Origin of the sequence: Brevibacillus sp. NRRL NRS-603, assembly GCF_003013445.1 — a bacterium.
GTDB classification, from domain to species: domain Bacteria; phylum Bacillota; class Bacilli; order Brevibacillales; family Brevibacillaceae; genus Brevibacillus; species Brevibacillus formosus.
This window is the reverse complement of sequence record NZ_PXZN01000009.1, coordinates 115,343-161,149: the sequence shown is the minus strand read 5'-3', so window position 1 is coordinate 161,149 and position 45,807 is coordinate 115,343. Positions and strand designations below refer to the sequence as shown.

The window sequence follows — 45,807 nt, the reverse complement described above, 5'->3', positions numbered from 1 at the left end:
CACTTTTGCGTTTCCCCGCGAATTCCTTCGGAGCGGGCAGCCTTAACCCCCAGCAGGACGGAGCCTGGAGCCTAGACTGGAAATATTCTTCGCTCCACCACAGCCACATAATAAAAAAAACCACCACTCCCTATCAAACCAGGAAATGGTGGTTGGTTCATTATCTAATCATGTTAAGACGCTTCCGAAACAGTTACATTTGCCGGAGCAGTCTGAGATGCTTTTTTATTCGTGTGAACAAGCACGATATTCAAGATGACTGCCGTCAAAGAACCTGTCACAATGCCATTTTGCAGCATCATTTTTGCCAACGTAGGCAGTTGATCAAACATCGCAGGAACCGCAGCAGAGCCTAGTCCAACAGCGATACTGCATGCAGCGATCAGCAGATTTTCGTTTTTGTTCAGGTCAACCTGCGAGAGAATATTGATACCAGATGCAACAACCATCCCGAACATGGCGATCATTGCTCCACCCAATACTGCATTAGGAATAACCGTTGTCAGCGCAGCCAGCTTCGGCAGTAATCCGAGAACGACCAGAATTCCACCTGCACCAATCATTACGTCACGCGATTTAATGCCAGTCAAGGAAACCAGACCGACGTTTTGCGAAAAAGCCGTGTAAGGGAATGCGTTGAAAATGCCACCCAGTACAATGGCGACCCCTTCCCCGCGCAATCCTTTGACTACATCTTGATCCGTTACTTTTGTATCAGTCACTTTACCAAGTGCAAAGTAAACACCTGTGGACTCAGCCATGCTGATGATGTTGACGAGAATCATGGTAACAATAGCCACAATACTGAACTGTGGGGTACCGAAGTAAAACGGTTCAACCACGCTAAACCAAGAGGCTTCCGCAACACTCGCGAAGCTGACCATACCCATCATGTAAGCGACAGCCGTACCGACAATCAATCCGAGCAATACAGAAATCGCACGAATAAATCCGGTAAAGAAACGATTAATAAGCAAAATGATCACCAACGTTCCTAAAGCCAAAAGCAAATTGTGCGGTTGTCCAAAGTCCGGCATGCCTTGCCCGCCAGCCGCGTTGTTCATTGCAACGGGAATGAGCGACAGTCCAATGATCGTAACGACTGAACCTTGTACCACGGTTGGGAAAAAGCGCAGCAGCTTGCCAAACAGTGGAGCGGCCAAAACAACAAATATACCCGATATGATGATGGCACCGTAAGCGGTCGCTAGGTTACTCGTAGAAGCAATGGCGATAATCGGTCCTACTGCTGTAAACGTACAGCCAAGCACAACGGGAAGGCGAATCCCTGTATAACGCGTGCCAAGGACCTGCAAGAGCGTAGCGATTCCGCAAGTAAAAAGGTCGGCAGCAATCAAATAAGCGATTTGCGTAGGAGTCAGATTCAAAGCACCACCGATAATCAACGGTACGACGACGGCTCCTGCATACATGGCAAGAATGTGCTGTAAGCCCAAAGTAACAATCTTATGTTTGGCTAGCATGAGTGAACCCTTACCTCCTATTATTTTTTTATACGCGTGCAGGCTCTTCTTCAATAAAGTGAATGCCTTCTGGTGACATCGATTCAATACGTGCCAATGATTCAATTCGTACGCCAGCTTGCTCCAAGAGACCTCGGCCTTCCTGGAAGCTTTTTTCAATAACAGCGCCAACCCCTACGAGATGAGCACCGGCATCTTTGACAATATTCGTAAGACCCACCAGAGCAGCTCCCGTAGCCAAGAAGTCATCGACAATCAATACGCGGTCTTCTTTGGACAAATACTGACGGGAAACACTGATTTGATACGTTTCCTGACGGGTAAAGGAATGAACAGGAGCAGAGTATACTTCCTCTGTCAACGTGACAGCTTTTTTCTTTTTCGCATAAATAAAGGGAACACCTAAAGCAAAGGAAGTCGCCATAGCAAAATGAATTCCACTTGCCTCAATTGTCACGACTTTTGTAATGTTTTCACCAGCGAACAGCTCGGCAAAGCGCTGTCCGATCTTCATTGTCAATTGTGGATCTACCTGGTGGTTCAAAAACGCATCCACCTTCAAAACGGATGCCGACAGTACCTTGCCGTCCTGTACGATGCGCTCTTGTAATTCTTTCATCAGTTCTTCCTCCTCGGATATGGTTCCGGCCACTTTTGCTTGCGGCCTGCTGAAATATAAAAAGCCCAGAGCGGACAGTGTCACAAGCGGGCTACGTAACAGACCAACGCCAAGTGAAACTGTCCCTCTGGGCTTTTTTCCCTTAGGTGTGACACATCATTCGTGCCTGCGTCGCTCGGACCAGCTTTCTTTCAACCCTATGATTGGAATAGGAAAGAAAGAGACGGAACCCTAGACGCACTTTCACTCGTAGTCAGGTGATTTACGGTCACCTGGTAGAAACGGTTGGGCCTTATTCCCAAAATTATACGAGCTACCTATCTATTTATTTATTTCGAAGTGTAATAACGAGTATTGACCAAATCTATCATAAGTCCCGCGTTGTGAGCAAGCGTTAATTTTTGAAAACAAAAGGAAGCGCTTACTTGTCCGAATAAAAGAAAGAGCCCTGATTTCTCAAGGGCTCTACTACTTATCTCTTCGGTTTTTTCTGCCGCATTTGAACGTTGATCTTCTTCCATTTATCCCTTTCAGCAGCAGCAAGCCTTGCGTCTTCTTTGCGTGCCAGATGTGCCAATTCGCGTTGGAGCTTCAGGTAACTGTCAAAGCGTGCCTTTTCCAATGATCCAGCTTGGATGGCAGCTTGAACAGCACAGCCAGGCTCGCGCATATGCTTACAATCATTGAAGCGGCATGTTTCCGCAATGGACTCGATATCGTCAAAGGCACCGCGGAAGCCCTCATCTGCCTCCCAGAGCTGGAGTTCCCTCATGCCTGGCGTATCGATCATCAGAGCACCACTCGGCAATCGGAACAATTCACGATGTGTCGTCGTATGGCGGCCACGGTCATCACCTTCACGCACGCCACTGACTTTTTGCATCTCCGCTCCGCTCAATTTATTGATCAAAGTGGATTTGCCAACACCAGAGGAACCCATCAAAGCAATCGTCTGGCCCTCGCCCAGATACGGTGCGAGCTGATCCAGTCCTTCTCCCTGCTCGGCACTGACTACGTGAACAGGTACTCCGATCGCAACTGATTCTACCTCTGCCATGCATGCATCCAGATCGTCACACAAATCTGCTTTGGAAAGCACAATTACCGGATTGGCTCCACTTTCCCACGCAAGAATAAGATAACGTTCCATCCTGCGAAGATTTAAATCATTATTTAAGGAATTCACGAGGAAAACCGTATCGACGTTCGCAGCCACAATCTGCTCTTCCACTGTATCCCCAGCTACTTTGCGGGAGAACTTGCTCTTTCGTGGAAGAAGTCCGTGGATCGAGGCTTTCTTTTCCTCTGGGCGGGCACTGATCACTACCCAGTCCCCGACAGCTGGAAAATCTTCTCGTCCGATGGCTTCATAACGAAGCTTACCCGTTACTTCGCCCAAGAGTTCACCATGCTCACTCCACAGACGATAAATACGTTTATGTTCGAGTGTGATACGTCCCACACTGTAGCCTTGCTCGGCATAAGGGGCAAAATGATTAGCAAAATACTCATTCCAGCCCATAGATTGCAATACTTGTTGATTAGTTAGTTGATTCACTGCGGATTCCCCCTGCAATTGGTTAAATATATGGCTATCAGCCAGAACCAGTCACAGTCGAATCCTCATTTGGTGAACGGTATTACTGTTCGCTTGAAAGGAGGATTCCTGTGACCCCGACTACGACACTCTGAACAAATTTGATGGCTACCATAAAACATCTCTCCTTTAGCAAACCTACCATTCAGGTTTGGAATCATATTTCCCAGTTATTGTACCATAATGAAACAAAATGCAACAGCGTCAATCTCCCCCGCCGCCGCCTCCTCCGCTATCTCCGCCACCACCACTGTCTCCACCACTTCCGCTATCGTAGCCGCTGTCATAGCTATCCCAACGATCGTTTGAATCGTGATTTCGATGATGATGATTGTGAGAGCTGTCTACATAGAAGGCTCCGCCCCCGCTGTCTGAAGAGGAATAAGAGCGCCCGCTTCTACCTTTTCCAGCTTTGGACGCCAAGACAAATACTACGATCAAAAACATGATGACGATGACAATGAAGAACTCCATTGTTTGTCCCCGCCCTTCCTCTTTTTTGAAGGTTGTTAACCTATTTAGTATAACATAGTATAGCTGGAATAGGCTGGGGGCGTCGAGGATGATGCCTTTTATCCGGCAAAATGCCCTGACCCAGGTGCGATCGCCAAAATGTTTTCCAACACAAATACTCGATACGCCTTCCTCATATAACAGTATGCTTTCAAGCTCCCTTTGTTTACATCAATATGTACCACACGGATCGTACGCCTGCTAGCCTCTCCATCCTTCTTCAAATAGATGATCTCCACTGCTTGCTGCCGCACTGCATACCTTCTCAACTCCTGAATCATCAAGCTGTCACCACCACAAAATGCGTCTTCTTGCTGTTGAGATCATCATACCAAAAGAGAACGCTTGTTCGCAAGTTCTGCTTTCAAAAAGAAGAAGAGGCCCTATAAACATTTACGAGCCCCCTCCCAGAGATAGTGCGTAGTGTTGAAGAACTGACGTTCACAAACGATCAATCCAGATCTCTAAGTATCTCCTTTCACAATACCTAGAGCTAGCTCTGGAGTTGCACATAATTTGAATATTTGATCGCTTAGGTACTCTGCAGGAAGCTCTTCTAAAACTGCTCCTTGTGAGCTTGTGCCAGCAAAAACCTTAATCAATGTTAATATATCTTCCATATGATGCTCCACACCTATCTCTTTCTTTGGTTGACATGTAATGAACGAGTTACCCATCCGTCAAAAAAGGCATGCGCCCCCAAAAATGGACACATGCCTTATGCTTGTTACAACTCAGCGCCTTCTAAGCGCACGTCCAAACACAATCAGAATCGGTGCCAACAAGATGGCGGCCGCAACCAGCGAAGCGCGAATCGAAAAACGAGTCCCAATCCATCCGACAGCCGGACCACCTGCCGTTTGTCCCAAGGCATTGGACTGGCCCATCATCGACAAAACCGTCGCTCGCACACTGCTCTCAATGTTCAGATTCAGCCACGTATCATACAGCGGACTGCTTAATGACTGAATCACACCGATTAACAGCAATGCAACTAATGCCCAGCTAAAGCTCGGAGAAAAGGCGAAAGCAATCATCGCTGCAATTTTGAGTCCCGTCAATGTGAACATGCCCACAAGGACAACCCGCTCATTGTTCACATCCAGCCTTTTTTCCACAACGCCTACGACGATGAGACCAAGTAAGCTTGCGAGTGCTGCAATGATCCCGAACCACATTGGCATTGAAATAGCAGTGAGCTCTGGAAAGCCAATTTCTGCGATCAAATGCGCTTCCCATAAACGGTCATACCCTTCAGAAGCTGCACCCGTAAATAGCGTCACGAACAAGATCAGCATGAGTATCGGCTGACTGCGAATCACTTTGGCACCCGAAGTCCACGTCTGAATCATTTCCTTCACGTGGGAAGCACCTTGCTCACGCTCACGAGGAACAAAACCGGTCTCCTTCATGAACAGAATCAGAAAGACTCCAAGCCCCAGATACATGAGGCCACCTATGAGGAAAGGCAAATAGGGAGCGAGTGTTGCCAATGCCACACTAAGTGCAATCCCGAGCAGATTCCCAAACAAGGAATAGCGCTTGGCCTTCATGAAAATCGTACCGATCTTCTCTTCTCCAACCTCATCCACAATCCATGCAGTATCCGCTCCACTGATAAACGTATACCCGAGGCCACTGATGACTTGCGAAAACAGCACCAAACCGAAGACAGAAATCAACGGTACCCAAGCATCAAGCGCGGGAACGACCCCTTGCATCGCAAATCCGATTCCCAGCAAAAACATCCCGATAATGACGGAGCGACGGCGACTGTACGTATCCGCAACTACTCCTGTTATCCCTTCAAACACCAACACGGATAACTCCAATACCGTCCCGATCAGTAGCAATTCAAACGGGTTAAAACCCAGTGTCACAATATAGTAAAGTGCATAGGTCGTGAACATGGTCGTATTGGCGAGGGAAGTCAAAAAACTTTTGATCGTATATACTTTTGTCGCATTCATGAACATGGAAGCAGTATCCACCTTTTTTTAGGCAGATGACGCGTCCCGTTTTCACATACTGATCGTTACTCTACAATCCTCTACTGTGCAAAATGCGTACGCGTCATGCTGCCGTTCCTATTTTTCTTTCCTGTGTACTTGCTTGCTCTGAATAGTGTTTTTAACATGTGATATACACCTCCGAAAGTAATTACAGCTATTATAGAATGATTTTAATTGTCACACAATGGAAAAAGCCGTGCAGCATGATTGGACACACTGCACGGCTTGATTATGAAGCACTTACGCTTTTTTTCTAAACAGGCCAACGATGGAGATCAGCAACGCCAAACCAGAAAGTACCAATGGCAAGGTATTATTGCTGCCTGCACTCGCCGCTTCCCCGGCAGGAGCGGTTGCCGGCTTTTGTTCTTGTCCATGCTCATGTCCTGCTTCGCCTACACCAGCCTTAATAGTAGTGACAGACGCTGGTGTTTTGGAATCCTTGTCCCCTGTCCATTCCACAACCTCGCCATTTGCGTAGGTCTGATAAGCCTTCCAAGCCACTTGGCCCTCTTCTTTCGGGTTTGCCCCGACAAACGTGAACTCTTGGAACTCATGCGCCTTAATTCCGCCTTCTGTTGCTGTCCACACAAGCGCTGTGTTCACACCATCTTTATCTTTCTCGAACTCATAGGTCCAGCCCGGAATCGGTTGAACGGAATTTACCTTCACGCCCGCCGGGAATTCCAGCTTCACTTTTGTCGTGTTGACGTCTTTTTCTACTGGGACACGCACGGTGTATTTTTCATAGGAGCCTGTAGTAGCCTCTTTCGGATATACGTTCACATGTGCTTGTGCTGCTGTCGCCAACGTCAAAACTGCACCTGCTACCAGTACACTGCTCATCCATTTTTTCATTTTCATCCTATTAAATCCTCCCTAGTTTGGATCTGTTTGAATCACGGCTTGATTATTTGTCTTAGCAGTCGGGTAGTTGATCTGGCTCATCCAAAGTCCAGCCAGAATAGCGATAATCCCGAATACAATCTCCCAACGCAAGTAAGCGGGCTGCAAGGAATTTTTCGTCCGCCAACGTCTTGTTTGCCTAAAGGCCAGAAGAAGCATGAGGCAGACACTTGCTATTTTTCCGTATAACAGATAGCTCCATGATGTTGAACTCTGGATAATATTCATGACATCCGTCTGCACGATGAGCATGACAACACCCGTCACGACAGCAAGTACTGCCGCCACAGCAACTGTCTGCAAGAAGAACCTCTTGAACGATTCCTGTCCTCGTTCAGCCGCTTTGACTGTTAGTAGCAAGTAGACAAGTGCCCCCATCCACACGGCTACCGTCAAAACATGCAGCAGTCTCAGCAAAATGGACAGCCAGACAGGAGCAATGCCCCATGCATGACCACCAAAAGCTTGTGCGCTGATCACGAGAGCCCAGATTCCCACATACCAGCCGGACACCATATTGGGGATCGCGATCAATAACAGTAGTACAAAGGACACCAGCAGCATAATTGCAAACGGAGACTGACTAAGCAAATTCCCGTCCATCTGCCACAGTGCTTGCGTAAGGGATACCGCGGTTAACGATTCGTCATACAAGAACCACAAAAATATAAGTCCGATGATCGCCAAACTCCATCCGATTTGTCTGCCAATCCCGATGAGCTGGGCAAGCGAAGGCAAGCCATGACGCTGTGCTGCCCACGCTACCAGATACAAGCCGCCACCGACGAGAATAATTCCTTGCGCCAAATAACGGTACATGATCAAGTAGCTTGAATCGGCTTTTTGCTCATTTGGCGGAACCACGACCGCACTTTTTTGTCCGATGGAAAACGTGAGCTTCTCTGCGATCGGATGTCCGTCCTCTGAAACGACAGATACGATAACCGAATACGTCCCCTCAGCCAAATCGCCCGGCAGTTTCGCATTCAACTGCGAGGCATCACCCGGTTGCAATGTCGGCCGCTCCACTTTTATTTCCTTGCCATTCCAGTCAAATAACCGCACGTTAACAAGATCCGGCTCCAACGTTTCGGTAAACCGCGCAGATATTTGTCCTGGATCCTCCTTCAGTACCTCACCATCTTGTGGCGAGCTGCTCATCAAGCCAGCATGGGCGTAAGCAGTTGCCATACCCGTTGTCAGTACAAGTAAGAAGGCGAGCAAAAACATAACCGCATAATGTCTGATGTTGTATGTCACCCTATCACCTGCTTCCTTATTTCGACCTTAATCCTATCAAAATAGTACGAGAATCTATATGGCTCCATCGGGCTATCTGATGTGGCAAAGTGTTGAAAACAAAAAAAGGCACGATCGGTAATTCTCTCCGTTCCATGCCTTTTCAAACTGTATTAGGATGATTTTACAATGCTTTGTGCGAGAAATTCCAACACGAGTTTGTTGAACACCTCTGGTTGATCCATTGGTGGGATATGAGCTGAGTCAGGCAAGATGACTTTTTGTGCGCCTGGTATCCGCTCAGTTAACACATCGGCGATCTGTAGAAAATCAGGATAATCCCGCGCTCCTGCAATGACGAGTGTCGGGGCTTTGATTTCTTCCAAACGCTCGATTGGTGATGGGGATAAAGCTTCCAATCCGACTCCAAACTCCGGCAGCGAAAAGGCGTGGCTGTTGATTTCTTTAAAGCGGTTTCGTGCTTCGCGAGCTTGCTCATTTACCGGCTGACCAGGACCGTCAAACCACATTTGTGTCGTCATTTCCAACGCTTCCTCTGTCGTGCCACGCTGGCATACTTGATTGAATCGTTCCACATCGTGCAGTCTTTGTTCACTTCTTGGGTGACCAAACAAGCCGGATGCGACCAGAATCAAGCTGCTCACCATCTGCGGATAAGCAAGGGCGAACTCCTGCGCAACCATTCCCCCAAACGAAAGCCCAGCCACATGCGCTTTTTCAATACCAAGCCCTAGCAGTACTGCTTTCACGTCATCGTACAAGGTAAAAGGAACATTAGTCGCCAGTGTTTTACCGAACCCGCGGATATCAAAGCGAACGACCTTATACGTCTGTGCAAATGCTTGCAGCTGGGCATCCCATAGCCTTGTATCCAGATTGAAGCCGTGGATCAATAAGAGCGGTTCGCCTTCCCCTGCTACTTCATAGTAAATGCGTGCGCCATTTGCTTCGAGAAAGCCTGCTTGTACAGCTTGCCTGTTTTCCATTTTTTCTCACCTCACACCTCACTATCTCACCCCCGTTTCTTTCTTGTCCAGATATTTCTTCACAGTCATGGCCCATTTACCCAATGACGCCTGTCCGTAAAATCTTGACCTGGACATCAACATCGAATTGCGCCCTTTTCATGGCTTCACGGCATTCGTCTCTATTCAATTTCTTTTTTCCACTCTTTTGACGGGCTATGTTGTAGATTTCCCCGAATCCTACGGGATCTACCTGATGTTTTCCTAACTTTTCCAGCAAACCTTCCGTCTCTTTTTTAACTGCCAGCTGGATTGCTTTTTGTACCTTATGCAACTCCTCCGGCTTTGATAAATCTATTTGTTCAGCCATTTCCTGAATCTGTGCTGTCATTTTGACTTTCACCGAAAACTTTGGTTTATCCAAATCCAGCAGTTTGATTTGCTTTTTGCTTGAGATATGTTCAATTACAGTAAAAAAACGCTGATTATCAACAGTCAAGTTTATTTCCAATTCTCCCTTATTGTAACGCTCACGTAATATCTTAAGGAAAAAACCCTCCCTTGTGGAAATGTCCCCCACCAATCGTTCATCACGAAACAGAGCAATTTTGTCAATATGCAGTTCGTTTTTTACTCTTTCGATATAAGGCATCACGGGATCTTTCCCGACCGCATAATAATCCTTCATAAACTCATGGAGTTTAGAAGAAATCATGTTCTCACCATTGACGTTCTGCCGTATGGCTTGATAGAGGTAAATTCCGATGTTGCTCGTTTCGGGGTAGCGATGCGTCAAAATGTCAGAAGCCCTTCCTTTCGCCACGGTCAAATAGACATTACTGCCAATAGAAGCATCTCGGCTCAAGTTTTCCACAAAGGGCAATATTCCTTTGCGTGCCAGCTCATCCTGATAGACAGCGACACGTATTTGCCCCCCTACTATTTTTTTGGAAGACTCCCTGTTATGAGTAATTTTGAGTCCTTTGCTTGTATTGGCTGTTCCCGCAATCACAGTGACGAGTTGACGCGCTTCCGGATCAATTTGATAAAACACCGTGGTTCCCAACAACCTTCCGTCTCCGATTTGATCGTAACCCACGGCAACCGCTAGTCCCAATTTTTCTAGTACCTGTTCCTCCCCACAGCCATGCAGCAAAGCGGCCACTAGCAAATAATAAGCAAGCAGACGTGTCCTTTTCATGTCTGGACCGTTCCTTTCCGAAACAGCAGAATAACGATATAAAGTACCAACGGATAAACAAATATGATATAGAAGCCTACCGCTCCAAAAACATCCGTGATCCAGTTAATCGATTGGCGCGTCTCCAAAAAGTTGCTGGCGAAAAACATGACAATGACAATCCCGATAAGTGCTTTTCTTTCCTTAAATCCACCAATATGGTGTACCCCCCGCATGGCTACCCACAAGTTCAAAAGCAAATTATCCAGCATGATCAGCATCCATAATGAGATGGAAACAAACTCAAACCGCTCCAAAAACGGAAACTCTACTATTTTCATCATCATCAGAGTTGCCCAGATCAAATGCTTAAGCTGTTCCCCTTGAAAATACAGGAGTGTAACCAGCATGACGACAACATACAAAAGAGTGGTCATCAACAATCCACCATGTACATAGCGAGAGAGTAATTGCTTTTCCTTTACAAAAGGGTAGATGAACAAAATAATCTCGAATCCAATAATGCTAAAAGACATCTTCCTGGCACCGTCCAACAGCTCTACAAGGTCGTGATGAAAGACAGGCTGCAGTAAATTAAAATCGGCGTATTGCGCGGGATAAATCATCAACAAGAGCTGACAAATCGTCAGTCCAACCGAAAAAAAACTAATCCCAGCCAACACTCGAATTCCACCTGTCACTCCATAAATGGCCAGACAAAGCAAGGAAGCATTCAATAACCAGGATGGCACCTCTGGAAACATCCATGACTGAATGATCTCGATATATCCCCGCAGGATCGTTAATGCAGAACCCATGATATAGATGATAAATATCAAATTAAGCACTTTGGCTGGCCATTTTCCAAACACCATTTGGTGGATGTCATACAAATCCAAGTTTTTATATTTCCTCAAGATTTTCAGCATGACCCACGCTGCCACATGCGTCATCAAACCTGCTATTATGACCGCAATCCAAGCGTCTTGCTGCACTCGGTCATAAATAAAGCGCTGAACGCCCGCTATACCAATTCCAACCTGGTTGCCATGCACAATAAACATGGCAAGGGAGACGCTGATAAACATATGGCTGTGACGACTAATCGTTGACATTCCCATTCAACACCTAACTACTGAATTGGTCTTTTCTTCCCGGCTTCATCAGGCAAACGGGCGTTGTCAGGAGAACGCGTCAAAGCAGGACGCTTGCCGAGATTATAAAAAGGAACCCGGATTAGACTGTTTTTAAAATCCCGTAAGCGAAATGGAAAAAAGGGGAGAAAAAACGGACGTCCTAAACTGGACTGGCGTAGGATGTGAATCAATAGAAAAGATGCGCCAAGCATAATACCGAAGCCTCCCCAAATTCCAGCCAGCAAGATGATTGGAAAACGGAGGATGCGTACTGCCGTACTCATCATGTAGGAAGGAAAGGTAAACGATGCTAATGCACTTAGTGCCACAATCATGATCAGAATGTTACTGGTAAAGCCCGCTGCTACCGCGGCCTGTCCAATAACGATACCACCCACGATCCCCATCGTTTGCCCGACTTTGAAAGGCAGTCTTGCCCCAGCCTCCCGCAAGAATTCAATGATCATCTCCAGCAGCAAAGCTTCAAACAATGGCGGAAATGGCACCTTGGAGCGAGACTTTACCAACGACACGAGCAAAGCAGAGGGAATCATTTCATAGTGGAACGTCAGTGCAGCCACATAGATAGCCGTAAAAAACAAGGAGACAAAAAGAGCAAGGAACCGCAACAATCGAATAAAGGAAGCCATTTGCCAGCGAATATAGAGATCCTCATTAGACTTGAAAAAGTCAACGAAGGTACTGGGACCCATGATAGCAAAAGGGCTGCCTTCCACAAATACAATAACCTTTCCTTCCAAAAGAGCTTCACTTACATAATCAGGACGTTCTGTCATGATCAACTGCGGAAAAATAGAAAAGGTATTATCATCAATCAGTTGAACCAGTTTTCCACTGTCAATCAATCCATCTACATCGAGTTCTCTCACACGCTGAACCACGGTCTGAACATTTTCAGGATCAGCAAGCTCTTCCATGTAACATACTTCCACATTCGTCTTGCTGCGTCTCCCTATCGTAATAGAGACGTTAGAGAGCATATCCGTCGGTAGATAGCTTTGAAGGATTCCTAAGTTGGTTTCAAGTGCTTCGGTAAAAGCAACCTGGGGACCGAATATTTGTACTTCGACTTGAGCCTCTCCCAAAGAACGACTCGGTATATTTGCCACGAAAAGAAGAAGTCCGCTGTCTACTCCTTCTATTTGAAGGTAAATCCATCCCCTCACGAGAAAATCGCTGACTTGTCTGTAATCAATCGTCTTGCGAACGCGAGCAACAGGGAGGCTCCCCAAAAGAACATCGGGAGTTATCTTTTCGTCGGGCAACCTATCTAAAAAGGGAAGCAAAGCTTGCTGGAGAGTAACCATATCAATGAGATACGGGAGGTACGCTAACAACAAGCTATTGTTTCCACAGGATAGACTGCGAAACGACAATCGCGAATTTCGCATTTGTTGCCATAATATTTCTTGCGTCTCTTTAATGGAATTAGCAATCATATTGGTTGTCATTTTCTATTACCCCAATAAATGGTGTACCTTTATTATTTTCCAAATCTCTAGCTCTATTCCCCTTCCCAGCCGAAGAGTAGATTTCCATCCATATGGAGAAACAAAAAAACCGAGACGGAAATACTCCATCTCGGTTCGTTCACCACTATTTATCTGCCGCTCTTCATCTCAGTCCAGTAGCGGTCGTATTGCTGCAAGGTTTCTCCTACGTCGACCAGCCACTCCGCACGGGCAATGTCTGCTGTATCCAGGAAGACCATCTTGTTGGAACGATATTCTTCACTGTGCAGTGGGTATGCTTTTTCGTTCGGGTTGCTGTAGCCGATAGACTCGTAGTTTTTCACACTGACCTCTGGGTCCATCAGGTAGTTGATGAACTTCTCAGCCATTTCCTTGTTCTTAGCGCCTTTTGGAATTGCCATCGTGTCTGCCCAGATCGTTGCGCCTTCTTTCGGAATGACGTACTCCACATCTGGATTCTGTGCGTGAATGAAAGCAGCGTCACCGGACCATACCGTTCCGATCCATGCTTCTTCCGCAATCATCTTTTGCTTGATGTTATCTGTATCAAAAGCAACAACATTCGGCACTACCTTTTTCAAATCAGCAAAGGACTTTTCCAGTTCCTCTGTGTTCGTCGTGCTATTGGAGAAGCCGTTCTTGATCAATGCCATTCCCATAACCTCACGCGGGTCGTTCAGCATGATCACACGGCCCTTGTAAGCTTCATTCCACAGATCATTCCAGCTTGTCGGGGTTTCTTTTACATATTTCTTGTTGTAAGCGATCCCGGTAATTCCCCATGTATATACGAGTGAATACTTGTTTTCTTTGTCAAAAGGAGGTGTCTTGAACGTAGACACGATATTGCCCATGTTCGGGATGTTCGCTTTGTTCAGCTCTTCCAGGAGACCCAGCTGAATCATGGTACCTACCATATAGTCGGAAGGTTGAATCAGGTCGTAGCCGGATGCACCCGCTTGAATTTTTGCCAGCATTTCTTCGTTGCTGCCGTATACATCATAGTTAACCTTAACGTTGAATTTTTGCTCAAAATCTTTGATGACGTTTGGGTCGAAGTTGTCAGCCCAGCTATAAATATTCAATACTTGTTGCTCTTGCTCAGATGACGATGAGCAGCCTACAGCGGTCACCGCAAGTACGGCGGTCAAAGCGCCGATCATCAAGGACTTGAAACGTTTCATTTTTTCCTCTCAACCTCCAAATCAGTTATGGGATTGCCTTTATGAAAACTCCATGATGTATCTAAAAGATGGATTGATTATTTTTCGAATCTTTGCGGCGGTAAATCTCTGCCACCACAACCAACAGCACGGTGCTCACGATCAAAAGTGTCGAGAGTGCATTCACTTCTGGCGAAACGCCTCGTTTTACCAACCCGTAAATGTAGAGTGGCAATGTGGTCGAATTCGGACCAGCCACGAAGAACGAAATAATGAAATCGTCCAGCGACAGGGTAAACGCCATCAGGAAGCCAGCGATAATCCCTGGCATGATCAGAGGTAGCGTCACATAGCGCAATGTCTCCCATGGAGTTGCTCCCAAATCTTGAGACGCTTCTTCCAATTCTTTGCCCATATCAGCCAAACGTCCTGAGATAATGACCATCACATACGGCATGCTAAACGTGACATGTGCCAGAATCAGGGTCACTTTCCCCAGCTCCATCTGTACCTGGCTAAACAGCACGAGCATAGCCAACCCCATCATGATCTCCGGGATGACGATCGGCAAGTACATCAGCCCGTTGAAGATATTGCTCCAACGCAGGGAATAGTGCTTGACCGCCAGAGCGGCAGCCGTACCCAATACGGTTGCAATGACGCTGCTGATAACCCCAATCGTCAAACTGTTCATCAGCGCTTGCATGACCTGCCTGTTTTCAAACAAAGAAACGTACCACTTCCACGTAAAGCCCGTCCACGTAGCGTTGATCCGTGAATCATTGAACGAATAAAGGACAAGGATCAAGATTGGCAGATACAAAAAGACCAGCATCAGCCACGAGTATCCAGATAGTGCGTTTCGACGCAATGTTTTCATGCTGATCCCTCCTTTGTCTCGCTCGCTTTGGTAGCGCGGAAATAAAGAAGAATCAACAGCATGGACAATAGCATCAGCACGATGGACAAGGCAGAACCGAACGGCCAGTCACGCGCGGACAAAAATTGATTTTGAATGACGTTTCCGATCAAAGCCGATTTCGCTCCTCCCATAACATCCGGAACGACGAACATCCCGATGGAGGAAACAAATACGAGGATCGATCCAGTGACGACACCTGTCTTGGTCATCGGCAGAGTTACGTGCCAAAAAGCCTTCCAAGGCGTTGCACCCAGATCATACGCTGCTTCCAGCTTGCGGCGATCCATCTGCTCCAGCGACACATAAATCGGCAGTACCATGAACGGCATGAGTGTGTACACCATCCCGAGCAGGACAGAACCCGAATTGTACAAAAGCGGCAGCGGCTCCGAAATAATGCCCAGCGATTGCAGGAACGTATTGATCACGCCTTGCGAACGCAGGATGATCACCCACGCATAGGAACGGACCAAAAAGTTGATCCAAAACGGAATCATCACGAGCAAAAGCCATATTTGCTGAGTCGATTTTTCCAGCCGTGAAATGTAATACGCTAACGGATAGCCGCACAAGATCGAAAATACCGTTGTTAAAACCGCTACGACCAGCGTATCTCCAAAAATTTGGCCATACAGCGGATCGAAAATACGGATGTAATTGTTCAGCGTAAACTCATAGACAACTTGCCCGTACGTGCCTCTTTTTAGGAAAGACAGCATGGCGATCATAAGCATAGGCAGGACGAAAAGCGCACCCATCCACAAAAGGGCGGGAAGCGCGAGCAGTTTTACCGGCTTCTTGTTTAACAAGGAAGAATCACCTCGTCCGTCTGTGCCCAGCCAATGGCCACTTGATCTCCCACCTGCCAGTCCAGACCGTCACCTGCGTACTGATGTGCCATTACGGTCATATCCTGCCCCTCGAGGCGAATAAATACCTTGCGCAAATTCCCGAGGAACACCGCGTCAGCAATGGTGCCCAGCTTCTTGTGCTTGTCCTTGTCGGAGTCAACCGGGTACAACTTGATCTTTTCCGGACGTACTGCTGCATTCGTTCCGTTTTCTCGGAAAATGTTGTTTTCCCCAATAAAGGTAGCCACAAACAAGGTTTGCGGGGAGTTGTAAATCTCTGCTGGAGAAGCAATCTGTTCAATTCGTCCCTTGTTCATGACCGCGATTCGATCGGACATCGCCATCGCTTCTTCTTGGTCATGTGTGACGTAAATGAACGTGATGCCTAAGTTTTTCTGCAAGTTTTTCAATTCGAGTTGCAAGCTTTTTCGCAATTGGTAGTCCAAAGCACCCAGAGGCTCGTCCAGAAGCAGAACGCGTGGGTTGTTAATAATCGCCCGTGCGATTGCTACGCGTTGCTGTTGTCCACCAGACAGCTGCTTTGGCATGCGCTTCCGCAATTCTGTCAGTTGGACGTACTGAAGTACTTCCTCCAAACGCTTTTGTTGTTCAGCTGCGTTCACTTTTTTCATTTTCAAACCAAACAGGATGTTTTGCTCCACAGTCATGTGTGGAAACAAAGCATATTGCTGGAACACCATGTTCATATCACGCTGATACGGCGGCACAGCCTTAAGTGGCTTTTCGTCTAGGAAAATTTCCCCGGTCGTTGGCTGCTCAAAGCCAGCAATCATTCGCAGCAGTGTCGTTTTCCCACAGCCACTGGGACCGAGTAACGTCAAAAACTCCCCTTCTTCAATGGAGAGAGAAAAAGAGGGGACGACGACAGTATCTGCAAATCTCTTTTCAATCGAATCCAGATGTATAATTTTTTTCATTCCGTCATCTCACCATATGTCATTATACTCACAATCTAGGTAACTATATCGTGTATGATACGATTTGTAAACAGTTTCACGAACGATTCCTCCCACAAAAACAAACAGAGCCAATGAATAAACATTCGCTCTGTTGTGTGTCCTTATTTATTTTCTACACAGACGTGGATTTCGGTTGTGGCGTGTGATTCTGTTTTTTAAATTTTGCCCCTAGGAAATTCGTCCCAATCACCCCGATAATAATCATTACTGCGCCAATGAGATGGTAGTATGCCAGTTGCTCCTGCAAAAAGATAACGCCTGCCACGATGGTAACCAATGTAGACAAATTGTTAAAGACGCTGAGTTTGGATGCCTCCATCTTGGACAAGGCAAAGTTGGTCATAAAAGACGTCATGAGCGAGGACAGTATCCCTAAAAATACAATTGAGATGATAAAGGCCGAGCTGGCGAAAGGGGCAAAATACGTCGATAAGGTCCCCTCTGCACTATGGCGAATGACTGACCAGCCGTTAAAAAACACAAATCCGAGTAACGCCACCATATACGTCATGTCTATATAATGAAAGGACTTTGTCATTTTCCTCGCCAGAACACTGTACCCCGCCAAAGAAAAAGCGGATAACAGGATGAGAATGGTACCGATACTGCTCCCCGAGACTGCGCTTACACCCAGCCCCTTCATTGCAAAAATGTACACGACTCCTCCGACGGATAAAAGGGTGGACAGCTTTTGCAGCCACGTAGAAGACTCTCCCAAAAAGAATGCCGCCATGATCATGGTAAAAATCGGAACGGTTGCTTGAATAATCCCTGCTTCCGACGAAGTGGTATACACCAGTCCAAACGCCTGAAGGGTAAAGAACAGAATGGGGTACAGCATGGCAAGCGGTATAATCGTGAGTATCTCTTTTGGTTTGATGGACAGCTTGATCCACCCAAACACGATCGGGATGGATGCAGCGATAAAGGCCACGGTAAATCGGTGTGCCAAAGTATCAACCGGGTTGGTTACAGCGAGTGCCATTTTCAGAAACAAAAACGACAAGCCTGTAATCCCTGCATTCAGCAATGCCGCAAGAATCGCTTTTTGTTGGTCTTTCATCGTATGTATCTCTCCTACTGGGGACTTTTTACAGACGGCCGTCTTAGGTTAATAGTAATGGGGGATCAATCGTGCTACAATGCAAAAAAGGAGTAACTGTACCGATACAAATTCGGCGGTAAGGGAAGGTTTTTTGGATGCACAAATATTTGCAGCTTCAAAACGAACTCGAAACGTTGATTGAAAGCCTCTCTTATCGAGACGGAGACCGGCTTCCCTCCATTCGGGAGCTTGCCTCTCGCTACCAATGCAGCAAGAGTACCGTGATCCGCACCTTGGATGAGCTCGAAAAGCGTCACCTCATCTACTCGGTCGATCGAAGCGGCTACTACGTCGTGAAAAAGCAAAGAAAAATACAACCCGAAGATACGTCGATGATCGATTTTGCGACCTCTGCTCCCGATCCTGACCTCTTTCCTTATGTCGACTTTCAACACTGTATTAATAAAGCGATTGAAACCTATAAAAACGATCTTTTCATATATGGAACCACACAAGGCTTGCCATCGCTCATTGCCGTCGTTGCCAAGCTGCTTGGGAACCATCAGGTTTTTACAGACCCGGGCAATATTTTCATTACCTCCGGTGTCCAACAAGCTCTATCCTTGCTGTGCAGTCTTCCTTTTCCAAATGGCAAAGAAACGATTCTGATTGAGCAACCCAGCTACCACCTTTTCATTGAGAGCTTGCAAGTACGGAAGCATCCTGTCGTCGGAATCAAGCGCACCGCCCAAGGAATCGATTTAGAAGAGCTGGAGTCTGTGTTCCGAACGGGAGAAATCAAGTTTTTCTATACGATACCTCGCTATCATAGCCCGCTTGGCACATCGTACAGCCGAAAGGACAAACAGCACATTGTGGAGCTTGCCCAACAGTACGATGTCTATATCGTGGAAGACGATTACATGGCAGATCTTGAGCATGACAGCAAAGCCGATCCCCTCTTTGCCTATGACCGCTATTCTCGCACCATCTATGTAAAAAGCTATTCCAAAATTATTTTTCCCGGGCTGCGTCTGGGTGTAGCCGTTATACCTGACGAGCTAAAGGATTCCTTCAACCAGCACAAACGACTCATGGATATCGACAGCTCCATGCTTTCTCAAGCTGCATTGGAAATTTACTTAAAAAGCGGAATGTTCGAGCGTCACAAGCAAAAAATACGGAGTTCCTATCATCGGCGATCCAACCTGCTGATGGCGTCCTTGAACCATTTCGCGGCGAAGGAAGAGCATCTGTTCACCTTTTTGCCCCTTGCGTATCCGGGGATTCATACGCACATTGTTTTGAACGATTCCACCCCAGTTCCTGCTGTTATCAGCCAGCTAAAAAAACGCTCGATCCTCGTGGATTCTATTGATAAAAATTACTTGGTGGGCTTTCCGCAAGAAAATATTTTGAAGCTGAATGTGTCCTATGCCAAGGAAGCAGTGATTGAGCAAGGGATTGACGTGTTGATGGATGTGCTACGCCGCATGCACCGCTAACCTATCCGCCTTAAGTCGTAGATAAAATCCGGCAAGGGTGCGTTTTTGGACAACAACGAAATCTCGATAATGGAACTATTGAGTAACCAGAAAACGATCTACATCGTATTATCAAATACAAAGAACATGGTTTACCCGGATGATTCTCTGGTATAAATTGTTTCAAAATGCAAGAATTGTGGTATATCGTTGTATAGTAAGTGAATCCCAATTCAAAAAAATTCGTTCCATAGTCGGCCAGTTTGAAGTAGAATCGCATCTAGACACAAATAATTTACCTGGTACGATTCGTTTGAGTTGATGACTGGCAGTTAACGATAGAATGACAAAGGAGAAATAGATGTTTCAGAACATTTTAGATTTCTTAATGGAATACGGCTATTTGGGAATGTTCATCCATTCTTTTGCAGACGCAGTCATCTTTCCCGTTCCTGCCTTCTTTCTTCAAGTGCCACTCAGTCTCGTTGATCCTTCGCAGGCATTGTGGATTGCTACAGTAGGCTACATCGCTTGTCTCATAGGGACTCCCGTCGGTTATTTTATCGGTAAAGTACTAGGCAAATCCGTTCTGTACAAAATCCTCAAGAAGGAATGGATTGACTCTGCAACTGAGATGTTTCAAAAGAAGGGCGAAGTCGCGATCTTCATTGGTTCATTTACACCGATTCCGTTTAAAGTATTTACAATTATGTCGGGTTGCTTGAAATTCCCTTTGTGGAAATTGATCGGGTATGCCGCAATTGGACGGGCAGTCAAATTTTACGCAGTCGGATTCTTGTTTTATTTTTACGGTAAAATGGCGGAAAATATGGTCCATAACGTTTCTCTCTATATCTTTCTCACCGTGGTACCGCTCATCTTGATCGGATTATGGGTGAAGAAAATCGTCACCAAGCGCCGCCAGCTGAAAATGGAAAGTGCTGGCGTCAGCAATGGCATCAATGAGAAAGCCATGAATAAATAAAAAAGAACTTAAAAAGCAAAGAAACCCCAGATCGGGGTTTCTTTTTTTTACGACTGTTATCCTTTTTTCACACGAATTACATCATCCTCGACATCAATGACCATAGCTGTCACATTGTCTTCCTCCATCACCAGATCCGCAATGCCATCCTCGACGTATTGCTGAATCACGCGACGCAATGGACGTGCCCCGAAGGAAGGGTTGTAGCCCAGCTCAGCCAGCTTTTCTTTTGCAGCATCTGCCACGCTGATTTCCATTCCTTGCTCAGACAGATTGCCCATGACATCTTGCAACAGCAGATCGACGATTTTGACCAAATCGTGTTTTTCCAAATGAGCAAAGGAAATGATCGAGTCGAAGCGGTTCAGGAACTCCGGTTTGAAGTACGCTCCCAGAGAATCCAGCACAGTGGCAGGCTCGGGCGCTTGAGCTCCAAAGCCAACGGAGATTTTACGCTCGCTCACACCGGCATTGCTCGTTGCAATGATGACTGTCTCCTTAAAATTCACCGTGCGGCCCTGACTGTCTGTCAGACGACCATCCTCCAGAATTTGCAGGAACATGTGCATCACGTCCGGATGTGCTTTTTCGATCTCATCCAGCAGGATAATGCTGTACGGATTGCGGCGTACGCGCTCTGTGAGTTGACCTGCTTCTTCATGTCCGACGTAGCCTGGAGGAGAACCGATCAATTTGGATACGGAGTGCTTCTCCATGTACTCGCTCATATCGAGGCGGATCATGGAATCACGGGTACCAAACAGCTCCTCAGCCAGCACTTTGGACAGCTCTGTCTTCCCTACGCCAGTCGGTCCAACGAACAGGAAGGATGCGATCGGTCTGTTTTTCGGTTTCAGGCCTGCACGACTGCGTCGAATCGCCTTTGCTACTTGTGTGACCGCCTCAGACTGACCAATGACTTTTGCTTCTAAATGAGCTGCCAGGTTCTTCATTTTCATCTGCTCATCACTTTGCAGCTTCGTAACAGGAATCCCAGTCTTTTGCTCGATCAAGGCTTGGATGTCCGTGATGTCAACCTGGACACGTTGCTCCTTGCCCTCCATCTGATCCAGCTTCTCTAAAATAGCCGCTTCCTCGTCTCTCAGACGGGCAGCTCGTTCGTATGCCTCTTGCTCCGTCGCTTCCTTTTTCTCCTGATTGATTTGCGCCAGCCGTTCATGCAGCTCTGTCGTATCAACCGCGGAGGATCTCAGGTTCAAGCGCGAGCCCACTTCATCCATGAGATCAATCGCCTTGTCAGGCAAGAATCGATCCTGGATGTAACGATGGGAGTATTCCACGGAGGCACGGATGACATCATCCGAGTAAGCGACTTGGTGGAATGCTTCGTATTTCGGACGCAATCCTTTTAAAATCTCGATGGCTTGTTCTACGGTTGGTTCCTTGACCATGACTGGCTGCAGGCGACGCTCCAGAGCAGCGTCTTTTTCAATCACGCGATACTCTTTTAGCGTAGTTGCCCCAATCAGCTGCAACTCACCGCGAGCCAGTGCAGGCTTCAGGATGTTTCCTGCATCCATAGATCCTTCTGCAGAGCCTGCTCCCACCAAGAGATGAATCTCATCCACAAACAGGATGACGTTCTTGCGTTTTTGCAGCTCGGCAATCACTTGCTTCATTTTTTCCTCGAACTGTCCGCGAATTCCCGTCCCTGCAACCAGAGAGGCGACATCCAAAATGTACACCTGCTTGTTTTTCAGCTTAGTCGGTACTTGCCCTTCCGTAATACGCAGGGCGAGACCTTCCGCAATCGCCGTCTTCCCGACCCCTGGCTCTCCGATGAGAACTGGATTGTTCTTGTTGCGTCGGTTCAAAATCTCAATGACACGCTCAATTTCTTGTTCGCGTCCAATCACAGGATCAATCAGTCCGGCACGTGCCGAATCGTTGAGATTACGCCCCAGGTCATCGAGGATGCCTCCGCCACGCTCGGGTGCTTGTGGTCGCGGTTGACCGGAAGATTTGCCAGGATTCATAGAGCCTTGGGCAAAGCCTTGCAGGAACTCATCCAGTCCAGAGAAGGAAGAGAAAGGACTAAAGCCCATGCCCACTCCCATTTTGTTGGTCAGCTTTGTTTTGCAATCCTGGCACAGATCGTACTTTTGTTGCTGATTTTGTACACGTATATGAACAGTCACAGTTGCTTCACGTTGTTTGCAAATTTCACAATGCATATTCAATCCCCCCAAAAGCGTTGTTTTGGAATTCAGAAGATCTTTGACCTTTTCTGACCTTCGTTGACTTTATTATAGTTTGACCTTCTTTGACTTTCAAGAGGGATTGTATGGTTTTTTACACTTTGCTTCTTTGCAGGTAGGGAACGATTGAAAGTAACCCGATAACAGCTAAACAAGCACCTACCCACAATGGTGAGACAAGTCCATAGCCACTGCTGATCCCGATCCCACCCAAGGAAGAACCAATGGCAACACCCATTGTAATAAAGGAAGTATGCACCGTGTTTACCATCGTTCCACTGCCTGCTGTATTCATGACGCGTGCGATCATGGCCGGATTCATCGCTACACCCGTCAACCCAATCAGGACAATGGACAGCACAGCGATCCATTTATTTTCGGCACCTACGGCAAACAGAACTAATGCCGATAAGAGTATGCTTAATCCCGCTACAAGGATTCGCATGGGAAAACGGTCAGCAAGTCTGCCAATTACGACATTTCCGATCACGGTCGCGATGCCGTAAAGGGCAAGCAAATACGGGATACTCGCATCCGAAAATGCCGTTACACCGGTAAGAATCGGAGTAAAATAACTAAACGCTGCGAACGTACCGCCAATGATTAGCATACTCGTTGCATACGCAGCCCAAAGGTGCGGATTTTGAAAACTGGCAAGCTCATCCTTTCCATTCATCTGGTCTTTTTGTGCGGAGGAAGGGAGCAACCATTGAATCAAGACCCCTGATAATAATACGACTACCGCAACAGCCCAAAAGCTCATTCTCCAGCCGAAATATTGTGCAATCACGGTTGTCAGAGGGAGCCCGATGACAGTAGCAATCATTAAGCCTGCCAAAACAATCGAAGCGGCCTTTCCCCGTGATTGAGGGGGAACCAAGCTGGCTGAAATACTGACGGAGATGCCAAACGCTGCGGATGAAGCGATACCCGTTAGGATACGAGCAAGCATCATCGACTCGTAATTCCAAGCTATTGCCCCTAACGCTTGACCAATAAAGAAGACGGCAACCAAAGAAAGCAGCGCTTGTTTTCGGCGAATGTGCAAGAGAGTTGCTGTCAGGACGGGACCTCCTATCACCATTGCCCCCGCATACGCCGTAATAAAATATCCGATGGATGGGATCGACACGCCAAAATCATCGGCAAGCTCATTCATCATCCCAGCCACCATAAATTCAGAAGTCGTCATCGCAAAAATCGCTACCGCTAACAAATAAATCATCGACGGCATAAAGGAACACTCCTCGTCTAATTATTGTAACAATCGGTACAAAAATCACTCAAAAAAAGAGCGCATTACGCGCCAAAGATAGATTCTATAGTGCCATTCATGATTTGTTCAGCCAATGTCCGATTTTGTGTGGATGTATTCAACACACGAAAGCCGTAGTAGCTGCTTAAAAATAAGCTGGCCAAATCCACCGCGGATCGTTTTTTGGCGATTTCACCCGTTCGCAAGCCTTCCTCCATCACTTTTTCCATAGTTTGCTTGAGAAGTTCAACATGTCTCGAGACGATTTCTTCAATCTTGGGATCGTCTTTTGCCCGTTCCAATCCCGCATTGATCAGCAAACATCCCTTTGGATTCATTGATTCAAAGTCTTCCACCAATGCCCAATCTAAAAAATTTTGCAGCCGTTCTTTCACGGAACCCGGGCTTTCCAATAATGCCCGCTGTTCACGAATCCCGGTATCGTGATAGTGTTCCACCACCGCCAGATAAAGGTCCTGTTTGCTGCCAAACGTATTGTACAAGCTGCCTTTTCCTAGTCCAGTATCACTGCATAAATCATGTGTCGAACAACCATTGTAGCCTTTTGACCAAAATGTTTTCATGGCCACATCTACGATGGACGTGTAATCAAAATCACGAGGTCTGCCGCGTTTGCTCACCGGAATCCTCCTTTCGTTTCCAACTGTTATGGAAATTTTACACATTATGTACCGAACGGTCAACAAATTAAATAGAAAAAGCCCATTTTGAAAATCATCTCTCAAAATAGGCTTGATCATTGATTATATCGTCTCTAAATCTGTTACTGTTTTTTCGTTTACTTGATCTCCAGTATTCAGCGTCGTCTTTGGTTCTAGCAATAATACATGAACCTCTTCCTCTGCAACTGGCATATGCTCTACACCTTTTGGAACAATGAGAAATTCCCCTTCGTTTAACCAAACATCTTTATCGCGAAACTTAATAAGCAGCTTCCCTTTCACTACGAAAAACATCTCATCTTCATTTTCATGCTGATGCCAGACAAACTCTCCTTTAAATTTCGCCAGCTTTACATAGGAGTCATTGATTTCGCCTACAATTTTGGGACTCCAATACTCATAGAATAACGAAAACTTTTCAGCTATATTGACCTTTTCCATCATTTTTCCCCTATTAAAAAGAATATGCTTGCACTTCATCGAAAGTAGGCAGGGATGGTTGAGCTCCGTTCCTAGTAACGACAATCGCTGCTACTTTGCTTGCGAAAGCGGCCGCTTCCGTTTCTGTCATTCCTTGTGTAATCCCAACCGCAAAAGCAGCTGTAAAGGAATCGCCTGCCGCAGTTGTATCCACCGGCTCTACGCGGAAAGCCGGGATATGGGTCGCTTCATCAGCGGTTACTAAGAGAGCGCCCTTTTCTCCCAACGTCACGATGACGCGTTTTGGTCCACCAGACAAAAGCTTTTTGGCTGCGGCATGCACTTCCTCTATCGTGGATACAGGCATTCCTGTGAGAATAGAAAGCTCTGTTTCATTTGGGGTTAAGGTATGTACATGGGTTAATAGCTCACTGGATAGCTCGCGTGCAGGTGCCGGATTTAAAATGACCAGCTTGCCGAGTCGAGCCGCCTCTTTGACTGTATATTCCACGACAGGCATCGGGATTTCCAGTTGGAGCAATACGACGTCGCTGTCCTTTAAAATAGCCAGATGGTCTGCAATGTGCTCAGAGCTAACGAGCGCATTCGCACCTGGAACGAGCACGATGTTATTTTCCCCATCATCACTTACATTGATAAAAGCCATGCCTGTCGTACCCGAGCATTTGATTCCCTCTATGTGGACGTGCGCATCCGTTAGCCCCTTGAGCATAACCCGGCCGTTCTCATCTTCTCCTACCATTCCGATCATGGAGACATGCGCACCCAGGCGAGAAGCCGCTACTGCCTGATTCGCTCCCTTTCCACCCGGAATCAGCTCGAAGTGATGGCTTGTAATCGTTTCTCCTGCTTTGGGCAAATGATGTACATGGGTTACGAGATCCATATTGATGCTTCCTACTACTGCGATTTTCACGACGAGCCCTCCTAGCTAATCTCGAACATGATGATTCGGTCGGTTACAAAATAGTGCTTTTCATCCGAGAAGTCAACGTATTTTCTTTAGGATTGTTCCTATGACTTGGAGCATAGCACATCCATTAGATATAATGAACAAATCTTCTATCATCCGGAGGTAAGCAGATGGAGCCGATTATCCAACATCCTTGGAATATTGATGAGCAAGAGGCCATCAACCTGCAGCGACAGCTAGCCCTGCAAGTGAAAAAAGTAGATCAACTAACGGACGTAAGCTTCGTCGCCGGTGTAGATGTCGCCTATCATGCCGAGTCTGATTTGTTAGTCGCTGGTGTCGTGATCCTCGACGCCACTTCCTTGCAAGTCGTCGAGTCTGTCGTCATTCAAGACACCGTCGAATTCCCGTATATTCCCGGCTTGTTCTCTTTTCGAGAGCTGCCTCCACTGGTACGAGCATTCAAGGAGCTCAAAACAACACCGCAGCTCGTCGTCTGCGACGGGCAAGGAATCGCCCATCCGCGAAGATTCGGACTAGCCAGTCATTTGGGCATCTTGTTTGACATTCCTACCATTGGCTGTGGAAAAACGAGACTGCTAGGTGAATACGAAGAACCCGAACAGGAAAGAGGTGCGTATTCCCCTTTGATCGATCAGGGGGAAATCATCGGTGGAGTCTTGCGCACACAACCCAATATCAAACCGATATTCGTCTCGATTGGGCATGGAATCTCTTTGCCAACTGCATGCGCATGGATCACCAAGCTCTCCCCCAAATATCGTTTGCCCGAAACGACGCGCCAAGCAGATCAGCTCGTGAATAAAGTATCGGCAGAGTTAAATAGCAGCCGCTAATGGAGTGTTGGCCTTACCTTCTAAAAGTGCCAGGTGTAGCTTTAGCAGCAGAGTACGGCTTGGCAGGTGGGCTACAACGTTTTCTGTTGTATTTGTTCGACACAGTCTTTGATCGTATCAATGACGACTTCGGGCTCGGTAAATTGGGGAAAATGTCCACTTTTTTCAGCGAGGATATGTTTGCTGTTGCCTGATAATGAAAGCAGTTCCAACTGATGCTCGATTCGTTTTTTGCGTACTTCTTCTGGCATCATGCGATTTTCTTTTCCACCTGTAATCACATAAACAGGGATGTCGGGAAAAGAATCGATTGCATGGATTTGTTCCACTGTCTTTTTGACAAAATGAACTTCATTGAATTGTTTATGGGGAGACAACGAATCGAACATGGAGAGCATCTTGTTGATGGTTTTGACTACTTTACCTTGATATTTTTCAAGTTCGATATCTTTCGGATGGCTCGATTCTAAAAAGACGACGCCAGCTACTTCGTTGGGGTAAAGCCGGGCATATAAATTTGCATATAATCCCCCTAATGAATGTCCGACTAGCAAAAATGGGGGTTCTAATCCTACTGTCTTTAATGCCTCCCGCAACGTTTCTACAATCGTGCGTCCATCTTGAGGTTCTTGCGGCCTATCACTACCCGAGACACCAAGACGATTATAGGAAAATACAGATGAAGTCTCTGAAAGACCCGGTAGTATTTTCATCCAGCCTTCTATGGGTCCTGAACCACCGTTAATGAGGACGATATTGGGTTTGCCGTTTCCGCTCCAATGATATTGGATCTTCCCTTTTGTAGTACTTACTGTCGATATCTCAATTGCCAATGTATGACACCTCACTCTGTTAGGGCTGGACTTCCCTGTAGTAATACGTGCTGAACAAACGAGGGTTTCTATTTTGCAGGAGTGATTCTTGCGGTAAGGAAAAAGAACAGCGGCAGAAAGGACGTTATTTTGTCGTCCTTGTCTTGCCGCTGTCTTACTTTTTAGCCAAGAAATTATTTGGTGCCGAGTGGTACTGCCAACAGCTCCGCCAGCTTGACCGCATTCTCTCCTACCATGCAGCTGTAATGGTTTCCGGCGATTTCCGTCACTTCCAGTTCTCCAATGCATATATCTTGCCAAAAAGCGATGGTCTCTTCACTCGTGCTTGGCAAAAATTGAAACGGCTCGCGAGCCAGCAAGAAGCGAATGTCTCCCATATATGGCAAAGGAGTATAGCGAGCTGCTTTAAAGCTCTGCCCAAACACCTTGCACAAGCCCTCTGCCATTTCCACTGGCATCTGTTCCCCTGAGGTTTTGCCCAGCGCATGGACATAAGCAGTAAAGCGTTCTCTTCTGTCAAACGCGGATAATTTGCGGAACATCTCTCCCACCTGGTCTAGCCCTTCGTCTCCACCGATGGTGCACGCTGAGCCTTGCGGTATGCAATCTCCGTATTTTTCTACAAGCTGCAAAATCGCCCGTGCGAAATCGTGCTCATCCACTTTTCTAAAATCAGCCTGTTCCAGCGTGATGTTTAGGTTCGGAACGAAAAGTGCCTCAATCAAGAGATCGTCATTCACTTCTGTCAGAATCGGAGGAATGTCGATTAAGACCAGGTCCAGAATAGGGACGCCCTGCTCCCCGAGTCTTCTCGCCACTTCAATGGCAATCAATCCGCCCAAGGAATAGCCGATGAGCTGTACAGGTCTTTGCTCACCTTCACGCAAGATGTCGATCAAGCATTCGGTATAATCATCAGCCACGGTTTCTATCAGCTCAGACGGTTCTAGTGCGCAATAACGCTCGCTATCGTCAATGGCGATCCCGACGATGCTTCCTGTCTGCTGGGCTTTGAGCTGTTCAATCAATGGACGAAAACTGTCCATCGTCCCCAAAACGGCATGGAACACAACCCGCAGGGGCCCAGATTCATCACCGCCATATGGAATCAGCACGGCATTGCTCGACTTGTTGCGTTTTTTCGGCAACGCGGTTTCCTCACTGTGCTGCATCTCCTGATTGCGCAAATGTATGAAGCCAGCCAGTGCTTCCACGGTCGGGAAGTTGAGCATTTGTCGGAGCAAGACATCAAACGGGATGGCAGCGTGCGTCGGGTCCTCTGCCAGCTTGTCGCGCAGCTTTCCGGCTACCTGTGCCATGATGAGAGAATCTGCTCCGTACTCATAGAAGCTTTGTGTTCGGCCGATTCTCGATACCCCCAATGCTTCTGCCCAGACGTGCGCAAGCTGCGCTTCCAACGGGTCAAATTCAGCCCCATCTGTAGCGTCTATAGCAGCACTTTGTCCGAATGACGATGCAGGGCCCCATTTTGCCAGCTCGCGGCGATCTATTTTTCCATTTCCGGTTAGCGGCAGCGCATCTACGACTTGCAGGTGGGCAGGCAGCATATAGGCAGGCAGGTGTAAGGAAAGGAATTTTTCCAGCTCTGCGGCACTGACCTTCACCCTGTCCAGCTTCACTCGATGAGCGAGCAGTTGATTCTCTCCCTCCTCTTGCAGCACAAACACAAGACCGTCTTCTTCCTTCTGCCACTCACTTATCCATGACGCCTCTGTCCACTTGGCAAGAATAAGCCACCCGCCTGGGCAAGTCAGTTCTTTCAGCCTGTTCATGTCGGCGCTATCTGTCGCTCCCGCAGCGAACACCACGTCGAACGAGTTCGGTGCCAGTCCTTGCGCCCGATACTCTTCTTCTACTGTTTCTATGCTCACATACTCTGCATCATAGCCTTCCAATGCTTGCGAGACATGCTCTGTCAGCACACCGTTCCCTGCGCCTACTTGCAATACCCGTAGAGGCTTGCTCGTATGGTGTCGGGCAATCTGTTGCAAAAGCATGACGATGCGCTGATTGACCTCGATGCCCGTTTCTTCAGAGATCCCTTTTACGAGCCTCGCGAATTCTGCTCTTTCTGCTTCAAGGTCCCGATCCATCTTGCGGGCGCTTTCCACAATCCCCAGCAAAACAGGCTCGTCACTCGCTCCATCCAGCACGACACCAGCTGCGGCGACAGCAGGGTGTTTGAGCAGGGCCGATTCAATTTCACCGAGCTCAATCCGATGCCCTCTGATTTTGACCTGATTGTCTATGCGACCGATAAACTCGATTTCTCCCCCCGGTGTGTAGCGGCCCAAATCACCGGTTCGGTACAGTCTCTCTCCATCGACAGGGTGAGAGAAGAACCTTTCCTCCGTGAGCCGTTGATCTCCCACATAGCCCTCCGCCAAGCCAGCTCCGGTTATATACAGATCCCCGATCACCCACACCGGGCAATCGCGCATCTGGGAATCGAGGACGCGGAAGCCTTGATTGGCGAGGGGGCGGCCATACGGAATACTGTTCCAGTCTGCTTCCAGTCCTTTGTACAGATGGTAGTTCGACCAGATCGATGCTTCCGTGGCGCCGCCGAGACTGACGATCTGTGCAGAAGGCATATGCTTTTGCATCCGATCAGGCAGCGTCAACGGAATCCAGTCACCGGAAAGCAAGGTCAGTCGCAGGCTGTCTACCTTCACCGTTGGCGTGGAATCCAAATACGTGACCAGCATCTGCATCAGGGCCGGCACGGAATTCCACACGGTGATTTGATGCTCTGCTATCAGCTCACTCCAATGGGAAGGGTCCGTTTGACGGTCCGGATAAGGATACACGACCGCACCACCAACAGAGAGCGTGGCAAAAATATCGTAGACAGATAAATCAAAGCTCAGCTGGGCAAGGCCAAGTACACGGTCATTTTCCGTGATCGCAAAACGACGAAGCATGTCCTCGATCGTATTTGCTGCTGCACGGTGGCTGATGACGACCCCTTTGGGCTGTCCCGTGGAGCCAGACGTATAGATGATGTACGCAGGCAAATCCGGGTTTAGGTCAGGTAGTATCAATGGTTCATGCTGCGGGCTTACTTGATCCACTGCAATCGTTTGAATGGAGTTAGACCATTGCAGCTGGTTGTCAGATACCGTCAAAGCATATCGGATGTCCGCCTGTTCCATCATGGCCTGTCGGCGCATCTCGGGTTGCTTTGGATCAATGGGCACATAGACGGCCCCAGCAAACAATGTACCGAGTACGGCTGTGACTTGATGCGCGCCTTTTTCCATCACGATAGCAACACGATCTTGCTCGCGGCAGCCCAGGTCTTTCAGCTTCCCTGCTACTGCGGCAGCTCGTTTCACCAGTTTTGCATAAGAAAGCTGTCCTTCCCTGTCAATTACAGCCGGACGATCTGGCGTCGTCATTGCTTGCGTTACGATTGGCTGATACAAGGCGTATTCTGGTAAAGCTGCGGTGGTTGCATTCACCTGCCGACGCTCTTCCCGCTGCCAGTCTGGCAATGCAATATCGTCAGCTCCCTCCCACATTTGCTCGCTGTCCGCCAAAGATTGCAGTAATTTTGCAAAAGTATCAAACATGTCGTCAACGACATGCTCCGGGAATACGCCCTCTCGCACATCCCAGTTCACCTGTAAGCCTGCCGAGCTGTCCATGGCTTGGCAATCGATGAAAACCTGCGGCGTTTGACTGATTCCATGCCCAGCAATTTTGCCCTGTAGCTGACCGCCCTCCGCTGGCTCCACTAACCCAATCGCGCTCGTAAATACGATTGGCATCAGAGCGGCTTCACGCCCGCGCCTGCGCGCTAGCTCGCGCATGACCTCCACGCCGGAAAATAAACGATGATCCAAATCTTCAAACAACTGCTTTTGAATGGTTTTCGCCCGCCCCTGAAAAGAACGCTCCAATCCCCAATCAACCGCAAGCAAATTGACGGATGTGAAATCCCCTACAATCTCATGGACTCGCTCATGCAGCGGCTGTCTGTTCAATAACGTCAAATTCAGGCAAAACGCATGATTTCGACTCCAACGCTCAATCACAGCCGCAAAGGCAGTCATTACGGCAGAGGTTGGCGTTAACCCTCGCTGCTGGGCCCGCTTTTTGAAGGCCTCCCAAGAAGCGTTATGTAAGCGAATGAAGCGACGGCAAAAGCGTGCGTCTCCATTTTGGGCCTGCTGTCTCGCCAGTGGCAAATCCGGAGCCGGTGGCAGTGCATCGATCCGTTGCTGCCAGTACGCTTTGTCTCTGCCATAAGCCGTAGTCTCTCTTAGGCTGCGTTCGGCGAAGACGTAATCGCGAAACGTAATCGGCAATTCAGGCAATGTTTTTTCGGGTTCTTTGTAGAGGGCCTCAAAATCACCCAGCAAGAGCCAAATACTCGCCCAATCCGCGATGAGAAATTCCATCGATACATGGAGCACGGCCCTGTCGCTCGTTTTCGTCAAGCCGATATCAAACAGAGGCCATTTGGCTGTATCATACACACGATGTCCCATCGTTTCGCGTATGTCTTCGAGCCTTTTACCTGCCTCTTGCTCATCCATGTGACTCGTATCCGTATAGGTAATCGTCAAATGCGGAACCTTCTCCAGAATACGCTGCTCACCGTTCTGATCAATGGTTGCGCGCAGCATGTCATGTCTTGCAATGAGCAGGTTCCACGCATCCTCCGCCCGCTTCGGATCAAGCTCGGAATAGTCCAGCTCCATGTAGATATGGCACGCCACGCCACCATAGCCAAACAGCTCATACCGTCCCAGCAAATAGGCAGACTGCACATCTGTCAGGGGAAAAGGCTCAAATCGCGCTGCTGGATCGGGTACCACCGTCACCGGTTGGGATTCGGCTCGCAAAAGAGCGAGAATGTCTGCTTTCTGTTCTTTTAACGCCTGTAAATCATCGGCTGCAAGTGTTCCTCTTGGAGCTCTGTAACGAAGGCTCCCATTTTCCTCCCATAAAAAAATTCCATCTCTGCGTAGGCGCATCATGAGCTCGACGCTATTCGTCTTGAGGTTTTGGGGCATATGCACACTCTCCTATTTAAATGAGCTTGGCCATTTCGTTTTCGTTTGGGGAAAGCTGCTGACGTACGCCAGCATCGATGGTGTTCTTGATGAGGAACAGCTTTTGTCCAAGTGGTGCCAATGGATGAGACTCCTCAGGCAAGACCGCAAGCTCCTTGACGCCTGCCCGTTGAAACACATCGAGCCACTGCTGGACAGTCATGAAGGTCGATTGCGTATTCTTCCTGTCATCTACGGGGGGAGTCATCATGAAAGCTTGGGAGATGAGCATTTCTACGAATTCTCGAGTCGGCTCGGTAATAATCATCCAGCCTCCCGGAGCAAGCGTCTTCAACAGCCCCTGGATGACTTCATCCGTGTCCCGCGCGTTGTTCAACATCCCTGCGGCAATCACGATATCGAAGCTGCCTTCTGTGAGGCCTTGGGCAAACAAGTCTTTGTCGATATCAACCACCTGATATTTCATCCATGGGCAAGCTTTGTATCGTTCACGTGCAGAGGATAAGAAAAAGTGGGACACATCCGTATACACATACTCCACATGCAATCCTTTGGAAACAGCCGCCTTCAGGCGATCCACGACCACATCACTAGTCGCTCCAGTCCCGGCGCCTACCTCCAGGATACGAAGCGAGTTCGTCGTAGACGCGATCCGCGCTACTGCTTCTGCGACCGACTTGTTCAAATACCGCGCCACAAGGGTGTCCCGATAAAGCGCATTGGCAACATGCATGCGCCCCTCAGGAAATAGCAGCAAAGCAGCTTGCTGGGTATCATCCATCAGCTGTGGCAGCCGATCCGCATTGTCCTTGAGATAGTCCATGACGAGTGGTGAGCCCAGTTTGCCATTCCAAGCGTTTTTGGCTAAATCCCACCGTCGTTCTACTTCCTCTCGCGTCATCTGAATGCCGCATTGATACTCGCCAGCAACAACGTTTAGGTAGTCACGATCCGTTAAGATGTGCAGCCAGCGCTTGATGACTGGCTGATGTCGTTCTGCTACGTTTGCAGCAGTGAAAATGTCTGACGCCGTATAGGAATGTTGTCCCGCTGTCAGGCCTCCTTGAGATTGCAATGCCAGCAGCATGGAGGCCACCGCTGCTGCATCCAGGCGTTCAATGCACGTATTTACCTGCACGGCATCGATCCCTTTTAACTCGCTCTCGGCAGCCGCCGTGCATGCAAAGACATCGTTGTTTTCCGCCAAAGTCGGATCATTGGGTAATGCAGTGTTGTGGAATTCGTCATCCGGAATGCTCCAGGCTGCTTGTTCGAGAGACGCTAGCGACAACGGCTCATGGCTGCCATGCGAGCGCAGCACGGGATATCCCAATGCCTGCGTCCATTCTTGCCACTGTCGTGAGCACAATAGCTCCTGCTGCGCGCGCGTTTCTATCGCAGCCTTATCAACCTGCCCCACGATCCTATCTCGCATGATGAGTAAATCGCGTCCGATGGCTTGCGGCCACTGCTTCGTAAGAATATCCCGATAGGTCGGCGTCTCCTGCGGTCCCAGTATGTGTGTGCTGTTTTCCAGCATGTGTGCGGGTGGAGACACTGTCAGCTCCCCGTGAATGTCCGGAAGATCCGGTACGTGCAGACGTGGCTGCCACACGACGGGACCGTGCGTGTCTGTAAGCGACAAGCTCCCGCCAGCCACACCAATCGTCACGCGATGCAGCAAGTGCAGATGGTTGTCTGGATCATCCGGATCGACTTCATTGTGTGCTCGCAGCGTAATCGGAATTTTGCCCAGCTGCCCGATCAACACTTGAAACGGCCCCTCATCCTTGATGACATGACTGATTTTCCACGGACGAATAGAAGGGAGTGCTTCCTGCAAAATGTGCATGAGCGGGAAGGACACCTGTGTAGCGCAAGCAGCCTCGATGTACAGGGCAGGCTGCACAGCCAGCATCGTAAGAGCGCAAGCAATAAAGCGGCGAACAGCAGGCAAATGTACGTACAGATCGCCCGTCATAAAATGAACACCGTTCTGCTTGGCATGCTTGAGGCACAAGGCCAAATCTTTATGGTGGATCGGCTCTTCCGATATGACGTGAATGCCCTTGGCAAGCAATTGGATCGACAGCTCTGTTCCATTGCCGCCCATCACGGTGGAACGCAATACAACGCAAGCCAGATCAATATCAGCCGGTAATTGATTGACATCGGTGTACAGCGGGATGCCATTTCGCTCGGCGCATTGACGCGAGCGTTCACTTCCTTTTGCCAAGAGCCCTGCCAATTCAAACTGCTCAGGTAATGCCTTTACCGCTTCCAAATAGAACTGTCCAAAGCGGGAACCGCATACCACGGTACGCAACTTACGGTTCTTTGCCATAGTTCACCCCTCCTTCATTTCCATGATGGAATGCATGAGTTCGACCTGCTGCTCGCGAAGCGCATCAATCAAGCCTGTCGCCGATACGCCCTCCGCCACGAAAAAGCAGCCTGTTTTTCTGTTCTGATCGTCCGCGATCAAGTGGGTCACCGTGGCCGCGATGATGCCAGATATCCGATTCCAGTCGCCCGGGTACAGAAGAGTGGAGAGAACGCGCACTTTTTTGCCGTCACGGCCTCCGGTCGCATGCAGGTGGAACATCGTAAAATCTTTCATACCTGGCTTCTTCTCCTCAAACTGTTCCAGCAGCAGCTTGGCTGACGCCCTTTTTTGTTCCTCGGTCTTGTATTGCTGCAAAGCCTTGATCATCACAAATTGATTCAGGATGGCATTGCTTTGATAGCTGTTGTAAAAATAGGCGGATTCGATTTTATGCTGCTTGGTCATGAGGCCGAATTCCTTGGTCACTACCGGATACGTGTCGCGTTTGCCAGCGGGATGCGGCAGCGTGTAGTTGCGATGGAACGGCCCATCTATTTTTTTGACCTCGCCTTGCTTGAAGTAAGACATTCCCCATCCGGTATCTTCTTCAATGCTGCAGACGATGTCATAGGCTGCATTGAGTGAGAACCCGCCCTGCCCTGCAAAAAACACTTCGAGCAAATCGATTTCGTCCAAATCATTTTCAGCGACGTAAGCGGGGAAGACTTCCGACAGCCCCGGGTAAACGCCAGCAGAGATGATAAACAGCAGTCCCTTTTCCTCGATTTCCTGCTTTCGCGTGAGCAATTGTCGATACAGATGCTCATCTCCGGATACATCTACGTAATGAACCTCATGCTTGAGGCATGCGACAGCAACTTTATCAACGATTTGCTTGGATGGTCCTGCACAATTGATGACGAGATCGACTCGGCCGCAAAAGTCATGCAACTCCTCCTCGTTGCATACATCCACCTGCTGGCATTCCAGCCTGCCGTCCGTCCCAGTTAAAAGCTCACGTAGCTTCTCGGGATTTCTGCCGCCAAGCAAAATCGGATAGTTCGTCCTAGACAAAATCGTTTGAAAGGCTGCATGGCCTACAACGCCAGTCGCTCCCAAAATGCCAATCCTTTTGATACCCAATGTTCTCTCCCTCCTGGCCTGCTCCCGCATTCTTCTTCCAAGAAAAGGCGGGGCTGCGCCTGCCACTGAGTCGCAGCCCACCTACTCATCTGCGGTTTTTCTTTTTTAAATAGTCCCCTCGTCAAAATCCGCTGGATCTTCCGTTGCCTGTGTGCTCGTCTTAATCAGCTCGGCAAGGGTGCAGATCGTAGAAGCTTCAAACAAGCTTTGCAGAGACAAATCAATGTGGTATCTCTCTCTTAAAAGATTGAGGCATTGGATCGCGCGCAATGAGTCTCCACCCCGGGCAAAAAAGCTGTCGTGGATGCCGATTTCCGCTACACCAAGCACCTCTTCCCAGACCTTGGCTAGCTTGACCTCGAGCTCGTTGGAAGGCGCGACATGCGTCTTTTTCGGCATGCTTGCCTTTCTTTTGCCAAGCTTTGTGATTGCCCTCCGATCTACTTTTCCATTGGCGGATAGCGGCAGTTCATCCAGCAGCACATATTCGCTTGGCACCATGTAGTCAGGCAAGCTGTTTCGCAAGGCTTCGGACAATTTTTCCGACTGGAACAAACGAACCGTCTCCGGTGCTTGGGCCACAATCAGATGGCGCTCGAATGCCTCTGCGACCTGAGCTTTATCCGGAATGGCAAGGACGTTGGTGAAGCCTTGTTTTTCCAAGTCCGCTCGCCATTGCTCTACCGTAAGCAGAGGAAGATGATTGGCTTTGCGCTCATCCTCCAGATGTCTAAACCCATCCTCGAAGAAGCCGACAGTGGTCAGTAGCAGACGGCTGTTGCGAGTGGACTCGACCAGGAACAGAAGCCCTCCAGGTGCGAGCAGCCCTTTCAAGTACAACAGCGTTTTCCCTATATCACGAGAACGATGCAGCGTATTGTCGGCAACAATGACGTCAAAAGAATGCGGCTCATAGCCTTGCGCAAGCGGGGCAACGTTCATGTCAAGCTGACCGTACTCCAGCGGAGCCTGCTCTCCCCACTCCTTCTTTGCCCTGTCGGTAAAAAAGGAGGATTCGTCAACGTATACATAACGACTGCGTTCTACAGGCAAGGTGGACACCAGCGTTTGCGTCAAGCTTCCTGCTCTCGTGCCCAGCTCTAGCACCCGCAGGGTCTTGTCAGAAGGATGGTGGCTTACGATACTGCCGAACACCGCCCCGGCAAGACTGCTGTAAAACTCCCGCGTAAGATCAAAGCGGCTCAAGCCAGCAGGTGTTAAGAAAGCATCGTCTGCTAAAAAGAGCTCCAACGGATCGAGCTCACCCGTTAATAGACCAATAAACAACGGATAGTCGCGGCGGAAAACGGCTTCGAGCTCTCGTGCTGCTTCCGTACGAAGCGAGGAAGCTGACAGAGCAACATCAGGCACCCCTTCCCGCAAGGAACGCAAACTCACGTACGAATCCGCAGCGCGTTTTTCCAGCAAGCCCTCTTCTGCCAGCACTTCCAGCCAATGCGCAAGCAAGGTCTGATAACGGGGATGAATCTGAAAACGATGCATGAGCTCCGCAATTGAAGTGCTTTCTCCTACTTGCGAGAACATTCCCATATGCTCCAGCGTGCGGCACATGTAGGCGGTGCTTACACGATCAGCCTCCTTCAGGAATTGCGTGACGGCTTCCACATCGACACTCGCCGGAATGGTATCGGCCTGCGCGTAACCCATGCTGCTAATCGCCTGCCAACGAGCAGCACTTGCAGCGGGGTCGGCCTGCTCTGTTTCGAATAACGCGGAATCCTTTTCGCGATCGAGCACCACATACCCGACCAAGCGCTTTTCATCTGAACCGTCATCTGGCACGGCCACGACAACGTCTTTGAGTCCGTCATGGCGCTTCAATGCCGTCTCGATCTCGCCCAGCTCAATCCGATGCCCTCTGATTTTCACCTGGAAATCTTCCCGACCGAGGAACTCCAGCGTGCCATCTGGCAAGTAACGGCCCAAATCCCCCGTGCGGTACAGTCGTTCTCCTGTCCGCGGATGCGTGATGAATTTTTCACTCGTCTTGTTTTCATCTCTCCAGTAGCCTTTGGCAAGCCCAATGCCACTGATAAACAGCTGTCCTGGCACCCAAACGGGGCAATCCCCCATCGATTCGTTCAGCACATGGTAGCGCTGATTGACCATTGGACGGCCGTACGGAATGCTTTTCCAGCTAGGGTCGATCTCTTCGATTGCGAAAAGGTTTGACCAGATTGAGGCCTCTGTCGCGCCGCCCAAACCGATCACCTGAACGTGAGGGAAAAACGACTTGATCTTGTCTGGCAAATCCAGTGGAATCCAATCACCACTCAACAAGACGAGACGCAGCGACTGTGGCAAGTGAAGATTTCTCCCCACGGCGTATTCGATCAGCATCTGCATCAGCGCCGGAACGGTGTTCCACACCGTCACCTGCTCAGCTTCCAGCCACTCCAGCCAGTGTGCAGGGTCTTTGGCTTTATCAGCATCCGGCATGACGATCGTTCCACCCGCGGCAAGCATGCCGAAAATGTCATAGACCGACAAGTCGAAATTAAGATGGGACAAAGCGAGCACCCGATCTTGCGCCCCCACTGCAAATCGTTGATTGATATCTTCAATCGTGTTGACCGCGCCTCGATGGTCGATCATGACTCCTTTTGGCAGGCCCGTTGACCCGGATGTATAGATGACATAGGCCAAATCCTCCGGCTGCCCGGCAATTGGTGTCACTCTGTCCACCATGCTTGCCTCATCCCTTGCCGTCATCTGGTCCACGATCAGCCGCTCCACATCCGCTGGCCAGCCCAATCGCTCATCGAGCCAAGACTGCGTCAGCACGAACTGCACTTGTCCATCATGCAAAAGCTGAGAGCGTCGTTCCTCTGGGTGCAGCGGATCGATCGGCAAATAAGCGGCCCCGGATTTCATAATCCCGAGCGTGGCTGCGACCTGCTCCCAGCCTTTTTCCATCACGACAGCAACCAACGTATTTGGTTGGACTCCTTGTGAACGCAGCCACTTCGCAATTTGGTCAGCAGCATTGGCAAGCTCCCCATAGGTCAACGTCCGCTGGTTGGAGATCACGGCAGGGCGATCCGTTTGGCATGCAGCTTGTTTGTCAAATAGTCCGACGAGAGTTTCTGTGGATACAGGGGCAGCCGTATCGTTTGCGGCAATTCTTTCTTCCAGTCGAGGGACAGCAATTAGGCTCGGTGCTGACTCTTGCCATACCGCATCTTCTTCTGTCAGTCGATGCAGCAGCTCGCAATAGGCCGTAAACATGTCGTCAAGGAGTCCTTCTGGAAACAGTCCTTCTACGGCATCCCAGATCAACAGCAGTTCCCCGTCTTGCTCAACCACTTGATGGTCCAGCCATACCTGCGGCGTCTGCGTGATGTTGTAAACAAGCTTGCCCAGCCATTTGCCATCGGAGTCAGATCCACTCCACTGCTCTACACCCAATGCGCTCGTAAAGACAATCGGCATGGCCACACCGTTGTGCTCTCCTGTTTGCTTCGCCAATTCCCGCTGGACCTGAACCCCGCCCACATATGGATGGTCCAAATCGCGCCATAGCTGCTGCTGCAAATTCCTTCCTCGTTCCAAAATCGTCTCGCCAGCGGACAACTCGACTGCCAACAAGGTCAGCGTAGTGAAGTCCCCCACGATTTCGCCTACCTGCGCGTGCAGCGGCAGTCGATTGAATTGCGTCAGGTTGATCGTAAAACGCGAACTCTTGCTCCAGGTACCTAGGGTTTCCGCATAGGCGGTCAGCAGTATCCCGGAAGGTGTCAGACCGACCTCTGCTGTCCGCTTTTTCAGCCGCTGCCATGCTTGTCGATTAATTCTGCCTTCCAAACGATGGAAGCGCTGCTCGGTAATCGTGTCAGGATTTTTCGCCAAAGGCAGCTGTGGTGCTGGCGGCAAATCAGGCAATCGATCCATCCAATAGTCCAGATCACGTTGGTACAGCTCTGTAGATTTGAGCGCTTCTTGCGCCAGGACATAATCGCGGAAGCTTAGATCCAGTTGCGGCAAAGGCGCATCCGGCTCATGATACAGCCTCGTCCACTCGCTCAAGAGGTGAAACATGCTCCATCCGTCAAAAATCAGGTTGTCAAAGCTGATATGCAGGCGAACCCGATCATCTCCAAAACGAGAAGCGCGCACCTCAAACAACGGCCACACATCCGTAGACAATACCTGATGGGACATTTCTTCCCGAATCGCTTGTAGCTCGGACTCAGCTTCTTCAGCCGATTGGTTCCGCAAATCAGCGACCTCGATCCGGTAAGCAGGAACCTGCTCCAAAATCTGCTGACGCCAGCCATCCGGCAAAATCACGGCCCGCATCATTTCATGGTGGTCAATTAATCGTTGCCAAGCTCGATTGATCCGCTCCAAGTCCAAGTGCTGCCCTTCGATTTCGAAATAGCAATGCGTGGAGACATGACCCAAGGCGTAAACACCACTGCGCCCGACCCAGTAGGCTTGCTGGATATCCGTTAGCGGGAAAGGCTGATGCCTGTCTTGTGGAGCTGGTACAATTGCTGGCAAGTCTGACGTTGTTCCTTTTTGTTCCAGAAGCATCTGCACATGCTGGGCAAGTCCGGCAATCGTCGGCTTTTCAAAAATACGCCCTAACGACAAATCTACTTCCAGCTTGCTGCGAACCATCGCACTGAGTCTCGTCGCCAATAGCGAATCCCCGCCGAGCTCGAAGTAGTTGTCTGTGACGCCTACTCGTTCCACTTCAAATAGCTGGCACCAAATAGCCGCCAAGGCTGTTTCGATTGGTGTCGTTGGAGCTGTATATGCTTTTTCTGCTTTGGCCTTCATCAGGCTGTCAGGAGTGGGCAGGGCTTGCCGATCCACCTTGCCGTTTGCGGAAAGCGGCAGTTCGTTCAACAAAAGAAAAGCGGTCGGAACCATGTAATCAGGCAGCTTTTGACTCAGGAAGCCAGATAGCTGTGCAGCGTTAAAGCGCTTGGCTTGAAGTGGCGCCTGCGCAACCAGTACATGCTGACCAAAGTCGTTTTGTTCCGGGATAGCTGCCACTTGTGCGAAGGCTTGCTGTTGCAAGGCCCGCTGCCATGCTTCCACCGATAGCAAGGGGAGCTGTTCATTTCGCCGCTCATCTTCGAAATGCGTAAAGCCATCTTCGAGATATGCCGTGCTGATTTGCTGCAATCGGCTGTTGCGGGTCATCTCCAGTAAAATCAGCATGCCTCCCGGAGCCAAAAGGCTTTGTACATGCGAGAGAGCCATCCCGATGTTCTTCGCACGATGCAGGGAGTCTGTGGCAATAACAACATCGAACTGATGTGCTTCAAAGCCTTGAGATAGTGGACTTTGATTGATATCCAGCAGCTGATAGTGCACAAACGGGTACTCCTGGAACCTCGTTTTTGCTGCACTCGTAAAGAAAGTCGAGGTGTCTGTGCATGTAAAATGTGTCGCATCTGCCGGGAGCGCAGCCAGCAATGATTCCGTCAGTGCTAGACTCCTCGCCCCGATTTCCAGCACGCGTATCGGTTGTGTTTCAGACCTTTTTCCAAAACGATGGACCAGCCTTTCGACCAACGCCAGCGCCGCGCTGTCGCGATGCTTTGCACCGGGGAGTGTCTGCATCAGATCATTCGGAGTCAGACTTGCTTCCTCCGAGAAAAAATGGGCCAACGGGTCAAGCTCGCCACGCAAAAGCGCAACACTCTCGTCATTGACTTTTTCCAAGTAACGCAAAAGGGCTTGTGCATGCGATTCCCATGCGGATGATACCTGAGGGACCTGCCGCTTTTCCAGCCATTCAGTCAGGCTTGCCCGCGTGATGCTGTAGACATCTGATTTGTCTTTACGGACAAAACCTTCGTCCTCCAATGTTTGAAGCCACTGTCTGACCAGCCCGCGAAAACGCTCTTGAATTCCGCAGCTCTGCATCAAATCATCGAGGGAGAAGTTGGCGTGTTGCTCAAATTTCACTCCCGCCATCTCCAATGCGCGGTAAATGAATCGAACGGCAAGTTGCTCCATGTACGCCCAAAACGAGGTGAAATCTTCTGGTCCGATGCTTGCAAAATGCTCCGACAAGGTCTGCACACGACCCGTATCCATGACATCTGCCCACAGCTCTTCGCTCTTTTTTGGATCTGCCTCTATACGATCAAACAGCGCTGATTCGCTTTCTCGTTCCGGCACCACATACCCAACCAGATGTCTGTTCTCGCGCGGATCACCTACTGCTGTCACTACCGCATCACGAATCCCCGAATGCTGCTTCATGGCCGATTCGATTTCACCCAGCTCGATGCGATGCCCCCTAATTTTCACCTGGAAGTCCTTGCGTCCGAGAAATTCAATGGTCCCATCCGGCCAATAACGCCCGAGATCACCAGTCCGATACCAGCGTGAACCGTTCCAGTTGACAAAGCGCTCTGCGGTTAGAGCAGGATCACCACGATAGCCTACTGCCACACCTGCTCCACCGATCCACAATTCTCCCTCTACCCAGTCAGGGCAATCACGCCCATGGGCATCGACGACCCGATAAGCCTGATTCGGGAGCGGTCGACCGTACGGAATCGATGTCCAATGAGCGGGCAAGGGCAGCGTCACATCAAAAAAGTTGGACCAGATCGACGCTTCTGTCGCTCCCCCCATCGCCACAAGCTGGCTGTTCGGTGCAAGCTGGTTTAGTCGTTGCGGTAAATCAAGGCCGATCCAGTCCCCGGAAAGCATGGTCAGGCGAAGCGGCAAGCTCTCGTACAGTCCGCTCTCCGCAGCAATTAAGAGCATATCGAGCAGCACAGGCACAGAGTTCCACAGCGTCACCTGATGCTGGTCCACCAGTTTCGCCCAATAAGCCGCATCCCGTCGCAGCTCTTCGCCTATCAACACAATCGAGCCGCCTACACTGAGCAATCCGAACAGGTCATAGACAGACAGGTCAAAATCAAGCGAGGAAACTGCCAAAATCCGATCAGTTTTCCCGATTCCGTAGCGCCTGTTTATTTCTGCAATGGTGTTCCACGCTCCGGAATGGTTGATTTCTACCCCTTTTGGTTCACCCGTGGAGCCAGAAGTAAAGATGATGTAGGCAAAACTGTCAAAAGAAATCGGCACGGGTTCAGTCAGCGGTGAGACATTCAACGCATCTGTAACCGACAGAACAACAGCGTCTTTTGGCCACTCCAGTGTTTGCGCCTGCTCCGTATCCGTAAGCACATAGCGAATCCCCGCTTTTTGATGAATGCGCTCACGCCTTGTAGATGGCTGCCCGATTCCAATAGGGACGTAGCAAGCTCCTCGTGCCACGATTCCAAGAACCGCAGCGACTTGATCGATTCCGCGCGGCATACTGACTGCCACTGGGTCTCCTGCTTCAACGCCTTGCTTTTGGAGATACGCTGCAATCTGCAACGCGTACGTCGCTAACTCGCCATACGAAAAAGTAGCGGAAGCATGACTATCGATTAATGCCAGCTCGTGCGGATTCTTTCTTGCATAGGCAAAAAAGGCACTGTGCAAGCATTGACTCGATTGCGATTGTAAATCGTCTACAGCCTGATCGTTCCTCTTCTGCTCCAAATCGGGAAGCAGCATAGATGTGGCTTGCCAGTCATTGTCCTTGGTCACCAAGGAGTCCATCAGCTGGCAAAAAGCGCCGAACATTTGATCAAGCATCCCGTCAGGAAACAGCTGATCAACTGCATCCCACGCCAGCAGGAGCCCGCCGTCCATTTCATACGACTGGAAATCGAGCCATACTTGCGGCGTTTGCGAAATCATGTAAGAGAGCTTGCCCAATGTGTCGCGGCATTCGTCATTGATCAGCGGCGTACCCAAATTGCACGCGAACACCACAGGGGCAAAATCCCGCTCTCCCTGACGGACACGAGCCAGATCGCGCTGCAGCTGAACCCCGGAATAAGCCGCATGTGCTACATCCTGATGAAACTGTGATTGGACCGCTCGCACCCGCGCCAGGAAAGAGGATGGCTCACGCATGTCAACTGCGAGCAGTAGCAGATTGGTAAAATCGGCAACGACGTCTTCGATGCCAGCTTCTCCGGTTTGGCGATCGAACAGTGGAATGTTGATGAGAAACTGCGAATGGGTACTCCAACGGTCCAGTACTTCTGCATAAGCCGTTAACAGCACCATCGCTGGTGTGACCTGCTGAGCTGCGGAACGTTTTTGCAAAAGGGCCCAATCGGCTGGCTTCATGAAATGCGTTCGTCGCGTAAAAACAGGCGACTTGATCATTTCCGGCTTTTCCTTCAGTGGCAACCCTGGCGCTCCGGGCAATGTGGAAAGGCGCTCCTGCCAATAGCGGGCTGCTTCCTGCCTGTCCTGTGCCCGACGTTGTGCCTCTTGCCCGAGATAATGGGCAAAGCTCCAGTTGGTCGGGGCAAGAGGCTTACTGCCTCGTGCATAAGCTGCCGCCAAATCACGCAATACGATGTGCAGACTCTGTACGTCAGCGACCAGCAAATCCAGATCAAAATGGATGCGGGTGCGGCCTTCTGGCAACAAGCTCAGCTCCAAACCGGCTACTTCTCCCGCTTCCACCGCCAGACGACGATGAGACAGCCGATCCCGTATACGGTCTAGCTCCCGTGCCAATTCATCCTCAGAAAAAGACCGCAGATCATGGACCACTATTCCAGTGGCCGTCGGGGCACTCATCACCTCTTGCTGTCCATCCGCCAAAAATCTGGCCCGAAGCATCGGATGGTGCATCAGCAGCTTGTCCCACGCTGTTTTCAATCGCTCCGGCTCCACTCCCGCACCATCGATTTCCAGGTACGCATGGCACCCGACTCCCCCGAGAGGTTGATCATCCTGGCGCCCAATCCAGTAAGCGTATTGCACATCCGTGAGTGGAAAAGGCACATTCACCTCTACTTCCACATCTGCTTTCCTTTCGTCCACACTTGGAAGAGACGGGCTGCTTTTTTGTATCAACGCCTGCCAATCACGCAAGGTAGGAGCACTGATCAGCTCGGCAAAAGTAACCTTTGCGCCTTCCTTGCGCCATTTGTTGACCACCCTCATCATTTGCAAGGAATCCAGCCCCAGCTCGATCAGGTTCTGATCATCGGAAAACGCGACAGGCGCGGGCAGCAACGCCTGTATTTGCCTCTTCATCTCCTCATAGCTCAAGGAAGCGGTGGAACTTGCGGTCTGACTGTCATTGAGCATTTTGGACATCCTCGTTCCCTCCTCTCTCGTGCAAGTCCCTATTCTTTTCCAATCAGCTGCCTGGAGAAGCTGCTCAGCTTTTCACGCGTTTCTTCCAGTTCTCTGGACGGCAAAGACATTTCGACGACACCAGCTCCAGCATGCAGCCAAGCTTGGTTGTCCTTTTGGTAAATCGTACGCAGCACAAGCGCCGCATCCATGGCACCGTCGCTGTCAAAAGTCATGACGCACCCGCTGTACAGACCTCGTGGCACAGTCTCTAATCTGCCAATCGCTTCAATCGATTCTCTTTTCGGGATTCCCGAAGCGGTAACAGCTGGGAACAACGC

Annotated in this window: 32 protein-coding genes and 1 riboswitch (1 of these 33 running past the window's edge); of the genes, 3 read left to right on the top strand and 29 right to left on the bottom strand. The window is 49.3% G+C overall.

Annotation, left to right across the window (positions count from 1 at the left end):
* Window positions 1-173: 173 nt before the first annotated feature.
* The 18 genes from C7R94_RS05415 to C7R94_RS05330 form a co-directional block, all read right to left on the bottom strand.
* Entirely contained in the window at window positions 174-1,484 is a 1,311-nt protein-coding gene (locus C7R94_RS05415) for a nucleobase:cation symporter-2 family protein (RefSeq protein ID WP_047071551.1), read from the bottom strand.
* A 28-nt stretch (window positions 1,485-1,512) separates the two neighbouring features.
* Window positions 1,513-2,103 carry a xanthine phosphoribosyltransferase gene (locus C7R94_RS05410; RefSeq protein ID WP_015892653.1) on the bottom strand — a complete coding sequence of 197 codons (591 nt, stop codon included), beginning with the start codon at window positions 2,101-2,103 and terminating at the stop codon, window positions 1,513-1,515.
* A gap of 230 nt (window positions 2,104-2,333) precedes the next feature.
* A riboswitch (purine riboswitch) is annotated at window positions 2,334-2,435 on the bottom strand.
* 140 nt (window positions 2,436-2,575) lie between these two features.
* The gene (gene rsgA / locus C7R94_RS05405; protein WP_106778828.1) at window positions 2,576-3,661 is read right to left on the bottom strand and encodes a ribosome small subunit-dependent GTPase A; all 1,086 of its coding nucleotides are present in this window, start codon (window positions 3,659-3,661) and stop codon (window positions 2,576-2,578) included.
* 243 nt (window positions 3,662-3,904) lie between these two features.
* Window positions 3,905-4,174: a hypothetical protein gene (locus tag C7R94_RS05400; RefSeq protein ID WP_106778826.1), complete on the bottom strand. Its 270-nt coding sequence runs from the start codon at window positions 4,172-4,174 to the stop codon at window positions 3,905-3,907.
* A gap of 98 nt (window positions 4,175-4,272) precedes the next feature.
* The gene (locus C7R94_RS05395; protein WP_106778823.1) at window positions 4,273-4,494 is read right to left on the bottom strand and encodes a WYL domain-containing protein; all 222 of its coding nucleotides are present in this window, start codon (window positions 4,492-4,494) and stop codon (window positions 4,273-4,275) included.
* 183 nt (window positions 4,495-4,677) lie between these two features.
* Window positions 4,678-4,833, bottom strand: a complete 156-nt coding sequence (locus C7R94_RS29970) for a hypothetical protein (protein ID WP_158264652.1) — start codon at window positions 4,831-4,833, stop codon at window positions 4,678-4,680.
* 114 nt (window positions 4,834-4,947) lie between these two features.
* Window positions 4,948-6,189, bottom strand: a complete 1,242-nt coding sequence (locus C7R94_RS05385; RefSeq protein ID WP_199197919.1) for an MFS transporter — start codon at window positions 6,187-6,189, stop codon at window positions 4,948-4,950.
* Window positions 6,190-6,465: 276 nt separating this feature from the next.
* Window positions 6,466-7,089, bottom strand: coding sequence for a YcnI family copper-binding membrane protein (locus C7R94_RS05380; RefSeq protein WP_047071547.1), 624 nt, complete (start codon window positions 7,087-7,089; stop codon window positions 6,466-6,468).
* 15 nt (window positions 7,090-7,104) lie between these two features.
* Window positions 7,105-8,391 (bottom strand): copper resistance CopC/CopD family protein, encoded by a 1,287-nt coding sequence (locus tag C7R94_RS05375; RefSeq protein ID WP_106778816.1) that lies wholly within the window; start codon window positions 8,389-8,391, stop codon window positions 7,105-7,107.
* Between the two features lie 152 nt (window positions 8,392-8,543).
* Complete coding sequence (locus C7R94_RS05370) at window positions 8,544-9,377, bottom strand: alpha/beta fold hydrolase (RefSeq protein WP_106778814.1); 834 nt, start codon at window positions 9,375-9,377, stop codon at window positions 8,544-8,546.
* Between the two features lie 76 nt (window positions 9,378-9,453).
* The gene (locus C7R94_RS05365; RefSeq protein ID WP_106778812.1) at window positions 9,454-10,557 is read right to left on the bottom strand and encodes a Ger(x)C family spore germination protein; all 1,104 of its coding nucleotides are present in this window, start codon (window positions 10,555-10,557) and stop codon (window positions 9,454-9,456) included.
* On the bottom strand, window positions 10,554-11,651 hold the full coding sequence (locus tag C7R94_RS05360; RefSeq protein ID WP_047071542.1) for a GerAB/ArcD/ProY family transporter: 1,098 nt from the start codon (window positions 11,649-11,651) through the stop codon (window positions 10,554-10,556). Before C7R94_RS05360 ends, C7R94_RS05365 begins: the two co-directional genes overlap by 4 nt.
* A 17-nt stretch (window positions 11,652-11,668) precedes the next feature.
* Window positions 11,669-13,144, bottom strand: coding sequence for a spore germination protein (locus tag C7R94_RS05355; RefSeq protein ID WP_106778810.1), 1,476 nt, complete (start codon window positions 13,142-13,144; stop codon window positions 11,669-11,671).
* A 149-nt stretch (window positions 13,145-13,293) separates the two neighbouring features.
* Window positions 13,294-14,349, bottom strand: coding sequence for an ABC transporter substrate-binding protein (locus C7R94_RS05350; RefSeq protein WP_106778808.1), 1,056 nt, complete (start codon window positions 14,347-14,349; stop codon window positions 13,294-13,296).
* A gap of 61 nt (window positions 14,350-14,410) precedes the next feature.
* Entirely contained in the window at window positions 14,411-15,208 is a 798-nt protein-coding gene (locus C7R94_RS05345; RefSeq protein WP_047071536.1) for an ABC transporter permease, read from the bottom strand.
* On the bottom strand, window positions 15,205-16,008 hold the full coding sequence (locus tag C7R94_RS05340; RefSeq protein WP_197240995.1) for an ABC transporter permease: 804 nt from the start codon (window positions 16,006-16,008) through the stop codon (window positions 15,205-15,207). Before C7R94_RS05340 ends, C7R94_RS05345 begins: the two co-directional genes overlap by 4 nt.
* A gap of 44 nt (window positions 16,009-16,052) precedes the next feature.
* Window positions 16,053-17,039, bottom strand: a complete 987-nt coding sequence (locus C7R94_RS05335) for an ABC transporter ATP-binding protein (protein WP_047071534.1) — start codon at window positions 17,037-17,039, stop codon at window positions 16,053-16,055.
* 154 nt (window positions 17,040-17,193) lie between these two features.
* Complete coding sequence (locus C7R94_RS05330; protein WP_106778803.1) at window positions 17,194-18,144, bottom strand: DMT family transporter; 951 nt, start codon at window positions 18,142-18,144, stop codon at window positions 17,194-17,196.
* Between the two features lie 137 nt (window positions 18,145-18,281).
* On the opposite strand from C7R94_RS05330, the gene C7R94_RS05325 reads away from it, so the two are divergent.
* Window positions 18,282-19,631, top strand: a complete 1,350-nt coding sequence (locus tag C7R94_RS05325) for an aminotransferase-like domain-containing protein (RefSeq protein WP_106778801.1) — start codon at window positions 18,282-18,284, stop codon at window positions 19,629-19,631.
* A gap of 340 nt (window positions 19,632-19,971) precedes the next feature.
* Window positions 19,972-20,595 (top strand): YqaA family protein, encoded by a 624-nt coding sequence (locus C7R94_RS05320; RefSeq protein ID WP_047071529.1) that lies wholly within the window; start codon window positions 19,972-19,974, stop codon window positions 20,593-20,595.
* A 56-nt stretch (window positions 20,596-20,651) separates the two neighbouring features.
* Here C7R94_RS05320 and C7R94_RS05315 read toward each other — a convergent pair whose 3' ends face one another.
* The 5 genes from C7R94_RS05315 to rbsK form a co-directional block, all read right to left on the bottom strand.
* Entirely contained in the window at window positions 20,652-22,790 is a 2,139-nt protein-coding gene (locus tag C7R94_RS05315; protein WP_106778798.1) for an ATP-dependent Clp protease ATP-binding subunit, read from the bottom strand.
* Window positions 22,791-22,908: 118 nt separating this feature from the next.
* Complete coding sequence (locus C7R94_RS05310; protein WP_106778796.1) at window positions 22,909-24,048, bottom strand: MFS transporter; 1,140 nt, start codon at window positions 24,046-24,048, stop codon at window positions 22,909-22,911.
* A gap of 65 nt (window positions 24,049-24,113) precedes the next feature.
* Complete coding sequence (locus C7R94_RS05305; protein WP_106778793.1) at window positions 24,114-24,710, bottom strand: TetR/AcrR family transcriptional regulator; 597 nt, start codon at window positions 24,708-24,710, stop codon at window positions 24,114-24,116.
* A gap of 123 nt (window positions 24,711-24,833) precedes the next feature.
* Entirely contained in the window at window positions 24,834-25,196 is a 363-nt protein-coding gene (locus C7R94_RS05300) for a cupin domain-containing protein (RefSeq protein ID WP_197240996.1), read from the bottom strand.
* 10 nt (window positions 25,197-25,206) lie between these two features.
* Entirely contained in the window at window positions 25,207-26,109 is a 903-nt protein-coding gene (rbsK, locus tag C7R94_RS05295) for a ribokinase (protein WP_106778788.1), read from the bottom strand.
* A gap of 167 nt (window positions 26,110-26,276) precedes the next feature.
* On the opposite strand from rbsK, the gene nfi reads away from it, so the two are divergent.
* Complete coding sequence (nfi, locus tag C7R94_RS05290) at window positions 26,277-26,963, top strand: deoxyribonuclease V (protein ID WP_106778785.1); 687 nt, start codon at window positions 26,277-26,279, stop codon at window positions 26,961-26,963.
* Window positions 26,964-27,034: 71 nt separating this feature from the next.
* Here the strand turns inward: nfi and C7R94_RS05285 are convergent, their stop codons facing one another.
* The 6 genes from C7R94_RS05285 to C7R94_RS05260 all read right to left on the bottom strand — a co-directional run.
* Window positions 27,035-27,796 (bottom strand): alpha/beta fold hydrolase, encoded by a 762-nt coding sequence (locus C7R94_RS05285; protein ID WP_106778783.1) that lies wholly within the window; start codon window positions 27,794-27,796, stop codon window positions 27,035-27,037.
* Between the two features lie 173 nt (window positions 27,797-27,969).
* Entirely contained in the window at window positions 27,970-32,841 is a 4,872-nt protein-coding gene (locus tag C7R94_RS05280; RefSeq protein ID WP_106778781.1) for a non-ribosomal peptide synthetase, read from the bottom strand.
* A gap of 16 nt (window positions 32,842-32,857) precedes the next feature.
* Entirely contained in the window at window positions 32,858-35,185 is a 2,328-nt protein-coding gene (locus C7R94_RS05275) for a bifunctional Gfo/Idh/MocA family oxidoreductase/class I SAM-dependent methyltransferase (protein ID WP_106778779.1), read from the bottom strand.
* A gap of 3 nt (window positions 35,186-35,188) precedes the next feature.
* Window positions 35,189-36,310, bottom strand: a complete 1,122-nt coding sequence (locus C7R94_RS05270; RefSeq protein WP_106778776.1) for a saccharopine dehydrogenase family protein — start codon at window positions 36,308-36,310, stop codon at window positions 35,189-35,191.
* Between the two features lie 105 nt (window positions 36,311-36,415).
* On the bottom strand, window positions 36,416-45,487 hold the full coding sequence (locus C7R94_RS05265) for a non-ribosomal peptide synthetase (RefSeq protein ID WP_106778774.1): 9,072 nt from the start codon (window positions 45,485-45,487) through the stop codon (window positions 36,416-36,418).
* A gap of 29 nt (window positions 45,488-45,516) precedes the next feature.
* On the bottom strand, window positions 45,517-45,807 hold the 3' end of the coding sequence (locus C7R94_RS05260) for a salicylate synthase (protein ID WP_106778771.1). It continues 2,670 nt past the right edge of the window; only the last 291 of its 2,961 coding nucleotides appear in the window; the start codon falls outside the window, past its right edge; it ends in the stop codon at window positions 45,517-45,519.

Coding starts and splice junctions, on each gene's coding strand:
- C7R94_RS05360 (WP_047071542.1), bottom strand. CDS start 11,651: ATGTCAACGATTAGTCGTCACAGCCATATGTTTATCAGCGTCTCCCTT.
- C7R94_RS05400 (WP_106778826.1), bottom strand. CDS start 4,174: ATGGAGTTCTTCATTGTCATCGTCATCATGTTTTTGATCGTAGTATTT.
- C7R94_RS29970 (WP_158264652.1), bottom strand. CDS start 4,833: ATGGAAGATATATTAACATTGATTAAGGTTTTTGCTGGCACAAGCTCA.
- C7R94_RS05370 (WP_106778814.1), bottom strand. CDS start 9,377: ATGGAAAACAGGCAAGCTGTACAAGCAGGCTTTCTCGAAGCAAATGGC.
- C7R94_RS05325 (WP_106778801.1), top strand. CDS start 18,282: ATGCACAAATATTTGCAGCTTCAAAACGAACTCGAAACGTTGATTGAA.
- C7R94_RS05275 (WP_106778779.1), bottom strand. CDS start 35,185: ATGGCAAAGAACCGTAAGTTGCGTACCGTGGTATGCGGTTCCCGCTTT.
- C7R94_RS05335 (WP_047071534.1), bottom strand. CDS start 17,039: ATGAAAAAAATTATACATCTGGATTCGATTGAAAAGAGATTTGCAGAT.
- nfi (WP_106778785.1), top strand. CDS start 26,277: ATGGAGCCGATTATCCAACATCCTTGGAATATTGATGAGCAAGAGGCC.
- C7R94_RS05415 (WP_047071551.1), bottom strand. CDS start 1,484: ATGCTAGCCAAACATAAGATTGTTACTTTGGGCTTACAGCACATTCTT.
- C7R94_RS05280 (WP_106778781.1), bottom strand. CDS start 32,841: ATGCCCCAAAACCTCAAGACGAATAGCGTCGAGCTCATGATGCGCCTA.
- C7R94_RS05265 (WP_106778774.1), bottom strand. CDS start 45,487: ATGTCCAAAATGCTCAATGACAGTCAGACCGCAAGTTCCACCGCTTCC.
- C7R94_RS05340 (WP_197240995.1), bottom strand. CDS start 16,008: ATGGGTGCGCTTTTCGTCCTGCCTATGCTTATGATCGCCATGCTGTCT.
- C7R94_RS05315 (WP_106778798.1), bottom strand. CDS start 22,790: ATGCATTGTGAAATTTGCAAACAACGTGAAGCAACTGTGACTGTTCAT.
- C7R94_RS05385 (WP_199197919.1), bottom strand. CDS start 6,189: ATGTTCATGAATGCGACAAAAGTATATACGATCAAAAGTTTTTTGACT.
- C7R94_RS05345 (WP_047071536.1), bottom strand. CDS start 15,208: ATGAAAACATTGCGTCGAAACGCACTATCTGGATACTCGTGGCTGATG.
- C7R94_RS05310 (WP_106778796.1), bottom strand. CDS start 24,048: ATGCCGTCGATGATTTATTTGTTAGCGGTAGCGATTTTTGCGATGACG.
- C7R94_RS05300 (WP_197240996.1), bottom strand. CDS start 25,196: ATGATGGAAAAGGTCAATATAGCTGAAAAGTTTTCGTTATTCTATGAG.
- C7R94_RS05380 (WP_047071547.1), bottom strand. CDS start 7,089: ATGAAAATGAAAAAATGGATGAGCAGTGTACTGGTAGCAGGTGCAGTT.
- C7R94_RS05365 (WP_106778812.1), bottom strand. CDS start 10,557: ATGAAAAGGACACGTCTGCTTGCTTATTATTTGCTAGTGGCCGCTTTG.
- C7R94_RS05395 (WP_106778823.1), bottom strand. CDS start 4,494: ATGATTCAGGAGTTGAGAAGGTATGCAGTGCGGCAGCAAGCAGTGGAG.
- C7R94_RS05355 (WP_106778810.1), bottom strand. CDS start 13,144: ATGACAACCAATATGATTGCTAATTCCATTAAAGAGACGCAAGAAATA.
- C7R94_RS05320 (WP_047071529.1), top strand. CDS start 19,972: ATGTTTCAGAACATTTTAGATTTCTTAATGGAATACGGCTATTTGGGA.
- C7R94_RS05350 (WP_106778808.1), bottom strand. CDS start 14,349: ATGAAACGTTTCAAGTCCTTGATGATCGGCGCTTTGACCGCCGTACTT.
- C7R94_RS05330 (WP_106778803.1), bottom strand. CDS start 18,144: ATGAAAGACCAACAAAAAGCGATTCTTGCGGCATTGCTGAATGCAGGG.
- C7R94_RS05410 (WP_015892653.1), bottom strand. CDS start 2,103: ATGAAAGAATTACAAGAGCGCATCGTACAGGACGGCAAGGTACTGTCG.